A 57,237-nucleotide genomic window follows, 5' to 3' on the forward strand; every position below is an offset into this window, starting at 1 on the left:
GGGCGAGGTCAAGGGCCGGGTGTGCGTGCTGGTCGACGACATGATCGACACGGGTGGCACGATCTGTGCGGCGGCGGACGCGCTGTTCGCGCACGGTGCGGAGGACGTCATCGTGACGGCGACGCACGGTGTGCTGTCGGGTCCGGCGGCGGACCGGCTGAAGAACTCGCGGGTGAGCGAGTTCGTGCTGACGAACACGCTGCCGACGCCGGGTGAGCTGAGCCGGGACCTGGACAAGATCACGGTGCTGTCGATCGCGCCGACGATCGCGAGTGCGGTGCGTGAGGTGTTCGAGGACGGTTCGGTGACGAGCCTCTTCGACGAGCAGTGAGCTGTAAAAACGGTTCTGCATGATCGATTTTTCTGTGGCCTCTCACGCCGAGTAGACTTCTCCAGTTGCTCGGCGAGGGAGGCCACGCCTCCGTTATCGACGCGCTCTTCGTAGCAGGCCGTTCGTGGCCGGGTGACCACGTCCGTTTCTACCTCTACGAGGAGTGATCACCATGTCCGAGGTGAAGATCGCCGCCGAGACGCGCAGCGAGTTCGGCAAGGGTGCCGCGCGCCGTATCCGTCGTGACAGCAAGGTTCCCGGTGTCCTGTACGGCCACGGTTCGGACCCGATCCACCTGACCCTGCCGGGCCACGAGCTGCTGCTCGCGCTGCGTACGCCGAACGTCCTGATCTCCCTCGACATCGACGGCAAGTCGAACGAGCTGGCGATCCCGAAGTCCGTCGTGCGTGACCCGATCAAGGGCTTCCTGGAGCACGTCGACCTGCTGCTGGTCAAGCGTGGCGAGAAGGTCACGGTCGAGATCCCGGTGCACACCGAGGGCGAGCTGGCCGCGGGCGGCAACCTGCTGGAGCACGTCCTGAACGCGCTGCCGGTCGAGGCCGAGGCCACCCACATCCCCGAGGCCGTCACGGTCTCCGTCGAGGGCCTGGAGGCCGGCGCTTCCGTCCTCGCCAAGGACATCACCCTGCCGTCCGGCGTGACCCTGGCCGTCGAGGAGGACGCGGTCGTCCTCCAGGTCCTGGCCGCGCAGGCGGAGGAGACGGCCGAGGGCGAGGCCGGCGAGGAAGCGGCCGAGGCCTGAGCCGTCGGTTCAGGTGCCGTCTGCTGAACAGGCGCCGGTCGCCGTAAGCGGTCCGCGGAAGCGGCAAGCGGCAAGCAGTCGAACAACGGTCAGCCGCCGTTCCCCCGGGAGCGGCGGCTGGCGCGTATCAAGGAGACATGAACGTGACGACCCCCGCGGGCGCCCCCGCCAACGCCCCCTGGCTGATCGTCGGGCTCGGTAATCCCGGGCCCGAGTACGCGATGAACCGGCACAACGTCGGGTTCATGGTCGTGGACCTGCTCGCCGACCGGATCGGCGGGAAGTTCAAGCGGGCCGGGAAGGCCCAGGCGCAGGTCGTGGAGGGGCGGCTCGGGGCGCCGGGGCCGGGCAGCCGGCGGGTGATCCTGGCGAAGCCGATGTCGTTCATGAACCTCTCCGGCGGCCCGGTGAACGCGCTGCGCGACTTCTACAAGGTGCCGGTCGCGGGCATCGTCGCCATCCACGACGAGCTGGACATCGACTACGGCGTGCTCCGCCTCAAGCTGGGCGGTGGCGACAACGGGCACAACGGGCTGAAGTCGATGACGAAGGCGATGGGGCCGGACTATCACCGGGTGCGGTTCGGGATCGGGCGGCCTCCGGGCCGTATGCAGGTCGCGGACTTCGTGCTGAAGGACTTCGCCTCGGCCGAGCGCAAGGAGCTGGACTACTTCGTGGACCGGGCCGCGGACGCGGTGGAGGCGCTGGTCACCGAGGGGCTGGAGCGGGCGCAAAGCTCGTACAACTCCTGACTTGTCCCCCGCTTGTCGCCTGCTTGTCCCCTGCTTGTCCCTTACGGAAGTTGACCAGCCGTAGGGATATGGCCAATGATCCCGGCCATGCCTGCTGCCTCCGCCGCCTCCTCCCGCGCGGCCTCGGTCAACGCGTTGCGTGTCCTGTCGATGGGCGCGGTCGCCGTGCTGATCCTGGTGGCCGGGGTGTGGGGGTCGTGGGGCACCGCGCAGGACGTGATGCTGACGAAGGGCAAGGAGCGCGGCACGGTGACGGTGACGGCGTGCGGTGCCGACACCTGCACGGGGCCGTTCGCGCCTGTCTCGGCCGGTGCGGCGAAGCGCGCGAGTGTCGTCCTCGGCAAGTCGGTCGGGGTGCGCAAGGGGCAGACGTACGACGTGATCGTGAAGCCCGGTACCGGGGATGTGGTCCGGTCGGGGCCGGCGGGGGTGCTGTACGCGTGGGTGCCGCTGGGAGGTGCGTTGCTGCTGGCGTCGGTGGTGGTGGCCGGGGGGCTGCGGCTGCGGCGGGTGGCGTGGGTGCTGGGGGGGGCGGGGATCGCGCTGCTCACGGCGGCGTTCGCCGCGCTGCAGTGAGCTGTGCCAAGGACGACGGGTGCCCCCGGGGTGTACGACCCCGGGGGCACCGTCCTGTCCGGCCGACCGCTGTCAGCCGGTGTTGCGCAGGCCCGCTGCCACGCCGTTGACGGTGAGGAGCAGGGCGCGGGCGAGGAGCGGGTCGGCGGGCTCGCCGGCCGCCGCCGCGTCGCGCTGGCGCTTGAGGAGGGTGACCTGGAGGTAGGAGATCGGGTCCAGGTAGGCGTCGCGGATGGTGAAGGTCTGCTTGAGGACCGGGGTGGCGTCGAGGAGTTCGGCCTCACCGGTGATCTTCAGGACCTCGGCGACGGTCAGTGCGTGCTCTTCGCGGATGGTGTCGAAGACGTGCTTGAGCTCGTCGGGGACGAGGGTGTCGACGTAGTGCTGGGCGATCCGCAGGTCGGTCTTGGCGAGGGTCATCTCGACGTTGGAGATGAAGTTGCGGAAGAAGTGCCACTGCTCGTGCATCTCGTCGAGGACGCCCTCACCTCCCAATGTTGCGGTCAGGCCGGCCTCGCGCAGTGCCTTGAGGCCGGAGCCGACGCCGAACCAGCCGGGGACGATCTGCCGGGACTGGGTCCAGCCGAACACCCAGGGGATGGCGCGCAGGCCGTCGAGCGAGACGCCGGAGCCGGGGCGGCGGGAGGGCCGGGAGCCCAGGTGCAGGTCGGCGAGCTGGTCCACCGGTGTCGACGCGAGGAAGTACGTCGGCAGGTCGGGGTCCTCGACCAGGCGGCGGTAGGCCGAGTGGGCGGCGTCGGAGACGACGTCCATGGCGGCGTCCCAGCGGGCGAGGGCCTCCACGGACTGGCGGGGGGCGGTGTGCAGGGCGGAGGCCTGGAGGGTGGCGGCGACCGTGAGTTCCAGGTTCTCCCTGGCGAGGGAGGGGATGAGGTACTTGTCGGAGATGACCTCGCCCTGTTCGGTGACCTTGATCTCGCCCTCCAGGGTGCCCCAGGGCTGGGCGAGGATGGCGTCGTGGGAGGGGCCGCCGCCGCGGCCGACGGTGCCGCCGCGGCCGTGGAAGAGGCGCAGCCGGACGCCGTAGCGGTGGGCGACGTCGCGCAGTCGGCGCTGGGCGCGGTGGATCTCCCACTGGCTGGTGGTGATGCCGCCGAACTTGGAGGAGTCGGAGTAGCCGAGCATGACCTCCTGGACGTCTCCGCGCAGCGCGACCAGGCGCCGGTAGGAGGGGTCGGAGAGCATGTCCTCCAGGATGGTGTCGGCGGCCTTGAGCTCGTCGGTGGTCTCCAGGAGGGGCACGATGCCGACCTTGGCCCAGCCGGCGTGCAGGTCGACCAGTCCGGCCTCGCGGGCGAGGACGGCGGCGGCGAAGACGTCGTCGGCGCCCTGGCACATGGAGATGATGTAGGACTCGACGACCTCGGGGCCGAAGATCTCCAGGGCCTTCTTCACGGTCTCGAAGACGCCGAGGGTCTTGGCGCCGGCCGCGTCGACGGGTGCCGGGGTCGGGGCCAGCGGCCTGCGTGACCTCAGCTCCTTGGCGAGGAGCTTGGCGCGGTACTCGCGGGGCATGTCGGTGTAGCGCCAGGACTCCTCGCCGAGGCGGTCGAAGAGCTGGCCGAGGGCGTGGTGGTGGGCGTCGGCGTGTTCGCGGACGTCCATGGTGGCGAGCTGGAGGCCGAAGGCGGCGAGGGTGCGGATCGTCCGGGCCAGGCGGCCGTCGGCGAAGAGGCCGCCGCGGTGTTCGCGCAGAGAGGTCTGGATCAGGCGCAGGTCGCCGAGGAGTTCGGCGGTGCCGAGGTAGTCGCGGCCGGGTTCGTGCGGGGTGCCGGTGGCCAGGCGCTGCTTGGTGTTGCTGAGCTTCTGCCGGATGCAGGTGGCCTTGAGGCGGTAGGGCTCCTCGGCGTTCAGGCGCTTGTAGCGGGGGCTGATCTCGGGGAGGAGTTCCAGGTCGGTCCGGAGGGACTCCAGGAGTTCCTCGGTGGCACCGGTGTAGCGGATCGAGTTGGAGAGGAAGCCGCGGAGTTCGTCGATCATCTCCAGGGCGTCGTTGATGCCGTGCTCGTGCTGGAGGATCAGGACGTCCCAGGTGACCTGGGGGGTGACGTTGGGGTTGCCGTCGCGGTCGCCGCCGATCCAGGTGCCGAAGGTGAGGGGGCGGGTGTCGTCGGGGAGCTTGACGCCGACCCGTTCCAGTTCCGCCGTCAGGTCCTCCAGGACGTCGCCCACGGCGTCGGCGTGCAGTTCGTCCAGGTAGTAGATGGCGTTGCGGGCCTCGTCGGCGGGCTCCGGGCGGACCACGCGCAGCTCGTCGGTCTGCCACACCAGGTCGATGTTCTCGGCGAGGCGGATGTCGGTGCGGCGGCGGTCGGACTCGATGACCGGGGTGTCCAGGAGCGCGGCGATGCGCCGGAGCTTGTTGAGGACCGAACGGCGGGCGGCCTCGGTGGGGTGGGCCGTGAACACCGGGCGGACGTTGAGGTTCTGGACGGTCTGGCGCAGGTGGTCGGGGTCGGCGTCCTTGAGCCGGTCGGCGGTGCGGGCGAGGAGGCCGCCCTCGGCGGCGCGGCGGGCGCGCAGCTCGCGGCCGCGGTGCACCTGCTCGGTGACGTTGGCGAGGTGGAAGTAGGTGGAGAAGGCGCGGACGAGCTTGGCGGCGGTCTCCAGTTCGGTGCCGCGCAGCAGTTCGGCGGCGGCCTCGCCGTCCTCGCGGGTGAGGCGGCGGACCTTCTCGACGAGCTCCAGCAGCTCGGGGCCCTCCTGGCGGACGAGGGTCTCGCCGAGGAGGTCGCCCAGTCGGCGGATGTCGGCGCGCAGCTCACTGCCGGTCGTGGTGGTCTGGTCGTCGGCACTGCTCACAGGTGCGGCTCCTTGCAGTGTTGAAGCTCGTCTGGAGGGAACCCGTCGGTCGGCCGGGCGGCAGGCGGCGCCTGTCCGCATAGCGGCCGGACATCAGGGAAGGAAACAGAGCGGACCGCGCTGTCCGACCGACTCCAAGGATAGGTGTCCATGAGGACGCGCAGGTGCTGGGGCTCTTGCCGTGAGACGCCCCGCTGCCATACTTACGTCGCCGTAGGTTACGGAACCGTAGGGAAGCTCCTTTGTCGTCCCGTTCGGTCGCCGCGGATCGGCGCCTCTCTCAACCCTCGACCCCACAGGGGACGCGCATGACCTCGTCAAGTTCCGATGTGATCGAAGACCCCCGGAAGGCGGCAGGCAGCGCGCCCCCGTCCGCCACCCTGGGGGGTGAGCGGAAGGGTTCGCTGGAGCAGATCACCCTGCTGCTGTTCATCGTCGTGCCGTTCCTCGCGCTGCTGGCGGCGGTGCCGCTGGCGTGGGGGTGGGGCGTGAGCTGGCTCGACCTGGGCCTGATGGTGTTCTTCTACTACCTGGGCTGTCACGGTGTGACGATCGGCTACCACCGTTACTTCACCCACGGTTCCTTCAAGGCGAAGCAGCCGCTCAGGATCGCGCTGGCGATCGCCGGGTCGATGGCGGTGGAGGGGCCGCTGGTGCGCTGGGTGGCCGACCACCGCAAGCACCACAAGTTCTCCGACGCGGAGGGCGACCCGCATTCGCCGTGGCGGTACGGCGAGACCGTGCCGGCGCTGATGAAGGGCCTGTGGTGGGCGCATATCGCCTGGATGTTCGACGAGGAGCGGACCCCGCAGGACAAGTACGCGCCTGATCTGGTCAAGGACCCGGCGATCCGGACGATCTCCCGGCAGTTCATCTACTGGACCGCGCTCTCCCTGGCGCTGCCGCCGCTGATCGGCGGGCTGGTGACGATGTCCTGGTGGGGTGCGTTCACCGCCTTCTTCTGGGGTTCACTCGTCCGGGTGGCGCTGCTGCACCACGTGACGTGGTCGATCAACTCGATCTGTCACGCGGTGGGCAAGCGGCCGTTCAAGTCGCGGGACCGGTCGGGCAACGTGTGGTGGCTGGCGGTCCTGTCCTGCGGCGAGTCCTGGCACAACCTGCACCACGCCGACCCGACCTCCGCGCGGCACGGGGTGGAGCGCGGCCAGATCGACTCGTCGGCGCGGATCATCCGCTGGTGCGAGCAGCTGGGCTGGGCGTACGACGTGCGCTGGCCGTCACGCTCACGTATCGATTCGCGCCGTAACACCGGGGAAGGCGGCTCCCCGCAGGGGGCGGAGGCCGCGAAGGCGGCATGATTGACGGCGTGGCGACCGACTCCAGCACCCCCAGTACCGACAAGCAGCGGCGGGCGCGTCGTACCCGTATGACCGGTGCGGAGCGCCGCCAGCAGCTGTTGGAGATCGGTCGCACCCTCTTCGCGGCGAAGGGTTTCGAGGGCACGTCGGTGGAGGAGATCGCGGCGAAGGCCGGGGTCTCCAAGCCGGTGGTGTACGAGCACTTCGGCGGCAAGGAGGGGCTGTACGCGGTGGTGGTCGACCGGGAGATGCGGCGCCTGCTGGACATGGTGACCAGCTCCCTCACCGCCGGTCATCCGCGGGAGCTGCTGGAGCAGGCCGCGTTCGCCCTCCTCGACTACATCGAGGAGTACACGGACGGCTTCCGGATCCTGGTCCGGGACTCCCCCATCCCGCAGTCGACGGGTTCCTTCGCGTCCCTCATCTCGGACATCGCCACCCAGGTGGAGGACATCCTGGGGCGCGAGTTCAAGAGCCGCGGCTTCGACCCCAAGCTGGCCCCGCTGTACGCGCAGGCGCTGGTGGGCATGGTCGCGCTGACCGGCCAGTGGTGGCTGGACGTGCGCCGCCCGAAGAAGGCGGAGGTCGCCGCCCACCTGGTGAACCTGTCCTGGCACGGCCTGGACGGCCTGGAGCAGAAGCCGCGGCTGATAGGGCACCGCAAGGCCTAGGGCCGGCTCACGGCGCGCAGGGCTCCAGGAACTCCAGGCGGTTGCCGACGGGGTCCTGGGAGTAGAAGCGGCGGTGGCCGGGGAGGTCGTCGTCCCAGGTGACGGGTGCGCCGCCGGCTTCGAGCCGGTCGGCCCAGGCGTCGATGCCGGTGACCCGCAGTCCCGGGTGGGCCTGCAGGGCGGGGCGGAAGGCCGCCTCGACCCCGAGGTGCAGGTGCACGGTCCCGGCCCGGAACCAGCAGCCGCCGCGGGCCGCGAGCACGGGCGGCTTGGGGATCTCGGTCATGCCGAGGAGGTCCACGTAGTAGGCACGCAGCAGGTCCTCCGAGCCGGGCGGTACGGCGAGCTGGACGTGGTCGAGGGCGGTGAGCATCAGGCGTCCTCCCTGCGCGCCACGGCGAACAGGCGGCGGAAGGGCAGGACGGTGCCGTAGGGGGCGCTCGGGTAGGCCTCCCGCAGCAGGTCGCGGTACTCGGCGACGAAGGCGTCCCGGGCCTCGGGGTCGTCGCCGAGGGCGGTGAGGGCGGGGCGCAGCCCGGTGCCCTTGACCCAGTCCAGGACGGGGTCCTCGCCGGTCAGGACGTGCAGGTAGGTGGTCTCCCAGACGTCGGTGGCGCAGCCGAGGCGGGCGAGCCGGTCCAGGTAGGCGGCGGGCGGGTGGACGGAGTCCTCGTGGCGCAGCACGTCGGCGAGCCGGGCCTTCCAGCGGGGCGTGGCGGCGAGTTCGCGCATCAGGGCGTGCAGGGGTGCGTCGATGTTGTTCGGAACCTGGAAGGCGAAGGTGCCGCCGGGAGCGAGCGCGTCGAGCCAGCCGGCGAAGCGGTCGAGGTGGCCGGGGACCCACTGGAGCGCCGCGTTGGACACGATCAGGTCGTACGGCCGTTCGGGTACCCAGGTGCGCAGGTCGGCGTGGGCGAAGTCGAGGCGGCCGCCGCCGGGGGTGGGTCCCGCGTGGTCGGCATCGGCCTTGTCGAGCATCGCGGCGGAGTTGTCGTAGCCGGTGATGTGCGCGGCGGGCCAGCGGTCGGCGAGGACGGCGGTGACGTTGCCGGGGCCGCAGCCGAGGTCGGCGACGGCCGGGGGGTCGCCGGGGAGGGCGGGCACGTGGGCGAGGAGGTCGGTGAAGGCGCGGGCGCGGTGGCCGGAGTGACGGAGGTACTGGGCGGGGTCCCAGGCAGGAGTGGTCATGTCCTCCACCTTCCCCGCCGAGATATCTTGATGTCAAGAGACTCGACATCAAGAGACTTCATGTCGACACAACCACTACACTGATCGCCATGGAGGACGAGGTCGATCGGCTGGTCGCTGCGTGGCGCCGGGAGCGCCCGGACCTCGACGTGGAACCGCTTGAGGTACTCAGCCGGGTGAGCCGCCTGGCACGGCACCTGGACCGGGCACGTCGGCTGGCCTTCGCCGAGCACAGCCTGGAACCCTGGGAGTTCGACGTGCTGACCGCGCTCAGGCGCGCCGGCACGCCCTACCAGCTCTCTCCCGGGCAGCTGCTGACCCAGACCCTGGTCACCTCGGGGACGATGACCAACCGCATCGACCGGCTGGCCAAGAAGGGCCTGGTGGAGCGGCTGCCGGACCCGAGCGACCGGCGGGGCGTGCTGGTCCGGCTGACCACCGAGGGCCAGGACCGCGCGGACCAGGCCCTGGCGGGCCTCCTCGACCAGGAGCGCGCCATTCTCGGCGAGCTCTCCCACGCCCAGCGAACCGAACTCGCGGGGCTGCTACGGCAGTTGACGGCGCCGTTCGACAACATCCCCGGCTAGGCGCTCCGCTGGAAGAGCCGCGCTTCGTTGTCTGTCGGGTGCGGCGCCGTTGTGGCTGGTCGCGCAGTTCCCCGCGCCCCTTACGGGGCGCTCCTCGACAGGCACTTGTCAGGCGCTGCTGCTTTCCTCCGGCATGATCCGCCCGCTGGGCCCCAGGTCCACCGGCCCCACCCCGGCCCGGCGCGCGAGCGCGACCGCGGCGAGGGTGGAGTGGACGCCCAGTTTGCCGAGGACGTTCTGCATGTGGGTGCGGACGGTGTGCGGGGACAGGAAGAGGCGCTCGGCGACCGCCTTGCGCCCCAGGCCCGCCACCATGCACCGGAGCACTTCCCGCTCCCTCGGCGTGAGGGACTCCACGAGCCGTTCGCTCTCGGTGCGGTGCTTGCGGGCCGCGGTCAGCTCCCGCAGCACGCCCGTGAGCAGGGCGGGCGGCAGATGCGTCTCGTCGCGCAGCACGCCCCGGATGACGTTGAGCAGCCGGGAGAGCGAGCAGTCCTTGGCGACCCAGCCGCAGGCGCCGGCCTGCAGGGCGAGGGCAGCGCGCCGCGGGTCGTCCTTCTCGGCGAGGACGACGACCCGGACGGCCGGATGGGCCGAGCGGACGCCGGCGACCAGCGATATGCCGTCGACCAGCCCCTCCGCGTTGGCCTCCTGCACCGGCACGGCCGCCCGGCCGCCCGGCAGTTGACCGCCCAGGTCGGCGTCGACGAGCAGCACGTCGTAGCGGCGGCCCTCGGCGACCGCGCGCTCCAGGCAGCGCAGTGCGGCCGGACCGCTGCCGGCCGCGGACACGTCGACGTCGGGCTCGGCGGCCAGTGCGGCGGCCAGCGACTCGGCGAAGATGCGGTGGTCGTCGACGACCAGAACTCGGATGCGAACCACGAAACCCCCTTCCCCAGTAGCTCTTCACGAGCCGGGGATACCCCAAGGTCCGGAGAACGACGACCCATGCGGACACGACACCCGCGGGAGGACGGAACCGCACGGCCGCCGCCGTGCCTGAACTGCTACCCCCACCACGGGCGTCGTATCCGGCTTGTCTCGCCCCCTGATCAGTACCGGCCCCCACCGGCACTGCTCATCAGAGTACGACCGGTCGCCGTGAGCGGAAGGCAATTTGCAGAACTGCCCGGCCGACGCGTTTATGGTGTGCCGCATGTTTCGTATCGAGGCGGAAGTCGACAAGGAACGACGCGATCTGCTCCGCGCCCGGCTGCTGGCCACCAACACGGCGGCCTCCCCCGTCCTGGCGGCCCTGCGCGGCACCCCGGCCGAACGCGAAGTGCCGCTGCACCTCTGGGCGATGGACGAGCGTTCGGGCGACCTGGCCGGCGGTCTGGTCGGGCACAGCTGGGCGTCCTGGCTGCACGTCACCTACCTCTGGGTGGACGCCCGCCACCGCGGCACCGGCCTCGGCGGCAGCCTGCTCGCGGAGGCCGAGCGCATCGCCCGCACCGACCGCGGCTGCACCGCCGCCCGACTGGAGACCTGGGACTTCCAGGCCCCGGAGTTCTACAGGAAGCAGGGGTACGACGTGGTGTGCGTGATCCCCGACTACCCGCCGGGGATCACGGAGTACACGCTGACGAAGCGGCTGGGCTGAGCCTCAGCTCTCCCGGCGGGCACCCGCCGACGGAACCGCCTCGAACACCCGCGGGGCCGTGAAACCGGCCGCCGCGAAGGCCTCCTCGACCGCCTTGGCGATCGTGTCCACGTCGGCCGCCTCCGCGAGGACGATCGCCGAGCCGCCGAAGCCGCCGCCGGTCATCCGGGCGCCCAGGGCGCCGGCCGAGTTCGCCGCCTCCACGACCAGGTCCAGCTCGGGGCAGGAGACCTGGAAGTCGTCACGGAGGGAGGCATGCCCCTCGGTGAGGACCGGGCCGATGGCGCGGGTGTCGCCCGCCTCCAGGAGGGCCACGACGCGCTCGACGCGGTGGTCCTCGGTGACGACGTGCCGGACCAGGCGCCGTACCTCCTCCTCGTCGCCGAGTCGTTCGAGCGACGCGTCGAGGTCGGCGTAGGGGATGTCCCGCAGCGCGTCCACGCCCAGCAGGGCCGCGCCCTTCTCGCAGCCCGCGCGGCGCTTGCCGTACTCGCCGCCGCTGTGGGCGTGCTTGACCTGGGTGTCGACGACCAGCAGCCGCATGCCCTCGGCCGCGAGGTCGAAGGGGATCTGCTTCTGCGAGAGGTCGCGGGTGTCCAGGAACAGGGCGTGGCCGGCCTCGCAGCAGGCGGACGCCGTCTGGTCCATGATGCCGGTCGGCGCCCCGACGTAGACGTTCTCCGCGCGCTGGCACAGGCGGGCCAGCTGCCAGCGCTGCAGGCCCAGTTCGTAGAGGTCGTTGAGCGCGAGGGCGATCACCACCTCCAGGGCCGCGGAGGAGGACAGGCCGGCGCCGGTCGGCACGGTCGAGGCGAGGTGGACGTCGGCGCCGGTGACCGGGTGACCGGCCTCGCGCAGCGCCCAGACCACGCCCGCCGGGTACGCCGTCCACTCCCGGTCGGTGCCGGGCTCCAGGGCGTCCAGGGAGAGCTCGACGACCCCGCCCTCGACGTCCGAGGAGTGCAGCCGCAGCACGCCGTCGGTACGGCGGGCGACGGCGGCCGTCGCCACGTGCGGGAGCGCGAACGGCATCACGAAGCCGTCGTTGTAGTCGGTGTGCTCACCGATCAGGTTGACCCGGCCCGGCGCCGCCCAGACGCCGTCGGGAGCCGTCCCGTACAGCTCCTCGAAGGCGCCTCTCACCTGTGCTGCTGCCCCCACTACTGCTCCCTCGAGATGTGCTGGGCGAACTCCCAGGCGTCCGCGACGATCCCCGCGAGGTCCGCGCGGGTCGGGTTCCAGCCCAGCTTCTCGCGGGCGGTGGCCGCCGAGGCGACCAGGACCGCCGGGTCGCCGCCCCGGCGGGGGGCCACGACCTCGGGGATCGGGTGGCCGGTGACCTGCCGGACCGTCTCGATGACCTCGCGGACCGAGAAGCCCTCGCCGTTGCCGAGGTTGCAGATCAGGTGCTCGCCGGGCTGGGCGGCCGTGAGGGCCAGCAGGTGGGCGTCGGCGAGGTCGGCGACGTGGATGTAGTCGCGGATGCAGGTGCCGTCCGGCGTCGGGTAGTCGTCGCCGAAGACGGAGATCGCGTCCCGCCTGCCCTGGGCGACCTGGAGGACCAGGGGGATCAGGTGCGACTCGGGGTCGTGGCGCTCGCCCTGCGCGCCGTACGCGCCCGCCACGTTGAAGTAGCGCAGGGAGACCGCGCCCAGGCCGTGCGCGGCGGCCTCGCCGGTGATCATGTGGTCGACGGCGAGCTTGGTGGCGCCGTACGGGTTGGTCGGCTGCGTCGGGGCGGTCTCGACGATCGGGACCTGCTCCGGCTCGCCGTAGGTGGCCGCCGTGGAGGAGAAGACCAGCTTGCGGACGCCGGCCTCGCGCATCGCGGCGAGCAGCGCCATGGTGCCGCCGACGTTGTTGTCCCAGTACTTCTCGGGCTTCACGACCGACTCGCCGACCTGGGAGAACGCGGCGAAGTGCAGCACCGCCTCGTAGGAGGAGTCCAGCCACTTGGCGGCGTCGCGGATGTCGCCCTCGACGAAGGCGGCGCCCGCGGGGACGCCCTCGCGGAAGCCCGTGGAGAGGTTGTCGAGGACGGTGACCTCGTGGCCCGCCTCCAGCAGGTGCTGGGCGACCACGCTGCCGACGTAACCCGCCCCGCCCGTCACCAGGTACTTCATCAACTCGCTACCTCTCGCAGTCGCTCGGCCGCGCGCTCCGGCGGCACGTCGTTGATGAACACGCTCATGCCTGACTCGGAACCCGCGAGAAACTTCAGCTTGCCGGACGTTCGGCGGATGGTGAAAAGCTCCAGGTGCAGCGCGAAGTCGTCGCGCGTGACACCGTCGAACTCCTCCAGCGTCCCGAACGGCGCCTGATGCCAGGCGGCGATGTAGGGCGTGGGAGGCTCACCCTCACCGAAGATACGGTCGAAGCGCCTCAAGAGTTCCAGATAAACCTGGGGGAACTCTGAGCGTGCCGCCTCGTCGAGCCCGAGCAGGTCGGGGACGCGGTGCTTCGGGTACAGGTGGACCTCGTAGGGCCAGTGTGCCGCGTACGGCACGAAGGCGACCCAGTGTTCACTCTCAAGGACGACCCGCTCGTCGGCGAGTTCACGGGCCAGCACGGCGTCGAAGAGGTTCTCTCCGCCGGTGGCCTCCTTGTGGGCGGCGAGGGAGCGCAGCATCAGGGCGGTGCGCGGGGTGGTGAAGGGGTAGGCGTAGATCTGGCCGTGCGGGTGACCGAGCGTCACGCCGATCTCCTCGCCGCGGTTCTCGAAGCAGAACACCTGCTCGACGGCGGGGAGATGGGACAGCTCCGAGGTCCGGTCGGTCCACGCGTCCAGCACCAGGCCCGCCTGCTCCTCGGTGAGGCTCGCGAAGGACGCGTCGTGGTCCGAGGTGAAGCAGACCACCTCGCAGCGCCCGGAGTCGCCGGCCAGCGAGGGGAAGCGGTTCTCGAAGACCACGACGTCGTACGAGGAGTCCGGGATCTCGCTCAGCCGGTCGCCCTTGGTCGGGCACAGCGGGCACTGGTCGGCCGGCGGGTGGTAGGTGCGGCCCTGCCGGTGCGAGGCGATCGCGACCTGGTCGCCGAGGAGCGGATCCCGCCGGATCTCGGAGGTGGTGTGCGTCCGCTCCAGCGGGCGGCGGTCCACCGCGTCCCGCACGGTGTCGTCGCGCAGGTCGTAGTAGATGAGTTCGCGACCGTCGGCCAGCCGGGTCGAGGTCTTCTTCACTGCGGACTCCCATTGATCGAGCCAGCCAACCATCAAACAGAACCGAACACACCAAAACACAACTCACCACCCCAGTCAACATCGCAATCAATCAAGGTGAGACAACGAAAGTGTTGAATTACCGGGTGCAGAACCCCACAGATGCGCCCGTATCCCCCACATCGGCAGTGCGGCTGGCGGCCGGGCTGCGGTTGCCGACCAACGGCCTCGACTACACGATCCTGGCGATCTACTTCGTCGTCGTCCTGGGCATCGGCTTCGCGGCCCGCCGCTCGGTGAGGACCAGCCTCGACTTCTTCCTCTCCGGGCGGTCACTGCCCGCCTGGATCACCGGTCTCGCGTTCATCTCGGCGAACCTGGCCGCCACCGAGATCCTCGGCATGGCCGCCAACAGCGCGCAGTACGGCGCGTACACCGTGCACTGGTACTGGATCGGCGCCATTCCGGCCATGGTCTTCCTGGGCCTGGTGATGATGCCCTTCTACTACGGCAGCAAGGTCCGCTCGGTCCCCGAGATGCTGCTGCTCCGCTTCGACAGAGCCGCACACCTGCTCAGTTCGATCCTGTTCGCCTTCGCGGCCATCCTGATCGCCGGTGTGAACCTGTACGCCCTGGCGATCGTCGTGGAGGCGCTGCTCGGCTGGCCGCAGTGGGTGGCGATCGTGGTCGCCGGCGCGTTCGTGCTGGCGTACATCACCCTCGGCGGTCTCTCCTCGGCCATCTACAACGAGGTGCTGCAGTTCTTCGTGATCCTGGCCGCCCTCATCCCGCTGTCCGTGCTCGGCCTGAAGAAGGCGGGCGGCTGGGGCGGCCTGGTCGACAAGCTCACCGCCACCCACGGCCACAACTTCACGACGGCCTGGGGCGGCACCGGCATCGGCTCCGTCAACCCGCTCGGCGCGAACTGGCTGACCATCGTCGTCGGCCTCGGCTTCGTGCTCTCCTTCGGCTACTGGACGACGAACTTCGCCGAGGTGCAGCGCGCCCTGTCGGCGAAGAACCTCTCCGCCGCCCAGCGCACCCCGCTGATCGCCGCCTACCCGAAGATCTTCATCGTCTTCCTGGTGATGATCCCGGGCCTGGTCGCCGCCGCGCTGGTGCCGGACATCGGGACCGCCAAATCCGGCCTGCAGTACAACGACGCGATCCCCTACCTGATGTCGCAGCTGCTGCCCAACGGCGTGCTCGGCATCGCGGTCACCGGTCTGCTGGCCGCCTTCATGGCCGGCATGGCGGCCAACGTGTCCTCCTTCAACACCGTGTTCACGACGGACATCTGGGCGAAGTACGTGGTGCGAGGCCGGGAGGACGGCTACTACGTGCGCTTCGGACGGCTCATCACGGCGATCGGCGTGTGCGCGTCGATCGGTACGGCGTTCCTGGCGTCGTCGTTCTCGAACATCATGAGCTACCTCCAGACGCTGTTCTCCTTCTTCAACGTGCCGATGTTCGTCGTCTTCGTCGTCGGCATGTTCTGGAAGCGGGCCTCGGCGAAGTCCGGCTTCTGGGGGCTGCTCGCGGGCACCGTGACCGCGATGGTCAACTACTTCGTCCTCTACAAGAGGGGGATCATCGGCATCCCCTCCGACCAGGGCGCCAACTTCGTCTCCGCGATCGCCGGGTTCGTCGCCGGCGCGGTCGTGATGGTGATCGTGTCCCTGTTCACCGCGCCGAAGCCGGAGGCGGAGCTCGCGGGCCTCGTCTACGGCACCCGCTCCCCCGGCATGGCGGAGGCGCCCGCACCCGGCGACGAGGCCTGGTACCGGCGGCCGGCGCTGCTGGGCTGGGGCGCGGTGATCCTGGCCGCCGCCTGCTACATCCCGTTCTCGTTCTAGTCCCGGTCGCGGGAGGATGGAGAGACCATGTCCGACGACTCCGGGCAGTCCGGATTCCACTACTCCGAGCAGGACGTCCAGCGGGAGGTCACCGAGCTGGAGGGCCGGTCCGCGACCGCCGCGCGGATCTTCGATCTGCGGCGGATCATCGGGGGGCTGTTCGTGCTGTACGGGATCATCGTCACGATCACCGGGATCACGGACTCGCAGGCCGAGATCGACAAGGCGCAGGGGATCAACATCAACCTGTGGACCGGGATCGGGATGCTGTTGCTGGGGGTGTTCTTTCTGGTGTGGCTGTGGCTGCGGCCGGTGCCTCCGGCGGAAGAGGCCGACGACTGATTCGGTTGTGTTCTGGCCGCGGGTGCGTGGGGGCTGGTCGCGCAGTTCCTCCCACCCCTAAAGGGGCGCTTCCGTGCCGCCGTTGAGTGGGCCCGCCCTGTCCAGGAGCCCTGTCCGGGCCGCCAGCGCCGCCGCCTCCAGGCGCGACCCCACGCCCAGCTTCATCAGCACCCTCTGCACATGGGTGCGGGCCGTGCTCGGGGCGATGCCCATGCCGGCGGCGATGAGGCGGGTGTCCTCGCCGTCGGCGACGCGGACCAGGACCTCCACCTCCCTCGGGGTGAGCATCTGGAGGAGGCGCTGGCCCTCGTCGTCGGGCTGGGCGGCCGGGTTGAGGAGTTCACCGAAGGCGCCCTGGAGCAGAGCGGGTGCCACGGCGGCCTCCCCGGCCCGCGCCTTCATGATCGCCCGCTCGACGCCCTCTATCCGCTCGTCGTGCCGTACGTACCCGGAGGCGCCCGCCGCGAAGGCCGCCGCGATGCCCCGCGGGGAGGGCACCGGGCCCAGGACCAGGACGGCGACCTGCGGACGCTCCCGCTTGATCTTCACCACCGGGTCGAAGATCCCCGGCTCGGCCGGTGTCGCCGTACCGAGCAGGCACACCTCGGGTGCCCGTGTGATCACCAGCTCGGCCGCGCCCGCCGCCGGTGCCGCCGCGGCGAGCACCCGGTGGCCGCGCAGTTTCAGCGCCGAGGCCAGCGCCTCCGCGAGCAACCGGTGGTCGTCGACCACCATGAGCCGCACTCCCATAGAGCAACCCCCCAGTCCCCCCAATGGATGCCCCACTATGGATGCCCACTGGTCCGCATGGACAGAGGGCCCCCCGGCACCTCGTCCTTCATGCCCCCGGAAGCTACACGCTTGTTCGACGTTGCGCTGCCCCTACTGATGAGAAGTGCCCCGGATCGGAGGAATCTCTGGGTTTTCTCGTATTCGAGGGTGAAGAGCGCGTATCAGCCACCCGTACCGAAGGCGGTGACCAGGTACTCCTTGGCCGACGACGAGGACGTGCGGGCGTGGGCGTAGGCGGCGGACAGGTAGAGGTGCCCCTGGGAGTAGCGGACCTCGGCGTAGTCGGGCGACATGGCGGTCTCCACGGCCTTGACCGCCGTGGTCGCCGGGTTCTCCAGCAGCTTGGTCTCCTTGAACGAACCGCCGTCGATGCTGACGACCTGGGCACCCTTGTCGTACGGCGCGTTCTTGTACGCGATCACGTCGGGGCCGTCCATGCGCAGCGGCGTGATCGTGTAGCCGTCCCCGGCGTCGGCGCGCTGTCCGGTCTGCTTGCCGGTGCCCAGGTCGAAGGCGACGATCTCGTTGGTCTTCGTGTACTCCGCGTCGCCGTCGTGCTGTTCGGTCGCCAGGTACAGCCTGTCGTTGCCGACCAGCACGCCCGTGCACTTCTCCAGCTCGTAGATGCCGTCGCAGCGGGCCGCGTAGGAGCTGCCCGGCGTGGAGATACGGGTGCGCAGGGCGCCGGTCCTGTTGTCGATGGAGAAGACGTCCGAGAAGCCGCTGCCGTCGCCCGCGCTGTCGTTGACGTCGGCGGCGACCACCAGCGGGTCGGTCGACACGACGCTCGCGTAGTCGATGCCGGAGGTCATCCTGTACTCCGAGAGCACCTTGCCGGTGACCGGGTCGAGGGTCTGGATGTGCAGCTGGCCGGCGTCGCCGCTGCCGCACCTGCGGACCGCGACCAGCTTGGCGCCGCCGCCGTAGCCGGCGTCGTAGCAGCTGTCGCCCGCCTTCGGCTGCCAGCGGACCTTGCCGGAGGCGAGGTCGAAGGCGGCGCCGCCGCTGGAGCCGCCGACCGCGACCGTCTGCTGAGCGACCGTCACGTTGTCGAAGTTGACCGGGACGTCACCGGACTTGACCGTCTTGGTCCACAGCTTTCTGCCGGCGTTCAGGTCGATCGCGGCGACCTGGGTGCAGCCGGCCGTGGAGCCCTTCGCGGGCATCTTCGGCTGGAAGACGACCGCGGTCCGGCCGTCGGCGCTGACGTGCCCGGTGGCGCGGCAGACTGGGCCGGACAGCGGCACCGTCCACAGCTTGGCGCCCGAGTCGGGGTCGTAGCCGGTGATCCCGGCGATGCCGCTCTTCGCGTACACCTTGTCGGTGAGCCAGGAACCGGCGGTGACGGTGGTGTCCTTCGCCGTGGGCAGCGGGACCTGGAAGAGGACCTTGGAGGTGGTGTCCGCGGGCACCTTCTCGGTCCCCTTGCCTTCCTTGCCGCCGTTCGCGTCCTGGCCGCCGGTGCCGCCGCCGCTGGAGTTCGCGGTGTCGTCCTTCTTGCCGTCGCCGCCGGAGGACTTGGCGTACCAGATGCCGCCGCCGACGATCAGCGCGATGGCGACGACCGCGGCGACGACGATGAGCAGGGCGGCGTTGTTGCGGCCGGGACCGGGAGCGGGGCCGCCCGGCCGGCCGCCGGGGTGGCCGTGGCCGGGCTGGGGCGGCTGGTTCGGGTAGCCGTAGCCGTAACCGGGCTGCTGGGCATACGGGTTCGGGGCCGCGGGCTGCTGCGGGTAGCCGTAGCCGGGCTGTGGAGGCTGGGGCTGCTGGGGGTAGCCGTAACCGGGTTGCGGGGGCTGGGGCTGCTGCGGGTAGCCGTGGCCGGGCTGCTGGGTGTACGGGTTCGGAGGCTGGTTGGGTGGCGGCGGGGGCGGCTGGGTCATGGCGGAGATACCTCGGGGGACGGCGGGTGCGACGGCTGGGGACGGCGTTGGCTGCGGGACGGCTCGGGGCGGGCTCCGCTCAGTTGCCGAAGGCCATAATCAGCTTCTCCTTCGCGTCGTCGCTGCCGGTCAGCCGCGTGGAGGAGAGGTAGAAGCGCCCGTCGGCCCAGTCGACCGCACCGTCGTAGAAGCCGCCCTCGATGTCGGCGGTGTGCTGCGGGTTCTGCAGCAGCCTGGTGGTGCGGTGGGCGGAGCCGGTGGTCGGGATCGAGACGACCTGGCCGCCCGCGTCGTACGACGGCCGTACGTAGGCGACGAGTCTGCCGCCCTCGACCTCGACCGGGTACATGGACTCGTCCGTCGGGGACTTCGTGCGCCACTTCGCCGTGCCGTCGGTGAGGCTGATCGCGACGATCTCGTTGCCCCCGCCGCTCACGTCCGTCGGCAGGTAGAGGGTGTCGGCGTCGACGGCCACGCCCTGGCAGCCCTGCAGGTCACGGGCGAGGAGCGCCCAGCCGCACTGGGGCGCGAACTTCTCGTCCACCTTCACCTCGGAACGGAACGCGCCCTTGTCGTCCAGGACCGAGATGTTCCAGGCCTTCTTCTCCTCGTTGGTCATGTAGACCACGAGCGGGTCGACGGAGTAGGTCCGCTCGACCGACCAGCCCTTCTTCACCGGCTGCGTCCACCGGACCCTGCCGGTGGCCGGGTCGAGCCGCGAGATCTCGTCGTGCTCGGCGCTGCCGCCGGCGCCGCAGGACGCCACCTCGACCAGCCGGTCCGTGCCGCCCGCGAACGCCGTCGGGAAGCAGGACGCGCCGTACTCCTTCTTGTCGTACAACTTGGCGCCGCTGCCGAGGTCGTAGGCCGTGCCGGACTGGGAACGGCCCACCATCAGCGTCTTTCCGCTGATGGTCAGCTCGATGCTGAGCGCGCTGTCGAACAGCCCGCCGTCGGCGACGGTCGCGGTCCAGCCCTTCCGGCCCGTGTCGAGGTCGATCTCCTGCAGCTGGTTGCACTTGGCGCGGTCGCTGGTGCCGTTCATGTAGGCCACGACGACCTTGTCGTCCGCCGACTTCCGCGAGGTGACCGCGCAGATCTTCTGCGGGAACGTGATCGGGGCCCACGCCGGGTCGCCGTTGCCCACCTTGTAGGCGAAGACCTGCTTGTACGCCGCCTTCACCGCCGTCTTCCCGGTGATCCACATGCCGGGCGCGTCGGCACCGGATGCGGGCGCGTCGGGCGCGGACTTGTACCAGAGCACCTTGGCCTCGCCGGACCTGCGGCCCGCGTTGAGGTTCTCCGGGTCCGCGCCGCCGTCGCCGCTGCCGTCACCGGGGTCGACCGGGGTATCGGAGGCCTTGGGGTCGTCGGACTGCTGGGCGACCGGCTTCCTGCCGTCCCCGCTGCCGGTCAGGGCGTACACCGTGCCGCCCACGACCAGCAGCGCCGCCACCGCGGCCGCGACGACCAGCGCGGGCCTGCCCCTGAACGGGCCGCCGCCCGAGCCGCCGGGAGGCGGGGGCAGCCCCGGCCCGCCGGGGTACTGCGGCTGCTGCTGGGGGTAGCCGTACCCGGGCTGCGGCCCGTACGGACCCGGCACCTGCCCCGGTACGCCGTAGGGGCCGGCCGGCTGGGCGTAGGGGCCGGGGGCGGCCGCCGGCGGCTGCGGGTAGCCGTAGCCCGGCTGTGGCGGAGGTGCGCCGAAGCCGCCCTGTGCGGGCGGCTGTTGCGGGGCGCCGAATCCGCCGCCCGGCGGCTGGTCCTGCGGCGCTCCGAAAGCGCCCTGCGGCGGCTGGCCGGGCGGCTGTGTCATCAGCGTTCTTCCCCCTCGTTCACTGATTCCGAGCCACTGCCCGAGGCCGGTGACAGGCCCTCTCGCGCACTCAGGCAGTTCTCAGACTGACCTTTCTACCACCCGGCACCGACAGCCCACGGGCACCCATCTGCCGCTGTTCCCAAGGGAGAACCGCCCCGTGATGCCACCGTTACGCGCCTTCACGCCCCCTTCACCGGGCCCGCGCAAGGGGGTTGCGCGCGGGCCCGCAGCGGGCTGATTCACGCCGGTCGGTGCGCCGCCCGTCACGCGTCCTCGGCCAACTCCAGCCAGCGCATCTCCAGTTCCTCGCGCTCCGTGGCCAGGTCGCGCAACTGGGCGTCGAGTTCGGCGACCTTCGCGAAGTCCGTGGCGTTGGCGGCGATCTGGTCGTGCAGCTTGGCCTCCTTCTCGGAGACGCGGTCCAACTGGCGCTCGATCCGCTGGAGTTCCTTCTTGGCGGCACGCTGGTCGGCGGCGCTGCGCTCGGCCGTGGCCGCCTTCGGGGCCGCGGCCGCCGCGGTGGCGGCGACCGTCTCCTCCATGCGCTGCCTGCGCTCCAGGTACTCGTCGATACCGCGCGGCAGCATCCGCAGCGTGGCGTCGCCGAGGAGGGCGAAGACCCGGTCGGTGGTGCGCTCGACGAAGAACCGGTCGTGGGAGATCACGATCATCGAGCCGGGCCAGCCGTCGAGGACGTCCTCCAGCTGGGTGAGGGTCTCGATGTCGAGGTCGTTGGTGGGCTCGTCGAGGAAGAGGACGTTCGGCTCGTCCATGAGCAGGCGCAGCAGCTGCAGGCGGCGGCGCTCACCACCGGACAGGTCGCCGACCGGCGTCCACTGCTTCTCCTTGCTGAAGCCGAACGTCTCGCACAGCTGCCCGGCGGTCATCTCGCGCCCCTTGCCCAGGTCGACGCGCTCGCGCACCTGCTGGACCGCCTCCAGGACCCGCGTGTTCGGGTTCAGCTCGGCGACCTCCTGGGAGAGGTAGGCGAGCTTCACAGTCTTGCCGACGACGACCCGCCCGGCCGCCGGCTGCGCCTCGCCCTCGGTCCGGGCGGCCTCGGCCATGGCGCGCAGCAGCGAGGTCTTGCCGGCGCCGTTGACGCCGACCAGGCCGATGCGGTCGCCGGGACCGAGCTGCCAGGTGACGTGCTTGAGCAGCACCTTCGGCCCGGCCTGGACGGTCACGTCCTCCAGGTCGAACACGGTCCTGCCGAGCCGGGTGGAGGCGAACTTCATCAGCTCGGAGCTGTCCCGCGGCGGCGGCACGTCGGCGATCAGCTCGTTCGCCGCCTCGACCCGGAAGCGCGGCTTGGAGGTACGGGCGGGAGCGCCGCGGCGCAGCCAGGCCAGCTCCTTGCGGACCAGGTTCTGCCGCTTGGTCTCCTCGGTGGCCGCGATCCGCTCGCGCTCCGCGCGGGCGAAGACGTAGTCGGAGTAGCCGCCCTCGTACTCGTAGACGGCGCCGCGCTGCACGTCCCACATGCGGGTGCAGACCTGGTCGAGGAACCACCGGTCGTGGGTGACGCAGACCAGCGCCGAGCGACGCTCGCTCAGGTGCCGGGCGAGCCAGGAGATGCCCTCGACGTCGAGGTGGTTGGTGGGCTCGTCGAGGACGAGCAGGTCCTGCTCCTCGATGAGCAGCTTGGCGAGCGCGATACGGCGCCGCTCGCCACCCGACAGCGGCCCGATGACGGTGTCGAGCCCCTTGGGGAAGCCCGGCAGGTCAAGTCCGCCGAAGAGGCCGGTGAGGACGTCCCGGACCTTGGCGTTGCCGGCCCACTCGTGGTCGGCCATGTCGCCGATGACCTCGTGCCGGACGGTGGCGGCCGGGTCGAGGGAGTCGTGCTGGGTGAGGACGCCGGCGCGCAGTCCGCCGGAGTGGGTGACCCGGCCGGTGTCGGCCTCCTCCAGCTTGGCGAGCATCCGGATGAGAGTGGTCTTGCCGTCGCCGTTGCGGCCCACCACGCCGATGCGGTCGCCCTCCGACACGCCGAGCGAGACGCCGTCCAGCAGGGCACGGGTGCCGTAGACCTTGCTGACGTTCTCGACATTGACCAGGTTGACGGCCATTTCACTCCTGCGCACGGGGACGGTCAGCCTCCCAGCGTAATGCGCCCCGGGAGGCCGTCCGGCCGGGAGCCGCTTTCCGCCCGCCCGCCCGCGTACCTCGCCGAGGAGGTTCTCCCGGGAGGCGGGCACGGCGGCGGTCCGGCGTCCAGCTCACGGCGGCCGGTTCCGCGTCACCCGGAACCGGCCGCCCGCCGCGCCACGCGCTCCTGGTACCGCCCCACCGCGCGGAGCATCCAGGTGTCCGGCCACTGCTCCCGGTCCACCGGACCGATGTGCCCTTCGGCCTCCACGCAGCGCGGGTCGTCCTGGTGGGCGAGTCCGTACACGGCATGGATCCGGGTCAGCTGGTCCTCCTCGTCCACCAGCCCGGCCAGCGCGTCCGCGATGCCGGGGTCGTGTCCCGGATACTCCGCCAGCCAGATGCACGCCGCCGACCGCACGCGGGGCTCAGGATCCCGCGCCAGCGCGAACACCGTCCTCAGGCTCTCGGGCCGCACCACCAGCCGGTTCTCCCCCCGCTCCAGCGTGTGCGGCAGCATGCAACGCACCCCGCCATCGGGATGCGTCAGATACGACCGCCCCAGCTCCTCGATCTCCGGGCTCCAGTCCTCGGTCAGCGCGTTGAGGACGGCGCGCAGCACCTCCGGGTCCCGCTCCTGGCGCGCCCAGGGCAGCAGGACCTCCGTGCCGCGCCCCTCGAAAGGCTCGGAGCCCGGCGGCCAGGCGGGGCCCAGCCCGAGGAACAACAGCAGCTCCGCCGCGAACAGCCGCCGGAGCCGGTCCGTACTGCGGCTGAGTGCCACGGCGGCGGCCCAGGTGTCCTCGTCCATGCGTCGGCTGAGGATGTTGGCCGCCTGGAACCACACGGCATGGTCCGGGTTCCGGCGCACCAGCGCCCGCGCGAGCACCTCCTCGAACGGCGCACGCACCCCGAAACGCGCCTCCAGCTCCGTGAGGATTCCGTCATGCCCGTCCCGCGCGGTCAGTCCACCCACGCTGAACTGCTCGTACACCTCGTCCCCCGAGCGGTCCCGGACCGGTTCCCGGGTCGCCGGCCCGGAGGCACCGCTCCGGCGCCGGAGCTCCGCCTCCACGCCCGCGTCGGCCCACCGCCCAGCCCGGACCAGCAGTTCGCGCCGCGTGTCCTGCGGGAACCGCACCGGGTCCCGCAGGAGCGCCGACACCATCTCGATCGACCCGCCGTCCACCGCGCGCCGTACCGGCGTGCTCCCGTCGGACAGCACCGCCAGCGAGTCGGCCCCCGCGTCGATCAGCGCGTCGACGACATCCTCGTCGTACGCCGCCACGGCAACGCAGAGCAGCGGCACCCCGGCGTCCGGGTCGAGCATGTCCGCGTCGACGTCGTCGTCCAGCAATCGCCGGACACCGTCCGCGTCCCCGTTCCGTACGGCGGTGACGAGCTCGTGGATGGTCATGCGTGGGCGCCCCCCGTTTCCGCGCCGCCAGCCCTGGTCCGGGGGCGACCGGGGGAGCCTAGTGGGGGTGAGGGGCGCGAGGCAGCTGATTTGCGCGGGGCGTGCGGCCGGTCGCGCACGCCGGGGCGTGGGTGATGGTCCCGCCCGCCGGCACCGGCGCCGGTCTCACTCGCCGGCTCGGGCGCCGGTGCCGGATGCCTGGTCGAGGACCCGGGCGCCCGGCGCGGGTGACGTCGCCGTGCGCACCGTACGGCAGGTGCCGGAGGAGCGCAGGGCGTCGGCGATCTTCGTGGCCGCCTCCGGATCGCGCGCGAGGAAGGCCGTCGTGGGCCCCGAGCCGGAGACGAGCGCGGCGAGCGCTCCGGCCCCGCGGCCCGCGTCCAGGGTGTCGGCGAGCTCCGGGAAGAGGGACAGGGCCGCGGGCTGGAGGTCGTTGGAGACGGCGGCGGCCAGCGCGTCCGGGTCCCCCTTCGCCAGCGCCTGGAGCAGCTCCGCCGAAGCCACCGGCTCCGGGATGTCCCGCCCCTGCGCGAGCCGGTCGAACTCGCGGAAGACCGCCGGCGTCGACAGCCCCCGCCCGGCCATCGCGAACACCCAGTGGAAGGTGCCGCCGGTCTCCAGCACGGTCAGCTGCTCGCCCCGCCCGATGCCGAGAGCCGCCCCGCCGACCAGGCTGAAGGGCACGTCACTGCCCAGGTCGGCGCAGATGGCGAGGAGTTCGGCGCGGGAGGCGCCCGCGCGCCACAGCTCGTTGCAGGCGAGCAGCGCGCCCGCCCCGTCCGCGCTCCCCCCGGCCATGCCGCCGGCGACCGGGATGTCCTTGGCGATGTGGATGTGCACGGCGGGTTCGATGCCCCGGCGCTCGGCGAGCGCGACTGCGGCGCGCGCCGCGAGGTTCGTGCGGTCCAGGGGGACCTCGGCGGCGTCCGGGCCCTCGCAGGTGACCGTCAGCTCGTCGGCGGGCGTGACCGTGACCTCGTCGTAGAGGCCGACGGCGAGGAAGACGTTGGCCAGGCCGTGGAAGCCGTCGGGGCGCGCCGCGCCCACCGCGAGCTGGACGTTGACCTTGGCGGGGACGCGTACCGTGACGCTCACTTACCGGACTCCTCGTGCTCGGCGTGCTCGGCGTGCTCGGCGTGCTCGGCGATCCTCGCGAACTCCTCGACGGTCAGCGCCTCGCCGCGGGCCTGCGGCGAGACCCCGGCCGCGACCAGCGCCGCCTCGGCGGCCGCCGCGGACCCGGCCCAGCCGGCGAGCGCCGCCCGGAGGGTCTTGCGGCGCTGCGCGAACGCCGCGTCGACGACCGCGAAGACCTCGCGCCTGGAGGCCGTCGTCTTCAGCGGCTCCGCGCGCCTGACCAGGGAGACCAGCCCGCTGTCGACGTTCGGGGCGGGCCAGAAGACGTTGCGCCCGATGGCACCGGCGCGCTTGACCTCGGCGTACCAGTTGGCCTTGACGGACGGCACGCCGTACACCTTGTTGCCGGGTCCGGCGGCGAGCCGGTCGGCGACCTCGGACTGCACCATCACCAGCGTCCGCTCGATGCTCGGGAAGGTTTCGAGCATGTGGAGGAGGACGGGCACGGCGACGTTGTAGGGGAGGTTCGCGACGAGCGCGGTCGGCGGCGGTCCCGGCAGCTCGGTGACGTGCATGGCGTCGGAGTGGACCAGCGCGAACCGGTCCGCGCGCGCCGGCATGCGCGCCGCGATCGTCGCGGGCAGTGCGCCGGCCAGGACGTCGTCGATCTCGACCGCGGTGACCCGGTCGGCGGCCTCCAGGAGCGCGAGCGTGAGGGACCCGAGCCCCGGGCCGACCTCCACGACGACGTCGTCCGGGCGGACCTCGGCGGTGCGGACGATACGGCGGACCGTGTTGGCGTCGATCACGAAGTTCTGGCCGCGCTGCTTGGTGGGGCGTACACCGAGCGCTGCCGCCAGCTCACGGATGTCGGCGGGGCCGAGGAGGGCGTCGGGGGTGGGGCTGCTCACGGGACAAGGGTACGGGCCGCCGGGAACGCCTCCGGCCGGTCACCCGTACGGCCGCTCCCCCGGGTCACTTGTGCAGCCGCGCCCCGCAGTGCGGCCAGGGCGTGGAACCGCGGCTCACGTAGAGCTTCTTCGCGCGGAACGTCTGTTCCTCGGACGAGGCGTCCTGCGGGCGCCCGCTGCCGCCGAGGCTGTGCCAGGTGTGGGTGTCGAACTGGTACAGCCCGCCGTACGTCCCGGAGGCGTCCACCGCGTGCGGGCGGCCGCCGGACTCGCAGGCGGCGAGACCGTGCCAGTTCAGGCCGTCGGCGCCGGTCACGGAGTCGGGGTGCGGCTTGGTCCCCACCTTGACCAGCTGGGTGCGCGCCTCCCGGACCACCTCGGCCGTCTCGCGGTGCGGCTTCTGCCGGACTCCGTTGACGGAGCGCAAGTAATATGTCACACGGCGCAGCCCCGGCCGCCCGGCCCGCTCCACCACCTCGGTGCCCTTGAACAGCGTCGGGTCCGCCGTCCGCCGCACCTGGAACGGGATGGCCTCCTCGCGGATCTCCTTGCTGCCCGTGACGCGCAGCACGGTCACCGTCTGCCCGTCGCGCGGGAAGCCGGCCTGGGACACCGAGGTGGTGTCCTGGCCGTGCAGGGTGATCCCGGCCTCCTCGACGGCCTCGCCGACGGTCGCGGCGTTGGTGCGGATGGTCCGGGTCCGGCCGTCCGCCAGGATCGTGACCGTGCGCTCGGTGCGTACGTCGAGCGCGAGCCCGGCGCGTCCGATGTTCTGGGAGCGCGAGGCCGAAAGGTACGCGCCCTCGGCACGCACCCCGAGCTGTCTGAGCGCTCCGTCCACCGTGCGCGCCGTCGTCCACACCTCGCGCGGCTCGCCGTCCAGCGTGAGCCGTACCGGGCGGCCGTAGCGCACCGCGACCTCGTCGCCGCTGGCCAGGGCCGTACCGGGGGCGGGCGCGACCACGTCGTGCGCCCCGACCGGCACGCCCTCCTCGGCCAGCAGGCCGGTCACGTCGTCCGCGAACGTGTGCAGGGTGCGCGGCCTGCCGTCCACGGTCAGCTCGATCGCCTTGTCCTTGGCGAGGAACGCGGTGGTGCCGCCCGCGAGGAACGCGACGACGAGCGCCTGCGGCAGCAGACGGCGCACGGCGGACTCGGGGCGCCGGGTGTACCGAGCCTTGCGCCGGCGCGCGGCACGCCGTCCCGCGACGGCGCGCACACCCTCCTCACGCACCTCCTCGCGCGCCTCCTCCCACGCCTCCTCCGCCCCGGCCTCGCCCTGCCGCGGCAACTCCGGCTCCGGCTCCGCGACATGCGACTGCGCGGCCTGGGCAGGCTGGACGGCCTGGGCAGCCTGGGCGGCCTGCGCCGAGATCTCGTACGCCGGCTGGTACGTGTCACCCCCGTACGCCGTGCCGTATCCCAGCGTCTCGGCGTCGTGCGCGCCGTACATCTCCTGCGCGCCGTGCACTCCGGGCGCGCCGTAGGGGTCGTACGCCCCAGACGTCTCGTACTGCGATGTGCTCACGCCGACACGCTCCAGAGGGCCAGAGGGGTCCGGATCGGGCCCCCAGAACCTAGCGGAGCGGTCGTCACTCTCCAAAGCGGCACGACTACGCACGGTCGCGAGCAGACCAAAGGCGCAGGCTCGCGAACGTTATGCGTCAGTTATGATCGCTACACCCTCAGTAGTCGAAGGCACGGGCCGTGTTCGCGCCCAGCGCCGTCGCCAGCGCGTCCTCGTCGATGCCGCGCACGGCGGCCAGCGCGCGCACCGTGACCGGAATGAGATACGGGGCGTTGGGCCGTCCGCGGTACGGCGCCGGGGTCAGGAAGGGCGCGTCGGTCTCCACGAGGAGCAGTTCCAGGGGCGCCACCGCCACCGCGTCCCTCAGGTTCTGGGCGTTCTTGAAGGTGACGTTGCCGGCGAAGGACATGAAGTAGCCCTCGCGGGCGCACTCCTCGGCCATCGCGGCGTCCCCGGAGTAGCAGTGGAACACGGTCCGCTCGGGGGCGCCCTCCTCCTTGAGGACGCGCAGGACGTCGGCGTGGGCGTCGCGGTCGTGGATGACAAGGGCCTTGCCGTGCCGCTTGGCGATCTCGATGTGGGCGCGGAAGGAGCGCTCCTGGGCGGCCTTGCCCTCGGGTCCGGTCCGGAAGTAGTCGAGGCCGGTCTCGCCGACGCCCTTCACCTGGGGCAGCCCGGCCAGCCGGTCGATCTCCGCAAGCGCCTCGTCGAGCGCGGCGTCCCCGCCCCCGGCCCGGGTCCCCTGCCGGGACCAGCCGTCGGGGTCGCCGTGCACGATGCGCGGCGCCTCGTTGGGGTGCAGGGCGACGGTCGCGTGGACGTTCGCGTGCGCGGCGGCGGTGTCGGCCGCCCACCGCGAGCCCTTGAGGTCGCAGCCGACCTGGACGACGGTCGTCACGCCCACCGACGCGGCCTTCGCGAGGCCCTCCTCGACCGTGCCGGACTGCATGTCGAGATGGGTGTGGGAGTCGGCGACGGGCACCCGGAGGGGTTCCGGGAGCGGCGGCGCCGCGTTCTTGTCGGCCGTGCGGGAGGCCGTACCGGGGGCGTTCGAAGGCATGCCCCGATCCTACGAAAGGGGCATGCCCGCCGGGCCCACGCCCAGGGCCCGTATCAGCTCGCCCTGCGCTGGAAGGGGTGCAGGAGGTCCGACAGGTGCCAGTGGTGCACCGCCTTGACCTCCGCGGAGGCCTCCGTCGCCACCGCGGCCGGCCCGGTCTCCGTACCGTCCTGACCGGCGGAGCGGTTCTGTGCCGACGGCTGATGCGATCGCTGCGCGGCGTCGCGCACCGACGAGACCTGCCCCGCGCGCATGATCCGCAGCACCTGTCCGTCGCAGTTCTGGCACGCGGGCCGGCTCAGCGGTGACGGGACGACCCGGCCGTTCGCGACGTACTTGACGAACTCGTGGTTGTCGGCGTCGGTGTGGTGCTCTATCTCGTACGACTGCTCCCAGCCGTGCCCGCATCGCATGCAGGCGAAGGAATACGACTCGTGGACGACGGCTGTGGCCGCACCGCGGAGGCCGGTCTGCCCTGCGATCTCACTCATGCCAGCTCCTCTTGTCCGCTTGGACAAGCACGCACCCCCGGCGCGGGGATTCCCCCCGGAATCCCATGGGGGTGAGGGACGGGTGCGTCCCTGCTGACCAGTGGACGCCTTCACCGACGCGAATGCGACAGGCCTGCCGAGTGTTGGAGGCGATTTGGATTCGGCTTGCCAAATCGGCCTCGCCGCATAGGGCTGAGCTTTGCGTTTCCCGCCCCTGCTTTACCGTCCCGTGGGGCGCGCGCTCAGAGGAGAGGCGCCCCGCTCAGAGGACACATCACCGCAGGTCAGGGGCGCACGCTCAAGGGAGAAGCGGCTCGCTCAGAGATCAAGGAGCGCCCCCTTGCAGACGCCGTGCACGAGGGTGCCCCGGAAGGGGTGCGGGGAACTGCGCGACCAGCCCCCGCCACCCCGCACACGACTACACAGGAGCAACCACCACGGCGCTCCGAAAACCGACCTCACCCATCAACACGCTTCGCGGCGACCACGGCGTCGAACACCACCCGCTTCGGAATCCCCGCCGCCACCGCCACCGCCGCGATCGCCTCCTTGCGGCGCTCGCCGGCCTCCTCCCGCACCCGCACCCGCCGCACCAGCTCCTCCGCGTCGAGCTCCTCCGGCCCGCGCTCCGGCGCGCCCTCGACGACGACGGTGATCTCGCCGCGCACCCCGTCGGCGGCCCACACCGCCAGCTCGGCGAGCGGACCGCGCCGCACCTCCTCGTACGTCTTGGTCAGCTCGCGGCAGACGGCGGCCCGCCGCTCGGCGCCGAAGACCTCGGCCATGGCGGCGAGGGTGTCGTCGAGGCGGTGCGGGGCCTCGAAGTAGACGAGGGTGCGGCGCTCCTCGGCGACCTCCTGGAGGCGGGAGCGGCGCTCGCCCGCCTTGCGCGGCAGGAACCCCTCGAAGCAGAACCGGTCGACGGGCAGCCCGGACAGTGCGAGCGCGGTGAGCACGGCGGACGGTCCCGGTACGGCCGTGACCCGGATGTCCTTCTCCACGGCGGCCGCGACCAGCCGGTAGCCGGGGTCGGAGACGGACGGCATCCCGGCGTCGGTCACGAGCAGCACGCGCGCGCCGCCGACGAGTTCCTCGACCAGCTCCGGTGTGCGGGCGGCCTCGTTGCCCTCGAAGTACGACACGACGCGTCCCTTGGGCGTCACCCCCAGCGCCTGGGTGAGCCAGCGCAGCCGCCGCGTGTCCTCGGCCGCGATCACGTCGGCGCCGGTCAGCTCCGCGGCGAGCCGGGGCGGCGCGTCCGCGACGTCGCCGATGGGGGTGCCTGCGAGGACAAGGGTTCCAGTCACTCCTCCATCCTCGCAGCCGCCACCGACAGCGCCGTCCCCGGCGGACCTCCGGGGCGGTGAACGCAAAGGAACCCACCGCGAAGCCCCATTGCACGGGACTCACACAGAACGGTTCCCTACGATGGCGCGGTGACCAGTACCGCGTCCTCCACGGACACCCGGCAGGGCCAGGCAGCGCTCGACGAGCGGCCGACGTGGCAGCAGCGGCTGCGCCGGTTCGGCTACACGGCGAGCCCGGCACACACGGCGCACGCCCCCGGTGACCGGGGCGCCGCCGGCTCCGGCGCGCACGCCGACGTCGTCGAACGCCTGGTGCCGCCGTACGTGGAGCCCAGCCCCCGGCTGTGGTTCGCCCTGGGGGTGCCCCCGGTGCTCGCGGAGCGGATCACGCGCTGGTCGGGCTGGGTCGGTCCGCTGCTGGTGACGCTGATGGCGGGCCTGCTCCGGTTCTGGAACCTGGGCAGCCCCAAGGCGGTGATATTCGACGAGACGTACTACGCGAAGGACGCGTGGGCGCTCGTCCACCGCGGTTTCGAGGTCAACTGGGACAAGAACGCCAACGACCTGATCCTGCAGAAGGCCGGCCATGTCGGCATCCCGGTGGACGCGGCGTACGTCGTGCACCCGCCGGTCGGCAAGTACGTCATCGGGCTCGGGGAGCTGGTCTTCGGCTTCAACCCGTTCGGCTGGCGGTTCATGACGGCGCTGCTCGGCACGCTGAGCGTGCTGCTGCTGTGCCGGATCGGGCGCCGGATGTTCCGGTCCACCTTCCTGGGCTGCCTGGCGGGCGCGCTGATGGCGGTGGACGGCCTGCACTTCGTGATGAGCCGCACCTCGCTGCTCGACGGGGTGCTGATGTTCTTCGTGCTGGCGGCGTTCGGCTGCCTGGTCATCGACCGGGACAGGTCGCGGGCGAAGCTGGCGGCCGCGCTGCCGCCGGACGCTGACGGCCGGGTCCGCCCGGACGCGCGCGTGGCCGACGGCTTCCGCTTCGGGTGGCGCCCCTGGCGCTGGGCGGCGGGCCTCATGCTGGGCCTCGCGCTCGGCACCAAGTGGAACGCCCTCTACATCCTGGCCGCGTTCTGCGTGATGGCGGTCCTGTGGGACGTGGGTGCCCGCAAGGTGGCCGGCGCCCGGCACCCGTACAAGGCGGCCCTGGCGCACGACACGGGGATCACCTTCCTGGCGACGGTCCCGGTGGCGATCGCCGTCTACCTGACGTCCTGGATCGGCTGGATCCTGTCCCCCACCGACGGCACTGGCGGCTACTTCCGCAACTGGGCGGCCACCGACGGCAAGGGCGGCAGCTGGACGTTCCTTCCCGACTGGCTGCGCAGCCTGTGGCACTACGAGCACGAGGTGTACCTGTTCCACGTCGGCCTGTCGTCGCCGCACACGTACATGTCGAACCCGTGGTCCTGGCTGGTGCTGGGCCGCCCGGTGTCGTACTACTACGAGTCGCCGTCGCCGGGTGTGGACGGCTGCCCGTCGGACGCCGGCGAGAAGTGCGCCCGCGAGGTGCTCGCGATCGGCACCCCGCTGCTGTGGTGGGCGGCCTGCTTCGCGATCGCCTACGTCCTGTGGCGGTGGGCGTTCCGCCGCGACTGGCGGGCCGGGGCCGTCGCCTGCGGCATCGCGGCCGGTTACCTGCCCTGGTTCATGTACCAGGAGCGCACGATCTTCCTCTTCTACGCCGTCGTCTTCGTGCCGTTCCTCTGTCTCGCGGTGGCGATGATGATCGGCGCGATCATCGGCCCGCCGGGCTCCAGCGACACCCGCCGGCTGGTCGGCGCGTCCAGTGCGGGCGTCCTGGTGCTGCTGATCGTCTGGAACTTCATCTACTTCTGGCCGCTGTACACGGGCACGGCGATTCCCCTCGACTCCTGGCGTTCACGGATGTGGCTCGATACGTGGGTTTAGCGGCATCTCGGCGAACCCGCTGTCGATCGCTTCGAGTCCGTACCGCGCGAGAAGGGTGCCCATGTCCTGCGCACTCGGCCTGACGTTCTCCCCTCCTTCCGAAGAGGAGACGGTCACCGCGATGCTCGGATACTGGAGCACCCACCACGTGGTGAGGTGTTTCTGCCTTCTTGTCGCCGCGGTCAGATAACTCCCCTCGCGCAGCGGGAAGGTCCACTTCAGGAAATCGACGCTACGCGGTACGCCACCCCTCACCCATTCAGGAGCATCACTGATGTGCTTGAATGATGATTCATCCCAGGACTTCTGCACGTCGGGCGTGTCGAGAGAGACTCGATCCTTTCGGACCAGAATGGCTTCGGAATACGCGATGAGGGTCTGGTATTTGATGTCCTTCGGCAGCTGGATGACGCGATCCACTGTCCGGGTTTCTCCGGGGTCCAACCATGGGTCCGTGCCGGGATAGAGGATCATGCCGTTCTCGATCACGGTCGATTCCTTGATCCGGAAGTCCTCCCGGAGGACACCGTTCGATGCGCCGTACAGCCAGCTCTCACGGGATTTCGCCGCCTGACTCGTGTCCTCGTACTGCCCCTGGACCACGTAGATACTCTGGGGAATGTACGCGGAGACCTTCCCGCCGTTCTTCAACGTCAGACGCAGCGGCACAGTGGTGCCACCGGTGGCATGGTTCGCCACGGGCTTTTCAAAATCCACGGTGACCGAGACGAGCATGGGCATGGAATAGGGCAGGTAGATCTGCGAGTACGCAAAGTTGCCGAACGCCAGAAACGTCGTCGCCAGGGCCCCGACCGCGAACGCGCGGGGCGCCGGAATGTCTTTCCAGACCTTTTCGCGCCGCAGGAGCTTCCACAGTGCCCAGCCCGACCAGACGATAAGAGCAACCCACGCGATCAGCCAGTTCGTGAGTTCGCGCCCCTCTATTTGCATCGCCAGGAGTCCGGCGTTGACGATCAGAACAAGCAGGACGGCAGCCAGGACAAAAATTCCTGACGCCCTGAAACTCCGCTTGCCGAAGTAGTCACAAGCGGCGGCCACGGCAACGAACATCACCAGTGCGGCGACCGACGCGGAGAATCCGGTTATCCGTCCCGCAAACGACAGTGCTTCGCCGACGTCATTCACCCCGAACCAGGCGAGTATGCCGCCGGCGGCCACCAGACCCGCAGCCATCAGGATCGCTGCGTAAAGGTCTCGGAGCCTTCCGCTTCTGTCTTCGCGCGGCCGAACAACATTCGGTTCGTCCATAAATCCAGCATGAGCGCAACCGCTGGGCGGAGCCCGCCGCATTACGCCATCCGTGACTCGGCCCATCACGGAACGTCACCCCAGGATGTGGTGCCTGTTCGTGTTGGGAATGCCGGCTCCCCCGCGCGCGCCCGGGCTGTCCGTCGTAGTCGTAGTCGTAGTCGGCGTCGGCGTCCTGGGCGCGTTGGGAATGTGCCCGCCGCCGCTCCCCGCACTCGGCGCAATGGGCGCATGAGGCGTACTGGACGGTCGCGGCTGGACGGTCGAAGACACCACTGCGCCGTTCCGGGCTGCGGTCACAGCCGCTGCGCCGACCGAACCGGTCGTTGCGGCGAGCAGCGCGGCAGCGCAGAAAACCCCTGCCATGTGCGCGATTCCATTTCGAGAGACAAACACGAGAGCCTCGCTCTCTGCCGTATCGCATCGCTCAGGTTGTCGGCTTTTGCCACAGATGGCATAATTCGGCTCCTATAGACTCCTATAGGCTCGCCTCCTGGCGTAAAATCGGCGTTCCGCGGTTTCTTCCAGCTTATTCCCAAGCAATCAGGGTTCAAGTTTTGCGGCAGCCGCACACGGACACGGCGGCCGCCCTCGACTCCTGGCGTTCACGCATGCGGTCCGGCACCCGGCCCGAGCCACATCCCTGACCTCCGTTCGGCCAACAGTTCGGCCAACAATCGGTCAACGCCTGTCACAGGAGCCCCACAACGACCTACAGTGCGACCCACAACCAGCTTTTGAACGCGTTCACAAAATGCGGCAAAAGCTCACGGGAGGGATTTTCGCACCATGCGCAAGGGGGTCAAGGGCGCCCTGATCGGCAGCGTCTGCGCGGCCGTGCTGGGCGGGGGCGGGTACGGCGCCTACAACGTTCTGTCGACGCTCCACGGCGACAGCACACCGGCGGTGCGGACCGGGCCGCCGACAAAGGACGAGATCAGGGACACCACGCAGAAGTTCTTCGCTGCCTGGGAGAAGGGCCAGTCGGCGACCGCGGCGTCGTACACGAACGACTCCGCGGACGCCGAACCCGTGCTCACGTCCTTCAGCGACGTGGCGCACATCAAGGACGTGCACATCACGCCCGGCAAGGTGACCGGCGCCACCGTGCCGTACAGCGTGAAGGCGACCGTGTCCTACGGCGGGAAGTCGAAACCGCTCGCCTACAGGAGCCGCCTGACCGTCGTGCGCGGCGAGACCACGCACCGCGCGCTCGTCGACTGGGACCCGACCGTCGTCCACCCGCAGCTCCGGCGCGGCGACACCCTGTCCACCGGCGAGGCCGCGAGCCCGCCGATCGAGGCCGTGGACCGCAACGGCAAGGTCCTCACCAAGGACAAGTACCCGTCCCTGGGCCCGATCCTGGACGAACTGCGCAGCCGCTACGGCGACAAGGCCGGCGGCACCCCCGGCGTGGAGCTGGTCATCCAGCACGCGTCCGCGGAGTCCGCCGACACCACGCTGCTGACCCTCGCGGAGGGGAAGGCGGGCAAGCTGCAGACGACGCTCGACGCGCGCGTGCAGGCCGCCGCCGAGACCGCGGTCACGAAGTACGCCGAGTCCTCGGTGGTCGCCGTCAAGCCCAGCACCGGCGAGGTGCTGGCGGTCGCCAACCACCGCGAGGACGGCTTCAACGCGGCCTTCCTCGGCGAGCTGGCGCCCGGCTCCACCATGAAGATCATCAGCGCGGCCACCCTCATCGACACCGGGCTGACGACGGCGAACGGCCCGGCGCCCTGCCCGCCGACCGCGACCTGGCAGAGCCAGACCTTCAGCAACCTCAAGGGACTCCAGCCGGACGAGCAGGCCACCCTCTCGGACAGCTTCGCGCGCTCCTGCAACACGGCGTTCGTGAAGTACGCGGACTCGGTCCAGGTCGACTCGCTCACCAAGGAGGCCGAGGACCGGTTCGGGCTCGGCAACAACAACTGGAAGGTGGGCATCCCGAGCTTCGACGGCCGGGTCCCCGCCTCCGGCGGCCCGGACACCGCGGCCAACCTGATCGGCCAGGGCCAGGTGCAGATGTCCCCGCTGAACATGGCGTCGGTCGCGGCGACCGCGGCGACGGGGGCCTTCCACCAGCCGGTACTCGTCCCGCAGAAGCTGGACGGCCGTGAACTGGCCACCGCGAAGGGCCTGTCGCCCGGCACGAGCGGCCAGCTGCGCGCCATGATGAACCGCACCGCGACCAGCGGCACCGCGGCCGGGGTCATGCGCGGGCTGAGCGGCAGCATCGGCGCCAAGACGGGGTCGGCGGAGGTCGACGGGCAGTCCAAGTCGAACAGCTGGTTCGCCGGCTACCGCAACGACGTCGCGGCCGCGGCGATGACCCAGGACGGCGGCCACGGCATCGACGCGGCCGGTCCGATTGTCGCGAGTGTGCTACGGATCGGTGGCTGACGTCACTCCCACAGGCCGGGACTCTAGGCTTGGTGTCGTCGTTGGGGAGCGTGAGGGCTACGGGGCGACGGGGACCCCGGGGGAAGTGCGCGGAGGAACTGAGCTGTGGGCAAGAGAAGGCGCGTCGTCGAACGACGGAAGCACAGACCCGCCGTCATCGGCGGAGTGATCGCCGCTGTCGGCGTCGGCGCGGGCCTCGGCCTCTACGCGCTGTACGGCGGCGGGGCCGCCGACGCGGCGTCGTCCGCGAAGACGGCCGACCACAAGCCCGTCAAGACCGGCCCGCTGTCCGCCACCGAGGTGCAGACGACGGCGCGCACCTTCCTCTCGTCCTGGCAGCAGGGCAAGGTCACCCAGGCCGCCGCCGTCACCGACGACAGCAAGGCCTGCATCAAGCTCCTCACCGGCTACAGCAAGGACGCCCACGTCACGGGTGTCACCCTCACCGAGGGCACCCGCACCGGCGGCAAGGTCCCGTTCTCGGTGAAGGCGACGGTGTCGTACAAGGGCGTCAGCAAGCCGCTGTCGTACAGCTCCGCGTTCACCGTGATCCGCCGGACCAGCGACGGCAAGCCGGTGGTGAACTGGCACGCCGCGGTCGTTCACCCGGACCTCGCGGACGGCGACACCCTGGTCACCGGCGAGTCCGGCACCCCGCCGATCAAGGCCCTGGACCGGGACGGCGGGGAGATCACCACCGCCAAGTACCCGTCGCTGGGCTCGGTCCTCGACGGGCTGCGGGAGAAGTTCGGCAAGAAGGCCGGCGGCAAGGCGGGCGTCGAGCTGCGCGTGGTGCGCGGCACGGCGTCCGAGAAGGCGAAGCTCTCCGACAAGACGCTGCTCGAACTCAGCAAGGGCACGCCGGGCACCGTGAAGACGACGCTCAGCCCGACCCTCCAGGCGGCCGCCGAGAAGCAGGTCACCACGCAGAAGAACGCCTCGGTCGTGATGATGCGCCCGTCGACCGGCGAGGTTCTCGCCGTCGCCAACTCCAGCCACGGCTTCAACGTGGCCTTCCAGGGCTCCCTGGCGCCCGGCTCCACGATGAAGATCGTCACGTCGACGATGCTGTTCGAGAAGGGGCTGATCACCCCGGACGCGTCGCACCCCTGCCCGAAGACGTACAAGCTCGCCGGGTGGACGTTCCACAACGACGACGACTCGGAGATCAAGCAGGGCACGTTCAAGCTGAGCTTCGGCGCCTCCTGCAACAACGCCTTCATCGACTTCGCGCCCAAGCTGTCCAACAGCGACCTGACGACGGAGGCCCAGCAGGTCTACGGCCTCGGGATGAACAACTGGGCCATCGGCGTCCCGACCTTCGACGGCTCCGTCCCGGTGCAGAGCGGCGCGCAGATGGGCGCCTCGCTGATCGGGCAGGGCGGGGTGCGCATGAACCCGCTGAACATGGCGTCGGTGTCGGCCACGGTGGACACCGGCTCCTTCCACCAGCCGTACCTGGTCGCCCCGAGCGTCGACAACCGGACGATCGCGAAGGCCTCGCGCACGATGTCGTCGAAGACGCAGTCGGAGCTGAAGGAGGTCATGCAGTACACGGCGGCGTACGGCACGGCGGCCAAGGCGATGTCGGGTCTGAGCTCCAGCTGCGGCGCCAAGACGGGCTCCGCCGAGGTCGACGGCCAGAAGAAGCCGAACGGCTGGTTCACCGCGTACTGCGGGGACTTCGCCGCGGCGGGCGTGGTCCAGGCGGGCGGCCACGGCGGCGACACCGCCGGACCGATCGTGGCGGCGCTGCTGAAGCTGGGCTCCTCGCTGTAGCGGAGGGCGTCAGCCGGCCACGGGGGTGGCCATGTAGGTGCGCCTGAGGAAGCGCAGCAGCGCCTTCGACTCGAACTGCACCACCGACGTGCCGTGGTCGGAGTGGAACTCCACCACGGCCTGGACCCGGCCCAGCGGCCAGACCCGTACGTCACCGCTCTCCGCGGGCGACCGGAGACCCTGTTCCAGCAGCGAGCGCGAGAACGTCCACTCGTCCGTGCCGGGCAGGCCGACGTGTACCGTCCTCGGATCGGCGTCGGGGTCGTAGCGCAGGACGACGGGGACCGCGCCCGGATCGTCTCGCGCGTCCTCGTCCGTGACGATGTGGGCTCGCGCATACTGCTCGACTACAGACATCGGACTGCCCTTTACGCTCCGTGATCTGTGTGAAAGCTGTTGCATCCGCTTTCTTATCCAATGTCGCACATTTTCCCTGAAGTGCTTGCGGAGACCGCCCTGCCGCCACCGGCGGATCCCGATATGACGAGCTTCTCTCTCTTGCAAAAGCTTTGCAATAGAACCCTAAAATCGAACCGTGCATGTACCTGACGGATTCATCGACGCCCCCACCTCCGCGGTCACCGCCGTGGCGGCGGCCGGCGCCCTCGCGATCAGCCTGCGCGGCGCCCGCCGTGAACTCGACGACCGCACCGCGCCGCTGGCCGGCCTGGTGGCGGCGTTCATCTTCGCCGTACAGATGCTCAACTTCCCCGTCGCGGCCGGAACAAGCGGCCATCTGCTGGGAGGGGCGCTCGCCGCGATACTCGTCGGCCCCTACACGGGCGTCCTGTGCGTGTCCGTGGTCCTCCTCATGCAGGGCATCCTGTTCGCGGACGGCGGGCTGACCGCGCTCGGCGTCAACATCACCGACATGGCGATCGTGACCACCGTGGTGGCGTACGCCGTCTTCCGCGGCCTGCTGAAGGTCCTGCCCGGCGGCCGGCGGTCGGTGACCGGCGCCGCCTTCGTCGCCGCCCTGCTCTCCGTGCCCGCCGCCGCCGTCGCCTTCACCCTGCTCTACGCGGTCGGCGGCACCACCGACGTCGCCATCGGCAAGGTGGCCGGCGCGATGGTCGGCGTGCACGTCCTCATCGGCGTCGGCGAGGCCGCGATCACCGCGCTCACGGTCGGCGCGGTCGTCGCCGTACGCCCCGACCTGGTGTACGGGGCGCGCGGCGGGCGGCAGGGACTGAAGCTGCGCGTGAACGGCGTCCTGGTGGACGCGCCGGAGCCGACCGCGCCCGTGGCCGCGCGCACCTCCCGCCGCGCGCTGTGGATCAGCGGCCTGGCGGCCTCTCTGCTGCTCGCCGGATTCGTCAGCTACTACGCCTCCGCCAGCCCCGACGGCCTGGAGAAGGTCGCCCACGACCACGGCATCGACACCAGGACGAAGGAGCATGCCGCGGCCGGCTCCCCGCTCGCCGACTACGGCGTCGAGGACGTCTCCGACGCCCGGCTCTCCGGGGGCCTCGCGGGCGTCATCGGGGTCGGCACCACCGTGGTCGCGGGCAGCGCGGTGTTCTGGGCGGTGCGCAGGCGCCGCGCCGACGCCCTTTCCGAGGTGCGCTGACGTGGGTGCCGGGCACGCGCACCGGCTCTACCGGGACGCGCACTCGCGCGTGCACGCCCTCCCGCCGCACACCAAGCTCGCCGCCGCCTTCGCCTTCGTGCTCGTCGTGGTCTCGACCCCGCGCACGGCGATGTGGGCGTTCGCGCTGTACGCCGTGCTGCTCGCGGTCGTCGCGCACCACGCGCGCGTGCCCGCCGGCTTCCTCCTGAAGCGGCTCCTGATCGAGGTGCCGTTCGTCGCCTTCGCGCTACTGATGCCGTTCGTCGCGGAGGGCGAGCGGACCGAGGTGCTGGGCCTCTCGCTCAGCGTGAACGGCCTCTGGGGCGCCTGGAACGTTCTGGCCAAGGGCACCCTTGGCGTCGCCGCCTCCGTCCTCCTGGCGGCCACCACGGAGCTGCGCGAGCTGCTCCTCGGCCTGGAGCGGCTGAAGCTGCCGCCGCTGCTCGTCCAGATCGCCTCCTTCATGATCCGCTACGGCGACGTCGTCACCGACGAGATGCGCCGGATGCGGATCGCCCGCCTGTCGCGCGGCTTCGAGGCGCGGGGCGTGCGCCACTGGGGTGTGCTCGCCAAGTCCGCGGGCGCCCTGTTCATCCGCTCCTACGAACGCGGCGAGCGCGTCCACCTGGCCATGGTGAGCCGCGGCTACTCCGGTTCGATGCCGGTCATCGACGAGGTGACCGCGTCCCGGGCCGAGTGGTCGTACGCCCTCGCGCTGCCGCTGTCCGCCTCTGTCGTCTGCCTGTTGGGATGGGCCCTGTGACCACTGCTCCCGCCTCGCTGGAGGTCTCCGGCCTCGCGTTCGCCTATCCCGACGGGCACCAGGCCCTGTTCGGCGTGGACTTCCGCGTCGCGCGCGGCGAACGGGTCGCGCTGCTCGGGCCGAACGGCGCCGGGAAGACCACCCTCGTGCTGCACCTCAACGGCATCCTGGGCGGCGGCACGGGCACGGTGACGGTGGCCGGACTGCCCGTCGGCGAGCGGCACATGGCCGAGATCAGGCGCCGGGTCGGCATCGTCTTCCAGGACCCGGACGACCAGTTGTTCATGCCGACGGTCCGCGAGGACGTGGCGTTCGGACCGGCGGCGGCCGGCCTGAGGGGAGCGGAGCTGGAGGCACGCGTGCGTGCCGCCCTCGACCGGGTCGGCATGGGCGACTTCGCCGGGCGCCCGCCGCACCACCTGTCCTTCGGACAGCGCCGCCGGGTGGCGGTGGCGACCGTCCTCGCCATGGAGCCGGAGATCCTCGTCCTGGACGAACCCTCCTCCAACCTGGACCCGGCCTCCCGGCGCGAACTCGCCGACATCCTGCGCTCCCTGGACGTGACGGTCCTGATGGTCACCCACGACCTGCCGTACGCCCTGGAGCTGTGCCCGCGCTCCCTGGTGCTCAGCGACGGCACGATCGCCGCCGACGGGCCCACCGTCGAACTCCTCTGCGACGACGCCCTGATGCGGGCCCACCGGCTGGAACTGCCCTTCGGATTCGACCCGCGTCCGTGAGAATGGGCGCGTGACGCATCAAGAGGACGCCTGCCCGGTCGCAGGGCCGGTCGCCGGGCCGGTCGCCGGGCCGGTCGCAGGGCCGCCGCGGCTGGACGACCAGCTGTGCTTCGCGCTGTACGCGGCGCAGCGCGCCGTGACCGCCGCCTACCGCCCGCTCCTCGACGAACTCGGGCTCACCTACCCGCAGTACCTCGTGCTGCTCGTCCTGTGGGAGCGGGGCGAGACCACGGTGAAGGAACTGGCGGAGGCGCTCCGGCTCGACTACGGCACGGTGTCGCCGCTGCTGAAGCGGCTGGAGGGGGCGGGGCTGGTGCGCAGGGAGCGCTCGGAGCGCGACGAGCGCTCGGTGCTCGTCGCGTGCACCGGGCGGGCGGAGGAACTGCGGGAGCGCGCGGCGCGCGTCCCCGGCGCCCTGCTCACGACGACGGGGCTCGACGGGGCCGACGTGGCACGGCTGCGCGAGGAGTTGCGGGAGCTCGCGGAGCGGGCGGGCAGGGCGGCTTCCCGGCCGGCGTAACCGGCCGCTGTTACCCGCGGTTTCCACCCCCCTCCCCCTCCCAGGGCTTCCTACCGGTCGGTACCTTGTGCACGATGTGCTTGCACACTTCTGTGTTGCCCACCACTGTTTCCGCCCTGGGGGAGGTCCCGCCGTGATCGAAGGCGCCACCGTCGACTCTCGTCCGACGAAGATCATGTACGTCGCCGAGGCGACCGCGCACGGCGGCCGGACCGGATATGTCAGCAGCCAGGACGGCCAGATCGAACTCAAGGTCGCGATGCCCCCGGCGCTGGGCGGCGACGGCAACGGCACCAACCCGGAGCAGCTGTTCGCGGCGGGCTACAGCGCCTGCTTCCACAACGCGCTGATCCTCGTCGGCAACCGCGCCGGGTACGACCTGACCGGCTCCACGGTCGCCGCGAAGGTCGGCATCGGCCCCAACAAGCAGCGCGGCTACGGCCTCGCGGTCGCCCTCAGCGTCTCGCTGCCGGTCCTGGACGGGGACATCGCGGCCAAGCTGGTGGACGCCGCCCACGAGGTGTGCCCGTACTCGAACGCCACGCGCGGGAACATCGAGGTGACCATCGTGCTCGGCTGACCCCGGGCACGTGCCGCAGACCACGTCGTACCGAGGAATCCGGGGCCCGGCGGCCATGTTCCACTCATTGTCACCAGCGAGTGGGTGGAGGGATCCGGGCGTGGACGTGCACGGCACTGTGGCGGCGGGCTTCGAGCCGGTCAGGGACGCGTTCGCGAGCAACTTCGAGCTGCTCGGGGACCGGGGCGCGGCGGTGGCCGTGTACCGGGACGGGCACCGGGTCGTCGACCTGTGGGGCGGCGCCCGGGACTTCGACGGGGACGCCGGCGGCACACCGTGGGAGCACGGCACCGCCCAGATCGTGCGCTCGGCGACCAAGGGCGTCGCCGCGGCCGCCCTGCTGCTCCTGCACCAGCGCGGCGAGCTGGACCTGGACGCGCCGGTGGGCGACCTGTGGCCGGAGTACAAGGCGGCCGGCAAGGAGCGGACGCTGGTACGGCAGCTGCTCGCGCACCGCGCGGGCGTGCCGGTGCTGGACCGGCCGCTCACGCCCGCGGAGGCGGCCGACCCCGGACTCGGCGCGGCCGCCGTGGCGGCGCAGGCGCCGGTGTGGGAGCCGGGCACCGACCACGGCTACCACGCGCAGACCTACAGCTGGCTGACCGGTGAGCTGGTGGGGCGGGTGACCGGGCGGAGCATCGGCGAGTGGATCGCGGACGAGATCGCCGGGCCGGCCGGGGCCGAGCTGTGGCTCGGGCTGCCGGAGGCGGAGCAGGCGCGCGTGGGGCGCGTCGGGCCCGTGACGGCACCGGAGAGCGCGGGCGCGCTGCGGACCCGGCCCAAGCGGGCCGTCTCCGAGGCGTACGCCGACCCGGGCTCGCTGACCCGCCGGGCGTTCGGCGCGATCAGCCCGCTCCCGGACGAGAACGACCCCGCGTACCGCGCGGCCGCCCTCCCCGCCTCCAACGGCATCGCCACCGCCGACGGCCTGGCCCGCTTCTACGCCGCCCTGATCGGCGGGGTCGACGGCGGACGGCGGCTGTTCACGCCGGAGAGCGTCGAGCTGGCCCGCGGCGAGCAGTCGGCCGGTCCTGACCGGGTGCTGGTCGTCTCCACCCGCTTCGGGCTCGGCTACATGCTGCACGGCAGCGCCTCCCCGCTGCTCTCCCCCGCCTCCTTCGGCCACCCGGGCCGCGGCGGCTCGCTCGCCTTCGCGGACCCCGGGTCCGGCATCGCCTTCGGCTATGTCACCAACGGCTTCCGCAAGAGCGTGACGGCGGACCCGCGGGCGCAGGCGCTGGTGCGCGCGGTGCGCACGGCGCTGTCGTAACCACCGCGCGCGCCTGCGCCCGCACCCCCGTACCCCTCAGGCGTTGCCTCTCAGGCGTTGCCTCCCGCCCGTAGCCCCTCACACGTTGATCGGGTGCGAGTGCCGTCCCGACAGCGCGTCGATCTCGCCGTGCGCCTTGGACAGCAGTTGCATGGCCAGTTCGTTCAGGGCGCGGGCGCCGGCGATCTCCTCGCCGACTCTCGGCTGGTTGCTGTCGGACTCGTGCCGGCTCGCGTGGCCGTGCGCCCGTACCTCGGTGCCGTCGGGCAGGCGTACCAGGGCCACCGCGCGCGTGTGCGTGTCGTCCTCCAGGAACTCCATCTCGACATGCCATCCCACAGCGGTTCTCATCATGTCCATCATGGGGTCCACCTCCGGAATCACTGCTTCCAGGGTGCTCCTCGGGGCCCCCGCCGTCACGTCGGCAAGAGCCCCCGGCCCGCTGCCGCCGCCCCGCTACTTGTCCTCGAAGCTGGCGAAGTACGCGGCGGCCATGTCCTCGTCGGCGTGCCCCTGCGCGGCGGCGCGGGCGAAGCGTTCGGCGGCCGCCTGGGCGACGTCCAGGCGCACGCCGTTGCTCGCGCCGGCCGCGACGATCAGCCGGGCGTCCTTCCCCGCGGTGTCCACCGCGAACGACGGCGGGGTCAGCACGCCGCCGAGGATCAGCCCGGCCTTGGCCCGCAGGTAGCCCATGTCGAGGGGGCCGCCCTCGATCAGGTCGAAGAAGCGCTGCGGGTCCACGCCGAGGCCCTGCGCCAGCGCGACCACCTCGCCGGTCGCCGCGGTGGCCGCGAGGACCCAGCTGTTGGCCACCAGCTTGAGCCGGGTCGCGGTGGCCGTGGACCCGTCGTCGCCGGTCCACACCGTACGGGCGCCGATCGCCTCGAAGACGGGCGTGACCGTCTCCCGGCCCTGCTCGGGCCCCGCGGCCAGCACGGTGAGCTGTCCGGCCTCGGCGGGCTGGCGGGTGCCGAGGACCGGGGCGTCGTAGAAGACCAGGCCGTGCTCGTCGGCGAACGCGGCCAGTGCGGGGATCTGGTCGAGGCCCGCCGTGGTCGACTGGACCCAGACGGCCCCGGGGCGCAGCGATCCGGCCGCCTCGCGCAGGGCCTCCAGGGCGGTGGCACCGTCGTACAGCATGGTCAGGACGACGTCGGCGCCCGCCACGGCCTCGGCCGGGGTGTCGGTGACCTGGGCGCCGTCGGCCGCGAGGGGCTCGGCCTTGGCGCGGGTGCGGTTCCACGCGCGGACCGTGTGCCCGGCCTTCAGGAGGTTGCGGGCCATCGCGGCGCCCATGATGCCGGTGCCCAGCATGCCCACGGTCGGCTTGTCGGTCATGACGTCTCCCTGTCCTCGTACGTTCCGCAGCCAGCTTGACGCACCGCGGACCGCAGGGGACCCCGGCCGCGCGGGCCGGGGTCCCCTGACGTGAACGGGCCGGCTCAGCCGTCGTTCTCCGCGGACGGGAGGTAGGCGCCCGGTACGTCGTTCGGCGAGTAGATCTTCTTGTCGCCGGGGTAGGGCTTGGTCCAGTTGTGGGTCTGGTACCAGGTGTAACGGTTCATCTGGGTGGGGTTGGCGTAGTCCGGCACGGCGTTCTTGCCGGTCAGCCGCTGGTGCTTGGCCCACGTCTGCCACTGCGCCGCGACCGTCTTCTCGGCCGCCGGGACGGAGACCGACGTCGGCGCGGCCGCCGCCTGGGCGTCCTGGGCCGCCGGGGTGTCCGAGCCGCAGGACGGCTGCGGGTTCACGCCGAGGGTCAGCGAGGTCCGGTTCGGGACCGCCGTGAACGGGGTGTCGTCCGCCTTGCCCGTGAACGCCCCGTACATCGGGGTGGCCGCGCTGTCGAGCTGGTTCATCGGGTGCACCCCGAGGATCTGCTCGATGGTGCGGACCATGGTGATCTGCGAGTAGTAGTGGTCGTCGACCTTGCCGTGCTGGGCGTACGGGCTGATGACCTGGACCGGGGCCCGGTGTCCGTCGACGTGGTCGAGACCGGCCTGGGAGTCGTCCTCGACGACGAAGATCGCCGAGTCCTTCCAGTACTTGCTGTGCGTGATCTCGTCGACCATGCGGCCGACCGCCAGGTCGTTGTCGGCGACCTCGGCGGCCGCGTTCGCGGGGCCGCCGGTGTGGTCGTTGGAGAACCAGAACATGTTCAGGTTCGCCGGGCCGTTCTTCTCGAAGTCCTGCTTCCAGATCTGCTCTTTGTAGATGTCCGGAACGTCGAGGTCGAACAGCGGGAAGCCCTGCACCGACACGTCGTTGAGCGAGGGGATCGCCGAGCCCGTCTTGATCGGGTAGGCGGTCTGCGCCCCGGTGGCGGCCATGTTCTTGCTGTCGCAGTACAGGTTCTGCCAGGTCGCGCCGGCCGGCTTGCTCTCGTACGACTGGAACTCGCCGAAGTCCTTGACGGTCTGGCCGGCCGCCTGCGCGCCGGTCCACAGGAAACCGGTCTTCTGGTGGCCGAGGACGTCGTTCTCGGTGTCGTAGCTGCGCGTGTACTCGCCGGCCGACGACTCGGTGTACTCCGGGTTGTCGGACTGCATCAGCCAGTTGTGGCCCTCGGCGGAGTTGGTGCCGATGTCGTAGAAGTTGTCGTACAGGCCGAACTGCTGGGCCAGCGCGTGCTGGTTCGGCGTGACGTTCGCGCCGAACTGGGTGAGCGCGGAGTTCCCGTTGCCCTGCGGCAGGTCGCCGAAGACCTGGTCGTAGGTGCGGTTCTCCTTGACGAGCAGGAAGACGTGCTTGATCGTCGACGGGTCGCCGATCCGCTTCGGGACCGGGACGGCCTTCTTGTGGCTGTTGTTCTTGGCCGTCCTGACCGAGTTGGACGTCCAGCCGTTCTGCTTGAACACCTTGTTCGTCTCGGACCTGACGACCTGGTCGCTCGGCATCGTGAACTGGGTGATGCTCGACGTGGTGTCGTGCGTGTTGTGGCCGGCGGCGTCGGGGCGCAGCGCGTCGACGCCACGGGTGTTGGCGACGACGATCTTCCTGCCGAGGGCGGTGATCCCCGACGGGAAGTAGTCGGTGGGGACCAGGCCGACGTAGCGGGCCGGCTGCTGCGCGGAGGTGTAGCGGTAGACGGCGACGGCGTTGGCGCGGCCGAGGGTCACCAGGAGGCGGCCGTCGTCGGTGAGGGTGACCGCGTTCGGCTCGTAGCCGACGGACGCCTCGGGCCACGGCTGGGTGGCGATGGTCTGGACGACCTTGTCCTTGCGGCTGTCGATGACCGAGACGCTGTTGTCGGCGGTGTTGGTGACGAACACCGCGCCCTTGCTCGCGTAGACGGCGGTCGGGTGCAGGCCGACGTCGACGGTGCCGACGGCGGCGGACGGGTCCGTGGTGTCGATGACGCTGACCGTGCCGGTGGTGCTGGCGCCGGTCTTCGGGTTCGCGACCACGTCGGTGCCGTAGGAGTTGATGGTGGTGTCGCCGGCCTTGGCCGGGCGCCCGCCCTCGTTGCTGACGTAGAGCTTGCCGCCCACCAGGGCGAGGCCGCGCGGGGCGTTGCCGACCGCCCAGGTCTGCTTGATCGTTCCAGTCGCCGCGTCGATGGCGACGACCTTGTTCTCGCCGTTGACCGCGGAGTACACGGTGGCACCGTCGGCCGCGAACACGGCCGCGCCCACCAGCGCCTGCTTGGAGCCGTCGGCCGCGATCGGTACGGCCGTGGGGCTCGCGAGGGTGCCGTCCGCGTTGACGGTGAACTTCGTGTAGCCGTTCGCCTGACCGAGCCACAGCTGCTTGCCGTCGGGCGAGTAGGTGGGGCCTTCCTGGCCGACCGCGCCGCTGCTGATGCGCAGGTTGTCGGCCGCGTTGGTGCCGATCTTCTGCGTGACCTGACCGGTCGCCAGGTCCACGATGACGAGCGACGCGTCGCCGTCGGCGATCGAGGCGGCGAGGTGGGTGCCGTCCGGGCTGACCACCGACGACATGATCTTGCCGTCGTTGATGACGCTGCGGGTGCCGTACGGGTTGATGTACTGGTCGGCGGAGACCACCTGGCCGTTGGCGGTGGTCTGGCCGACCTGCTGGGTGCCGAACTGGTACGTCGAGGCGACCGCGGTGCCGGTGATGCCGAGAGCGACCGCGATACCCGTCGTCACCAGGAGGGCCCGGCGGCCGACGTGTCTGCCGAAGACGTTGAACTGCTTCTTCTCGCTGATCCGACGCTGGCGGGTTACCTGCACGGAACTGTTCCCTTCACTGGGTGTCGAGCAGATCGACGTTGCCGTCGAACTGCCACAGCGGATTCGGGGCGTCGCCGGTCGGGGTCCGCACCAGGAAGTAGCCGTTGACTTCCTTGGGACCGTCGCCGTCGGCCACGAACCGCCCGTCCGAGGTGATGTCGAGCTGGTAGATCGCCGTCCCCGTGACCGCCGTCACGCCGGGGAGGTGCCAGCTCACGACGCAACGCCAGTCGTTGCCCGCGCCCTCCTGCGCGGCCTGGCCGTCGCTCTTGGTGCATGCCGCCGTGGCCTTCAGCTGCGCCTCGGTGACGGCAGGCCGGTGCAGTTGCCCGGTCTGCAGCCGGTAGAGGTGGCCGAAGACCGTGGCGAGGGACTTCTGCACCTTGTCCTGCTCGATCCCGGAGCCCGTCGACGGGGTGGCCACGGTGACCGCGCCGACGGTGACGGCGGTCAGCGCGGCCAGCGGCAGCACGCCGAGGGTGAGCGCGCGGCGCCCGGAGCCGTCGTAGGCCGGGTTGGTGAAGTCCCGTCGTACGAACAGCAGATAGGCCAGTGCGGTGGCGAGGACCGCCCACGCGAGGCTCACCGCGACGGCGACGAGGAGCGGGGCGAGCTGGGCGGGGCTGGTGAACAGGCCGTTCCAGGAGACGAAGGCGTAGCCGGGCAGGGCGAGGCGGACGGCGACGGGCAGCGGCAGCATCTGGGCGACCGACATCGCGAGCGCGACGATCGGGGGCAGCAGCAGGCCCATCGGGGAGCGGCCGAGGGCGACCGAGCCGAGCAGTCCGATCGCGGCCAGGGAGAGGGTCGGGGCGAGGGCCGCGAGCCAGGCGAGCAGGACGCGTCCTGCCGCGTCCCCGGGGGACAGCAGATGCCCGTCCAGGCCGACCAGCGGCTGGTTGCCGACCGACGCCAGCCCGCCGAGCGTGCTGGAGGCGGCCAGTCCGGCCACCAGCAGCAGGATCACGGTGAGGCTGGCCAGCGACTTCGCCACGAAGATGCGCGCGGGCGAGCGGACCGCCACCAGCAGGTGGCGCCAGGTGCCGAGCCGGTCCTCGGCGGCGAACACGTCACCGGCGACCACCGAGGTCAGCAGCGGCAGCGCCCAGGTGCCCGCGAAACCCAGCATCACCAGCGGCCCGGCCCAGCCGGTCGCGTGCATCCAGCGCCCGAAGAGCGTGTCGGCGGGCAGCGTGCTCTGCTGGCTGACCCCGGCGACGAACAGGCCCGGCGCGATCCAACAGGCGAGCACCAGCAGCCGGATCCGCCACTGCGAGACCAGCTTCACCAGCTCGAAGCGGTAGCCGCGCGAGACCGGGACGCGGCGGGCGGCGGCGGGTGCGGTGGCGGCGGCGGTGGTCGCGGTCATCGTCCGGCCTCCTGGTGCTCGGTGAGGGCGAGGAACGCGGCTTCGAGGGGGGAGACGACGGGGGCGAGTTCGCGCACCGCGACGCCCGACCGCACCACCTCCGCGACGAGTTCGTCGAGGGCGGGCACCAGACCGCGTACGACGAGCACGTCGGGGTCCTTCCGCAGGCCGAGGCCGGTGTCGTCGACGATCCGGATGCCGGCCGCGGCGGCGCCGAGCCGGCGCGCGGTCTCGGGGTCGGAGGTGCGCAGCCGGTAGTCGAGTTCGCGGTTCTCGGCGGCCAGCTTGGTCAGCGGGCCGGAGAAGACGACGCGTCCGGTGGCGAGGATGGTGACCTCGGAGCAGAGCGCCTCCAGGTCGTCCATCCGGTGGCTGGAGAGCACCACGGCGGTGCCGTCGGCGGCGAGCCGGGTGAGGACGCCGTGCACATGTCTCTTGCCGGCCGGGTCGAGGCCGTTGGAGGGCTCGTCGAGGACGAGCAGCCGGGGCCGGGTGAGCAGGGCGGCGGCGAGCCCGAGGCGCTGGCGCATGCCGAGGGAGAAGCCGCGGGTCCTGTCGTCGGCGACGTCGGTGAGCCCGACCTCGGCGAGTACGTCGTCGACGCCTGCGCTCGCCGCGGTCCCGGTGCCGAGACCGCGCAGTGTGGCCAGTGCGGCGAGGTTCTGCCGGGCGGTGAGCGAGGGGTAGAGGCCGGGCGCGTCCACGAAACCGGCCACGCCGTCGGGTGCGGCGAGCGCCCGCTCGACCGGGGTACCCAGGATCTCCATCCGGCCGCCGTCGGCGACGGCCAGCCCGAGCAGCAGGCCGAGCAGCGTCGTCTTGCCGGCTCCGTTCGGCCCGACCAGTCCGTGGATCTGACCTTGCGTCACGTCCAGGTCCACCGCGTCCAGCGCCACGACGTCACCGAAGCACTTGGTGATCCCACGGGCCCGGACCGCGTGAGGTGTGTCCATGAGTCCCCTGCGTCCCTTCTTCCGCAATCCGCAGGGACTTTATGGAGAACACACAACCCGGGCACAGGTGGTCGGCTGAACGTTCGAGGAACGGTTCGTCAAGGCAACGGCAAGTCCGGTGCGCCGAGGGCCTATCCGGCGTGCAGCATCAGCCCGATCCCGACCACGAGCAGGCCGGCCGCCGCGATCCTGGGCGCTCCGAAGCGCTCCTTGAAGAAGACCGCTCCGATGGCCGCGCCGACGATGATCGACGACTCGCGCAGGGCGGCCACCGGCGCGAGTTCGGCGCGGGTCTGCGCCCACAGGACCAGTCCGTAGGCGAAGACGGACAGCAGGGCGCCGAAGAGCCCCAGGGCCGCGAACGGGCGGGCCGCGGTCAGCAGTTCGCCGCGTCTGCGGCACAGGGCGTACGCCGGGATGGCGAGCCCCTGCAGGGCCATCAGCCAGGCGATGTAGCCCACGGAGGATCCCGAGGCCCGTACCCCGAGGCCGTCCAGGACGGTGTACGCGGCGATCGTCAGGCCGGTGGCGAGGGCGGCCCCGATCGCCGTCCAGTCGGGGCGGCGGCCGCGCAGCCCCCACAGGGCGACCCCGGTGAGCCCGGCGCAGGACACGGCGATGCCCGCGGCCGCCGGGGCGTCCGGCACCTCGTGCGCGAACACGGCGGCGAACAGCGTGACGAGGAGCGGCGCGGTGCCGCGCGCGATCGGGTACGCCTGCCCGAAGTCGCCGAGCCGGAAGGAGAGCATCAGCAGCGCGAAGTAGGCGACATGGACGGCCGCGGACGCGATCAGGTACGGCCATGCGCCGGCCGCCGGTGCGGCGGAGAACGGCATCAGCAGCAGCCCGATCAGCACGCCTCCGCCGGCGATCAGCGAGGAGCCGACGAGTTTGTCGGTGATCCGGTGGGCGATCGCGTTCCAACTGGCGTGCGTGACCGCGGCGAACAGGACGGCCGCGGTGACCAGTGGGGTCACGCGGTGGGCTCGCGCACGTCCACGACGGTGGCGCCGGCGTGTTCGACCAGGGCGGCGGGCGCGATCGGGAAGACGGCGTGGGGGTCGCCGGCCGCGGCCCACACCACGTCGTGCCGCAGCAGCGCCCGGTCGGCCAGCACGCGCGTGCGTGTCCGGTGCCCGAAGGGCGGCACGCCGCCGATGGCGTACCCGGTCGTCTCGCGTACGACGTCCGCCTTGGCCCGGGTCACCTTCCCGGCGCCGAGTTCCCTGCGGACGAGTTCCACGTCGACCCGGGAGGCGCCGTCCATCAGCACCAGCACCGGCACCCCGTCGGCCGCGAAGACCAGCGACTTGCAGATCTCGCTGAGCCCGCACCCGACCGCGGCGGCGGCCTCGGCCGCGGTACGGGTCGCGTCCGGGAACCGGCGGACCCGCGAGGTCAGTTCCGCGAGGCCCAGCTCCTCCAGGGCGGCGGCGAAACGAGGATGGGCACCGGATTCCCCGGCGTCGGCGTCAGTGGCGGCTGTCGTCGTCATGGGGGCACGCTAGCCAAGCGGGGGAAGCGACGGCGACTGGTTAAGGGCGGTCGGGGCCCCGGGCACGAGGAAGCCGGTGAGGGCGCCCCGTCCCCACGGACCCTCACCGGCGGTCTGTCACGAGCCGTACGTCAGACGCGTACGAGCTCCCGGTCCTCGTCGTCCTTGCCGGACCCGGTGTCCGTGCCGGACAGGGCACGCAGGCCCTCGCCCTCGACGTCGACGTTGGGCAGTGCCCGGTCCAGCCACTTCGGCAGCCACCAGGCGCGCTTGCCGAGCAGCGCGAGCACCGCCGGGACGATCGCCATGCGGACGACGAACGCGTCGAAGAAGACAGCGATGGCGAGACCGAAGCCGATCATCTTGATCATCGACTCGCTGGACGTGATGAAGCCGCTGAAGACGGAGATCATGATGATCGCGGCGGCGGCCACGACCCGCGCGCTGTGCCGGAAGCCGGTCACCACGGCCTGGCCCGGCGTCTCGCCGTGGACGTACGCCTCCCGCATCCGGGTAACGAGGAACACCTCGTAGTCCATGGCGAGGCCGAAGACCACGCCCACCATGAAGATCGGCATCATCGACATGATCGGGCCGGTCTGCTCGACGCCGAGCAGGCCGCCGAGCCAGCCCCACTGGAAGACCGCGACGACGGCGCCGAGCGCGGCGAGCACGCTGAGCAGGAAGCCGAGGGCCGCCTTCAGCGGGACCAGGATCGAACGGAAGACCGCGATCAGGAGGAGGAAGGCGAGGCCGACCACCAGCGCCAGGTACGGGACCAGCGCGTCGTTGAGCTTCTGCGAGAAGTCGATGTTCATCGCGGTGGTGCCGGTGACCAGGACCCGCGCGCCGGTGTCGGCCTTGACGTCGGCACCCTGGTCGCGGATGGCGTGCACCAGGTCCTCGGTCTGCACCGAGGACGGCTTGGAGTCCGGGATCACCGTGATCGTCGCGGTGTCGCCGGCCTTGTTGAACGCCGCCGGGGTCACCGTCACGACGTCCTTGAGGCCCTTGATGTCGTCGGCCACCCTGGTGGCCGCGGCCTTGGGGGTGTCGCTGTCCTTGGCGTCGACCACGATCATCAGGGGCCCGTTGAAGCCGGGGCCGAAGCCCTCCGACAGCAGGTCGTACGCCCGGCGCTGGGTCGTGGACGTGGGCTGCGAGCCGTCGTCGGGCAGGCCCAGTTCGAGCTGGGTGGCCGGGAGGGCGATCGCGCCCAGTCCGACCACGCCGAGCAGCAGCACGACCGCCGGGCGGCGGACCACGAAGCTCGCCCAGCGGGCGCCCAGGCCGGGCTTCTCCTTCGGGGTGGCATGGGCGTGCGTCCGGCGCTTCTCGCCCGCGGCCCTGACCTTCCGGCCCGCGTAGCCGAGCATCGCCGGGATCATGGTCAGCGCGATGAGGACGGAGACCACGACCGTGCCCGCCGCCGCGAGGCCCATCTTCGTCAGCATCGGCACGCCGACGACCGAGAGACCCGCGAGCGCGATCACGACCGTGAGGCCCGCGAAGACCACCGCCGAGCCCGCCGTACCGGCCGCGCGGCCGACCGCCTCCTCGCGGTCGCGGCCCTCGGCCAGTTCGCTGCGGTAGCGGGAGACGATGAACAGCGCGTAGTCGATGCCGACCGCGAGACCGATCATCAGCGCCAGGGTGGACGTGGTGTCGCCGAGGTCGAGCGCCTTGGCGAGGGCGGTGATGGTGGAGACGCCGATGCCGACGCCGATGATCGCCGTGAGCAGCGGCAGTCCGGCCGCGACCAGTGAGCCGAGGGTGATGACGAGGACGACGGCGGCGATGGCGAGACCGATGACCTCGCCGGCGCCTCCCGCATCGGCCCCGGACTGGAGCGCGTCACCGCCGACCTCCACGGTCAGCCCGGCCTTCTGGGCGTCGTGCGCGGCCGTCTCCAGCGCGTCGCGGGAGGAGTCCTTGAGCTCCGTGCCGGAGACGTCGTAGCGCACCGAGGCGTAGGCGACCGTGCCGTCCTTGCTGACGGCGTGCTGCTTGTAGGGGTCGCTGACGGAGGTGACCTCGGAGCCGTCGGCCAGTTCCTTCACGGTCTTCTTGACGGTCGCCTTGTTGAGCTTGTCCGTCATCTTCTCGCCGGCCGGCGCCTTGAAGACCACACGCGCGGTGGCGCCGTCGGAGCTGGAGCCGGGGAAGCGCTGGTCCAGCAGGTCGAAGGCCTTCTGGGCCTCGGTTCCGGGGATGGAGAAGGAGGTGCTGCCGGCGGCGGGGGCGCTGGCCGCGCCGACACCCGCCAGCGTCAGCAGCGCCACCCATATGAGGGCGACGAAGTGCCGTCGCCGAAAGGCGAACCGGCCCAGCTTGTAGAGAAACGTGGCCACGGGGGCGTACTCCCGGTCAGGTCGTGGGGTTTTCAGGGCAGGGGTGATCAGCCCGGTGGGGGCAGGGATGATCGGCCCGACGACGTGAGCGGTGGCGTCAGATGGGCTGGCTGTGGGGAGTCGTCAGCAGGTGACGGGTGCGCCGAGGGCGGGGAGCACCACGGCGTCGATGTACGACAGCAGGAAGGTCTGGGTGGGCGGCTGCTCGTCGATCAGCGAGCGGGCGGCGAATCCACCGATCATCATGTGCATCACGAAGTTGATCGCCGGGTTGTCGGCACGGACCTCGCCCCGGTCGATCGCGCGCTGCAGCACCTCGCGGAACTGGGCCATCTCGGGTTCGATGAGATGTTCCTTGAACGCCTGCAGGAGGTCCGGGTTGCCGTGGATCGCCATGGCGAGCCCCCGCATCAACGCCGAGTTCTGCTCCATCTCGCAGTCGTCCGACCGCAGCGTGAGGGCGTGCAGGTCGCCGCGGAGCGACCCGGTGTCGATCTCGCTGAGTGCGCCGCCCGGCTTCTGGTACCGCACCGCTCTGGCCACCAGCTCGGCCTTGCCGCCCCACTGGCGGTAGAGGGTCGCCTTGCTGGACTTGGTGCGGGCGGCGACGGCGTCCATGGTGAGGGCGTCGTAGCCGACCTCGCGGAGCAGGTCGAGCACGGCCTCGTACAACTCGGCCTCACGCTCGGGCGTGATGCGACTGCGACGCGCCGTTGCGACCTCAGTCATGCCACTCACCCTTCACCGCTCCATCGGTACCTTCGTGTGTACGTCTCGAAGATACCCCGGGATCTACAGAAACGAAACCGTTTCGTACGTGTGCTGTCTCACGTGCGTGAGAAATCCGTGAGTTCCCACGAGTTGCTGGCCCTCCGCCCCCGGAAAAGCATGGGGAGGTGAGCTATCTGCGCCTGCCGCATCTCAGCGGCGACCTGTTGTGCTTCGTGGCCGAGGACGACCTCTGGCTGACCTCGCTCGACGCCCCGGGCCGCGCCTGGCGGCTCACCGTCGACCGCACCAAGATCGGCCACCCGCGGTTCTCCCCCGACGGCCGCCGCATCGCGTACACGAGCTGGCGGAGCCTGGTACCCGAGATCCACCTGGTCGACGTCGACGGCGGCCCCGGCCGGCAGCTGACGTACTGGGGCAGCGCCGACACCCAGGTGTGCGGCTGGACGCCCCCCGACCGGGAGGGCGCGGCGGACATCCTGGCGGTGGCCTCGCACGGCCAGCCCTTCTCCTACTTCACCTGGGCCTACAAGGTCTCCCCCGACGGCGACCCGGGCCGCAAGCTGCCCTGGGGGCCGGTCGCCGACATCCAGGTCGCCGACATCGCCGACGAACGCAGGACCCTCCTGCTCACCGGCACCCCGCCGCACGAACCGGCCGGCTGGAAGCGGTACCGGGGCGGCGCCATGGGCCGGCTGTGGCTGCACGGGCAGCGGCTGCTGGCCGGCATCGGCGGCCATCTGGACTCCCCGATGTTCGTCGGCGGCCGGATCGCCTTCCTCTCCGACCACGAGGGCGTCGGCAACCTCTACTCCTGCGCCCACGACGGCTCCGACCTGCGCCGGCACACCGACCACGACGCCTTCTACGCCCGGCACGCCGCCAGCGACGGAACCCGGATCGTGTACCAGTGCGCGGGCGACCTCTGGCTCGTCGACGACCTGAGCCCGGACGCGGCACCGCGCCGGCTCGACGTGCGCCTCTCCGGGCCCCGCGCGGGGCGCCGCCCGTACCAGGTACCGGCCGCCCAGCACGTCGACGGCGTCTCGGTCGACGAGACGGGACGGGCCAGCGCGATCGTCGTACGCGGCAGCCTGTACTGGCTCACCCACCGCGACGGACCGGCCCGCACCATCGCCGACACCCCGGGGGTACGGGTACGGCTCCCGGAGATGCTCGGCTCGACCGGGCAGATCGCCTACGTCACGGACGCCGGCGGCGAGGACGCCGTCGAGATCGCCCACCTGCCCCGGGCGACCGGCGCCCGCCCACCGCGCCGACTGGCCTGCGGGAAGCTGGGCCGGGTGCTCGAACTGGTCTCGGACCCGCTCGGCGAACGGCTGGCGGTGGCGGCACACGACGGCCGGCTGCTGCTGATCGACGTGGCCGAGGAGGTCGAGGTCGTGGAGGCCGTCGACGTCGTCGAGAGCTCTGTTGATTCTGTTGATTCTGTTGATCCTGTTGACAGCATTGACCAAGTTGATGCCGCCGAGCCTGCCGGCATTGACTCCGTTGACGGTGCGGACTCCGGCGACGTGGTCACCGAACTGATCCAGTCGGTCAATGGACCGGTCCGTGATCTGGCGTTCTCGCCGGACGGGTCATGGTTGACCTGGTCGCATCCGGGCATCGGCCGGTCGCTGCGGCAGATCAAGATGGCCCGCATCAGCGACCGGCTCGTCATCGACGTCACCAACGGCCGCTTCGAGGACGAGAACCCGGTCTTCACCCGCGACGGCCGCTACCTCGCCTTCCTCTCCTGGCGCGGCTTCGACCCGGTGTACGACGTCCACACCGGCGACCTGTCGTTCCCGCTCGGCTGCCGTCCCTACCTGGTCCCGCTCTCCTCGGCGACCCCCTCGCCGTTCGCCCTCAACCCGGACGGGCGCCCGGCCGCGGGAGGCCTGGACCCCGTCGAGGACGAGGAGGAGCCCGGCGACGGCAGCGCGGTGACGGTCGAGGTGGAGGGCCTGGAGAGCCGGGTGACCCCGTTCCCGGTCACCGCCTCCAAGTACTCGGCGCTGTACCCGGTCGCGGGCGGGGGCCTGGTCTGGCTGCGCTGGCCGATCTCGGGCGCGCTGGGCGAGACCTTCGTCAACCCGGCCGACACCAGCGGCCGGCCGACCCTTGAGTACTTCAACATCAGCAAGGCGAAAAAGTCCGAACTCGTGGACCATCTCGACTGGTTCACGGTCAGCGGCGACGGCAGCCGGCTGGTCGTGGTCGACGAGGGCGAGCTGCGGGCCGTTCCGTCGACCGAGTCCGGCGACGGCGACAGCACCGTCTGGATCGACCTGCGCCGCATCCTGCACGAGGTCGACCCGCCCGCCGAGTGGCGGCAGTCGTACGCCGAGGCCGGCCGCCTCATCCGGGACTACTTCTGGGACCCCGGGATGTGCGGCATCGACTGGGACGGGGTGCTCGACCAGTACCGCCCGCTGGTCGAACGGGTCGCCTCCCCCGACGACTTCGCCGACCTCCTCCGCGAGGTCCTCGGCGAACTCGGCACCTCGCACGCCTACGTCACCCCGGCCCGCCGCAACGAGGGCCCGCCGCACTACCAGCGCCTCCAGGGTCTGCTCGGCGCCAACTTCGTGCACCGGGACGGCGGCTGGACGGTCAAGCGGATCCTGCCCGGCGACTCCTCCGACTCCAAGGCGCGTTCGCCGCTCGCCGGCACCGGCATCCGGGAGGGCGCGGTCCTCACCCACGTCGACGGCAGACCGGTGGACCCGGTGACCGGGCCGTTCCCGCTGCTCGCGGGGGCGGGGGCGACGACGGTGGAGCTGACGTTCACCCCGGGCGAGGGCGAGTCGGGGCCGCCGCGCCGGGTCGCCGTCCTCCCGCTGATCGACGAACGGCCGCTGCGCTACCAGGACTGGGTGGCCAAACGCCGTGAGGTGGTACGGGAGATGAGCGGCGGCAAGTGCGGCTACCTGCACATCCCGGACATGGGCGGCTCGGGCTGGGCCCAGTTCAACCGGGA

At 71.3% G+C, this 57,237-nt stretch carries 49 protein-coding genes (2 of these 49 running past the window's edge); 20 read left to right on the forward strand and 29 right to left on the reverse strand.

Annotated elements, in window-relative coordinates; all coding sequences use genetic code 11:
* The 4 genes from ACFZB3_RS17140 to ACFZB3_RS17155 form a co-directional block, all read left to right on the forward strand.
* Positions 1-331, forward strand: the 3' portion of a protein-coding gene (locus tag ACFZB3_RS17140) for a ribose-phosphate diphosphokinase (protein ID WP_391376167.1). 650 nt of this gene lie to the left of the window's left edge; only the last 331 of its 981 coding nucleotides appear in the window; its start codon lies beyond the left edge, outside the window; the stop codon is at positions 329-331.
* A 172-nt stretch (positions 332-503) separates the two neighbouring features.
* Entirely contained in the window at positions 504-1,094 is a 591-nt protein-coding gene (locus ACFZB3_RS17145) for a 50S ribosomal protein L25/general stress protein Ctc (protein WP_391376172.1), read from the forward strand.
* A gap of 137 nt (positions 1,095-1,231) precedes the next feature.
* Positions 1,232-1,846 (forward strand): aminoacyl-tRNA hydrolase, encoded by a 615-nt coding sequence (gene pth, locus ACFZB3_RS17150; RefSeq protein WP_391376175.1) that lies wholly within the window; start codon positions 1,232-1,234, stop codon positions 1,844-1,846.
* Between the two features lie 87 nt (positions 1,847-1,933).
* Complete coding sequence (locus ACFZB3_RS17155) at positions 1,934-2,422, forward strand: hypothetical protein (RefSeq protein WP_391376178.1); 489 nt, start codon at positions 1,934-1,936, stop codon at positions 2,420-2,422.
* Positions 2,423-2,494: 72 nt separating this feature from the next.
* On the opposite strand, the gene ppc is transcribed toward ACFZB3_RS17155, so the two are convergent.
* Positions 2,495-5,245 (reverse strand): phosphoenolpyruvate carboxylase, encoded by a 2,751-nt coding sequence (ppc, locus tag ACFZB3_RS17160; RefSeq protein WP_391376181.1) that lies wholly within the window; start codon positions 5,243-5,245, stop codon positions 2,495-2,497.
* Positions 5,246-5,553: 308 nt separating this feature from the next.
* Between ppc and ACFZB3_RS17165 the strand changes: the two genes are divergently transcribed.
* Entirely contained in the window at positions 5,554-6,564 is a 1,011-nt protein-coding gene (locus ACFZB3_RS17165; RefSeq protein WP_391376183.1) for a fatty acid desaturase, read from the forward strand.
* Positions 6,561-7,235, forward strand: a complete 675-nt coding sequence (locus ACFZB3_RS17170) for a TetR family transcriptional regulator (protein WP_391376186.1) — start codon at positions 6,561-6,563, stop codon at positions 7,233-7,235. Before ACFZB3_RS17165 ends, ACFZB3_RS17170 begins: the two co-directional genes overlap by 4 nt.
* A gap of 7 nt (positions 7,236-7,242) precedes the next feature.
* Here the strand turns inward: ACFZB3_RS17170 and ACFZB3_RS17175 are convergent, their stop codons facing one another.
* Both ACFZB3_RS17175 and ACFZB3_RS17180 read right to left on the reverse strand, forming a co-directional pair.
* A complete protein-coding gene (locus tag ACFZB3_RS17175; protein ID WP_391376189.1) occupies positions 7,243-7,608 on the reverse strand; it encodes a glyoxalase in 366 nt (121 codons plus the stop codon).
* Positions 7,608-8,423, reverse strand: coding sequence for a trans-aconitate 2-methyltransferase (locus ACFZB3_RS17180; RefSeq protein ID WP_391376192.1), 816 nt, complete (start codon positions 8,421-8,423; stop codon positions 7,608-7,610). The genes ACFZB3_RS17175 and ACFZB3_RS17180 overlap by 1 nt, the downstream gene beginning before the upstream one ends.
* Positions 8,424-8,512: 89 nt before the next feature.
* On the opposite strand from ACFZB3_RS17180, the gene tamR reads away from it, so the two are divergent.
* Complete coding sequence (tamR, locus tag ACFZB3_RS17185) at positions 8,513-9,010, forward strand: MarR family transcriptional regulator TamR (protein ID WP_391376194.1); 498 nt, start codon at positions 8,513-8,515, stop codon at positions 9,008-9,010.
* A gap of 108 nt (positions 9,011-9,118) precedes the next feature.
* Here tamR and ACFZB3_RS17190 read toward each other — a convergent pair whose 3' ends face one another.
* Positions 9,119-9,892: a LuxR C-terminal-related transcriptional regulator gene (locus tag ACFZB3_RS17190; RefSeq protein ID WP_391376197.1), complete on the reverse strand. Its 774-nt coding sequence runs from the start codon at positions 9,890-9,892 to the stop codon at positions 9,119-9,121.
* 262 nt (positions 9,893-10,154) lie between these two features.
* Between ACFZB3_RS17190 and ACFZB3_RS17195 the strand changes: the two genes are divergently transcribed.
* Positions 10,155-10,613 carry a GNAT family N-acetyltransferase gene (locus ACFZB3_RS17195; protein WP_391376199.1) on the forward strand — a complete coding sequence of 153 codons (459 nt, stop codon included), beginning with the start codon at positions 10,155-10,157 and terminating at the stop codon, positions 10,611-10,613.
* 3 nt (positions 10,614-10,616) lie between these two features.
* On the opposite strand, the gene galK is transcribed toward ACFZB3_RS17195, so the two are convergent.
* From galK to galT, 3 genes are read right to left on the reverse strand one after another with little or no spacing between them, the layout of a single operon-like run.
* Positions 10,617-11,774 (reverse strand): galactokinase, encoded by a 1,158-nt coding sequence (gene galK / locus ACFZB3_RS17200; RefSeq protein ID WP_391376202.1) that lies wholly within the window; start codon positions 11,772-11,774, stop codon positions 10,617-10,619.
* The gene (gene galE, locus ACFZB3_RS17205) at positions 11,774-12,736 is read right to left on the reverse strand and encodes a UDP-glucose 4-epimerase GalE (protein ID WP_391376205.1); all 963 of its coding nucleotides are present in this window, start codon (positions 12,734-12,736) and stop codon (positions 11,774-11,776) included. The genes galK and galE overlap by 1 nt, the downstream gene beginning before the upstream one ends.
* Entirely contained in the window at positions 12,736-13,794 is a 1,059-nt protein-coding gene (gene galT / locus ACFZB3_RS17210; protein ID WP_391376207.1) for a galactose-1-phosphate uridylyltransferase, read from the reverse strand. The genes galE and galT overlap by 1 nt, the downstream gene beginning before the upstream one ends.
* A 125-nt stretch (positions 13,795-13,919) precedes the next feature.
* Here galT and ACFZB3_RS17215 point away from each other — a divergent pair, with 125 nt between their 5' ends.
* On the forward strand, positions 13,920-15,629 hold the full coding sequence (locus tag ACFZB3_RS17215; protein WP_391376209.1) for a sodium/solute symporter: 1,710 nt from the start codon (positions 13,920-13,922) through the stop codon (positions 15,627-15,629).
* Positions 15,630-15,656: 27 nt separating this feature from the next.
* Positions 15,657-15,971 (forward strand): hypothetical protein, encoded by a 315-nt coding sequence (locus tag ACFZB3_RS17220; protein WP_391376211.1) that lies wholly within the window; start codon positions 15,657-15,659, stop codon positions 15,969-15,971.
* 57 nt (positions 15,972-16,028) lie between these two features.
* Here ACFZB3_RS17220 and ACFZB3_RS17225 read toward each other — a convergent pair whose 3' ends face one another.
* The 11 genes from ACFZB3_RS17225 to rsmI all read right to left on the reverse strand — a co-directional run bounded on the left by ACFZB3_RS17225 (position 16,029) and on the right by rsmI (position 30,347).
* Entirely contained in the window at positions 16,029-16,721 is a 693-nt protein-coding gene (locus tag ACFZB3_RS17225) for a response regulator transcription factor (RefSeq protein ID WP_351488141.1), read from the reverse strand.
* 203 nt (positions 16,722-16,924) lie between these two features.
* A complete protein-coding gene (locus ACFZB3_RS17230; RefSeq protein WP_391376214.1) occupies positions 16,925-18,646 on the reverse strand; it encodes a PQQ-binding-like beta-propeller repeat protein in 1,722 nt (573 codons plus the stop codon).
* 79 nt (positions 18,647-18,725) lie between these two features.
* A complete protein-coding gene (locus tag ACFZB3_RS17235) occupies positions 18,726-20,462 on the reverse strand; it encodes a PQQ-binding-like beta-propeller repeat protein (RefSeq protein ID WP_391376216.1) in 1,737 nt (578 codons plus the stop codon).
* 266 nt (positions 20,463-20,728) lie between these two features.
* Positions 20,729-22,537, reverse strand: coding sequence for an ATP-binding cassette domain-containing protein (locus ACFZB3_RS17240; protein ID WP_391376219.1), 1,809 nt, complete (start codon positions 22,535-22,537; stop codon positions 20,729-20,731).
* Between the two features lie 170 nt (positions 22,538-22,707).
* Positions 22,708-23,973 (reverse strand): ankyrin repeat domain-containing protein, encoded by a 1,266-nt coding sequence (locus ACFZB3_RS17245; RefSeq protein ID WP_391376222.1) that lies wholly within the window; start codon positions 23,971-23,973, stop codon positions 22,708-22,710.
* A 165-nt stretch (positions 23,974-24,138) separates the two neighbouring features.
* A complete protein-coding gene (locus ACFZB3_RS17250; RefSeq protein WP_391376224.1) occupies positions 24,139-25,068 on the reverse strand; it encodes a 4-(cytidine 5'-diphospho)-2-C-methyl-D-erythritol kinase in 930 nt (309 codons plus the stop codon).
* Positions 25,065-25,961 (reverse strand): 16S rRNA (adenine(1518)-N(6)/adenine(1519)-N(6))-dimethyltransferase RsmA, encoded by an 897-nt coding sequence (gene rsmA / locus ACFZB3_RS17255; protein ID WP_391376226.1) that lies wholly within the window; start codon positions 25,959-25,961, stop codon positions 25,065-25,067. Before rsmA ends, ACFZB3_RS17250 begins: the two co-directional genes overlap by 4 nt.
* 64 nt (positions 25,962-26,025) lie before the next feature.
* Positions 26,026-27,489 carry a ubiquitin-like domain-containing protein gene (locus tag ACFZB3_RS17260; protein WP_391376229.1) on the reverse strand — a complete coding sequence of 488 codons (1,464 nt, stop codon included), beginning with the start codon at positions 27,487-27,489 and terminating at the stop codon, positions 26,026-26,028.
* Between the two features lie 157 nt (positions 27,490-27,646).
* Entirely contained in the window at positions 27,647-28,549 is a 903-nt protein-coding gene (locus ACFZB3_RS17265) for a TatD family hydrolase (protein WP_391376232.1), read from the reverse strand.
* A gap of 53 nt (positions 28,550-28,602) precedes the next feature.
* A complete protein-coding gene (locus tag ACFZB3_RS17270; RefSeq protein ID WP_391376236.1) occupies positions 28,603-29,040 on the reverse strand; it encodes a hypothetical protein in 438 nt (145 codons plus the stop codon).
* 458 nt (positions 29,041-29,498) lie between these two features.
* The gene (gene rsmI / locus ACFZB3_RS17275) at positions 29,499-30,347 is read right to left on the reverse strand and encodes a 16S rRNA (cytidine(1402)-2'-O)-methyltransferase (protein WP_391376239.1); all 849 of its coding nucleotides are present in this window, start codon (positions 30,345-30,347) and stop codon (positions 29,499-29,501) included.
* A 129-nt stretch (positions 30,348-30,476) separates the two neighbouring features.
* Between rsmI and ACFZB3_RS17280 the strand changes: the two genes are divergently transcribed.
* The gene (locus ACFZB3_RS17280) at positions 30,477-32,267 is read left to right on the forward strand and encodes a phospholipid carrier-dependent glycosyltransferase (protein WP_391376242.1); all 1,791 of its coding nucleotides are present in this window, start codon (positions 30,477-30,479) and stop codon (positions 32,265-32,267) included.
* On the opposite strand, the gene ACFZB3_RS17285 is transcribed toward ACFZB3_RS17280, so the two are convergent.
* Positions 32,238-33,536 carry a hypothetical protein gene (locus ACFZB3_RS17285; protein WP_391376245.1) on the reverse strand — a complete coding sequence of 433 codons (1,299 nt, stop codon included), beginning with the start codon at positions 33,534-33,536 and terminating at the stop codon, positions 32,238-32,240. The two genes, ACFZB3_RS17280 and ACFZB3_RS17285, sit on opposite strands and share 30 nt — an antisense overlap.
* 789 nt (positions 33,537-34,325) lie before the next feature.
* Here ACFZB3_RS17285 and ACFZB3_RS17290 point away from each other — a divergent pair.
* The gene (locus tag ACFZB3_RS17290) at positions 34,326-35,936 is read left to right on the forward strand and encodes a penicillin-binding transpeptidase domain-containing protein (protein WP_391376248.1); all 1,611 of its coding nucleotides are present in this window, start codon (positions 34,326-34,328) and stop codon (positions 35,934-35,936) included.
* A gap of 105 nt (positions 35,937-36,041) precedes the next feature.
* On the forward strand, positions 36,042-37,715 hold the full coding sequence (locus tag ACFZB3_RS17295) for a penicillin-binding transpeptidase domain-containing protein (protein WP_391376251.1): 1,674 nt from the start codon (positions 36,042-36,044) through the stop codon (positions 37,713-37,715).
* 9 nt (positions 37,716-37,724) lie between these two features.
* On the opposite strand, the gene ACFZB3_RS17300 is transcribed toward ACFZB3_RS17295, so the two are convergent.
* Complete coding sequence (locus ACFZB3_RS17300) at positions 37,725-38,072, reverse strand: SsgA family sporulation/cell division regulator (RefSeq protein WP_391376254.1); 348 nt, start codon at positions 38,070-38,072, stop codon at positions 37,725-37,727.
* 178 nt (positions 38,073-38,250) lie between these two features.
* Between ACFZB3_RS17300 and ACFZB3_RS17305 the strand changes: the two genes are divergently transcribed.
* From ACFZB3_RS17305 to ACFZB3_RS17330, 6 genes are all read left to right on the forward strand, one after another.
* On the forward strand, positions 38,251-39,285 hold the full coding sequence (locus ACFZB3_RS17305; RefSeq protein ID WP_391376257.1) for an energy-coupling factor ABC transporter permease: 1,035 nt from the start codon (positions 38,251-38,253) through the stop codon (positions 39,283-39,285).
* 1 nt (position 39,286) lies between these two features.
* On the forward strand, positions 39,287-40,048 hold the full coding sequence (gene cbiQ / locus ACFZB3_RS17310) for a cobalt ECF transporter T component CbiQ (RefSeq protein ID WP_391376260.1): 762 nt from the start codon (positions 39,287-39,289) through the stop codon (positions 40,046-40,048).
* Positions 40,036-40,788, forward strand: coding sequence for an ATP-binding cassette domain-containing protein (locus tag ACFZB3_RS17315; protein ID WP_391376263.1), 753 nt, complete (start codon positions 40,036-40,038; stop codon positions 40,786-40,788). Before cbiQ ends, ACFZB3_RS17315 begins: the two co-directional genes overlap by 13 nt.
* 91 nt (positions 40,789-40,879) lie before the next feature.
* Positions 40,880-41,308 (forward strand): MarR family transcriptional regulator, encoded by a 429-nt coding sequence (locus ACFZB3_RS17320; protein ID WP_391376933.1) that lies wholly within the window; start codon positions 40,880-40,882, stop codon positions 41,306-41,308.
* Between the two features lie 175 nt (positions 41,309-41,483).
* On the forward strand, positions 41,484-41,888 hold the full coding sequence (locus ACFZB3_RS17325; RefSeq protein ID WP_391376934.1) for an Ohr family peroxiredoxin: 405 nt from the start codon (positions 41,484-41,486) through the stop codon (positions 41,886-41,888).
* Between the two features lie 100 nt (positions 41,889-41,988).
* Positions 41,989-43,158, forward strand: coding sequence for a serine hydrolase (locus ACFZB3_RS17330; protein WP_391376266.1), 1,170 nt, complete (start codon positions 41,989-41,991; stop codon positions 43,156-43,158).
* A gap of 78 nt (positions 43,159-43,236) precedes the next feature.
* Here the strand turns inward: ACFZB3_RS17330 and ACFZB3_RS17335 are convergent, their stop codons facing one another.
* The 9 genes from ACFZB3_RS17335 to ACFZB3_RS17375 all read right to left on the reverse strand — a co-directional run bounded on the left by ACFZB3_RS17335 (position 43,237) and on the right by ACFZB3_RS17375 (position 54,251).
* Positions 43,237-43,512 (reverse strand): dsRBD fold-containing protein, encoded by a 276-nt coding sequence (locus ACFZB3_RS17335; RefSeq protein ID WP_391376935.1) that lies wholly within the window; start codon positions 43,510-43,512, stop codon positions 43,237-43,239.
* Positions 43,513-43,614: 102 nt separating this feature from the next.
* Positions 43,615-44,496, reverse strand: coding sequence for an NAD(P)-binding domain-containing protein (locus tag ACFZB3_RS17340; RefSeq protein WP_391376269.1), 882 nt, complete (start codon positions 44,494-44,496; stop codon positions 43,615-43,617).
* A gap of 104 nt (positions 44,497-44,600) precedes the next feature.
* Positions 44,601-47,354 carry an alkaline phosphatase family protein gene (locus tag ACFZB3_RS17345; RefSeq protein ID WP_391376272.1) on the reverse strand — a complete coding sequence of 918 codons (2,754 nt, stop codon included), beginning with the start codon at positions 47,352-47,354 and terminating at the stop codon, positions 44,601-44,603.
* Positions 47,355-47,367: 13 nt separating this feature from the next.
* Positions 47,368-48,723 carry an ABC transporter permease gene (locus ACFZB3_RS17350; protein ID WP_391376275.1) on the reverse strand — a complete coding sequence of 452 codons (1,356 nt, stop codon included), beginning with the start codon at positions 48,721-48,723 and terminating at the stop codon, positions 47,368-47,370.
* Positions 48,720-49,676, reverse strand: coding sequence for an ATP-binding cassette domain-containing protein (locus ACFZB3_RS17355; protein ID WP_391376278.1), 957 nt, complete (start codon positions 49,674-49,676; stop codon positions 48,720-48,722). Before ACFZB3_RS17355 ends, ACFZB3_RS17350 begins: the two co-directional genes overlap by 4 nt.
* Positions 49,677-49,807: 131 nt before the next feature.
* Entirely contained in the window at positions 49,808-50,653 is an 846-nt protein-coding gene (locus tag ACFZB3_RS17360; RefSeq protein WP_391376281.1) for an EamA family transporter, read from the reverse strand.
* Positions 50,650-51,171, reverse strand: a complete 522-nt coding sequence (locus ACFZB3_RS17365; RefSeq protein ID WP_391376284.1) for a YbaK/EbsC family protein — start codon at positions 51,169-51,171, stop codon at positions 50,650-50,652. The genes ACFZB3_RS17360 and ACFZB3_RS17365 overlap by 4 nt, the downstream gene beginning before the upstream one ends.
* Before the next feature lie 131 nt (positions 51,172-51,302).
* On the reverse strand, positions 51,303-53,522 hold the full coding sequence (locus ACFZB3_RS17370; RefSeq protein ID WP_391376287.1) for an MMPL family transporter: 2,220 nt from the start codon (positions 53,520-53,522) through the stop codon (positions 51,303-51,305).
* Between the two features lie 123 nt (positions 53,523-53,645).
* Positions 53,646-54,251 carry a TetR/AcrR family transcriptional regulator C-terminal ligand-binding domain-containing protein gene (locus tag ACFZB3_RS17375; RefSeq protein WP_391376290.1) on the reverse strand — a complete coding sequence of 202 codons (606 nt, stop codon included), beginning with the start codon at positions 54,249-54,251 and terminating at the stop codon, positions 53,646-53,648.
* Positions 54,252-54,418: 167 nt separating this feature from the next.
* Here ACFZB3_RS17375 and ACFZB3_RS17380 point away from each other — a divergent pair, with 167 nt between their 5' ends.
* Positions 54,419-57,237, forward strand: the 5' portion of a protein-coding gene (locus ACFZB3_RS17380) for a S41 family peptidase (RefSeq protein WP_391376293.1). 577 nt of this gene lie beyond the right edge of the window; 2,819 of the gene's 3,396 nt are visible here — the first part of the coding sequence; it begins with the start codon at positions 54,419-54,421; the stop codon falls past the right edge of the window.

The organism is Streptomyces sp. NPDC008092 (assembly GCF_042957285.1).
Classification (GTDB): domain Bacteria; phylum Actinomycetota; class Actinomycetes; order Streptomycetales; family Streptomycetaceae; genus Streptomyces.

What these genes read in the sequence shown, in the direction of transcription:
- galE (WP_391376205.1), bottom strand. Translation starts at nt 12,736, where the DNA reads ATGAAGTACCTGGTGACGGGCGGGGCGGGTTACGTCGGCAGCGTGGTC.
- ACFZB3_RS17270 (WP_391376236.1), bottom strand. Translation starts at nt 29,040, where the DNA reads ATGAGTGAGATCGCAGGGCAGACCGGCCTCCGCGGTGCGGCCACAGCC.
- pth (WP_391376175.1), top strand. Translation starts at nt 1,232, where the DNA reads ATGAACGTGACGACCCCCGCGGGCGCCCCCGCCAACGCCCCCTGGCTG.
- ACFZB3_RS17195 (WP_391376199.1), top strand. Translation starts at nt 10,155, where the DNA reads ATGGTGTGCCGCATGTTTCGTATCGAGGCGGAAGTCGACAAGGAACGA.
- ACFZB3_RS17220 (WP_391376211.1), top strand. Translation starts at nt 15,657, where the DNA reads ATGTCCGACGACTCCGGGCAGTCCGGATTCCACTACTCCGAGCAGGAC.
- ACFZB3_RS17165 (WP_391376183.1), top strand. Translation starts at nt 5,554, where the DNA reads ATGACCTCGTCAAGTTCCGATGTGATCGAAGACCCCCGGAAGGCGGCA.
- ACFZB3_RS17235 (WP_391376216.1), bottom strand. Translation starts at nt 20,462, where the DNA reads ATGACACAGCCGCCCGGCCAGCCGCCGCAGGGCGCTTTCGGAGCGCCG.
- ACFZB3_RS17315 (WP_391376263.1), top strand. Translation starts at nt 40,036, where the DNA reads ATGGGCCCTGTGACCACTGCTCCCGCCTCGCTGGAGGTCTCCGGCCTC.
- tamR (WP_391376194.1), top strand. Translation starts at nt 8,513, where the DNA reads ATGGAGGACGAGGTCGATCGGCTGGTCGCTGCGTGGCGCCGGGAGCGC.
- ACFZB3_RS17325 (WP_391376934.1), top strand. Translation starts at nt 41,484, where the DNA reads ATGTACGTCGCCGAGGCGACCGCGCACGGCGGCCGGACCGGATATGTC.
- ACFZB3_RS17240 (WP_391376219.1), bottom strand. Translation starts at nt 22,537, where the DNA reads ATGGCCGTCAACCTGGTCAATGTCGAGAACGTCAGCAAGGTCTACGGC.
- ACFZB3_RS17350 (WP_391376275.1), bottom strand. Translation starts at nt 48,723, where the DNA reads ATGACCGCGACCACCGCCGCCGCCACCGCACCCGCCGCCGCCCGCCGC.
- ACFZB3_RS17290 (WP_391376248.1), top strand. Translation starts at nt 34,326, where the DNA reads ATGCGCAAGGGGGTCAAGGGCGCCCTGATCGGCAGCGTCTGCGCGGCC.
- ACFZB3_RS17155 (WP_391376178.1), top strand. Translation starts at nt 1,934, where the DNA reads ATGCCTGCTGCCTCCGCCGCCTCCTCCCGCGCGGCCTCGGTCAACGCG.
- ACFZB3_RS17175 (WP_391376189.1), bottom strand. Translation starts at nt 7,608, where the DNA reads ATGCTCACCGCCCTCGACCACGTCCAGCTCGCCGTACCGCCCGGCTCG.
- ACFZB3_RS17375 (WP_391376290.1), bottom strand. Translation starts at nt 54,251, where the DNA reads ATGACTGAGGTCGCAACGGCGCGTCGCAGTCGCATCACGCCCGAGCGT.
- ACFZB3_RS17285 (WP_391376245.1), bottom strand. Translation starts at nt 33,536, where the DNA reads ATGGACGAACCGAATGTTGTTCGGCCGCGCGAAGACAGAAGCGGAAGG.
- ACFZB3_RS17340 (WP_391376269.1), bottom strand. Translation starts at nt 44,496, where the DNA reads ATGACCGACAAGCCGACCGTGGGCATGCTGGGCACCGGCATCATGGGC.
- ACFZB3_RS17355 (WP_391376278.1), bottom strand. Translation starts at nt 49,676, where the DNA reads ATGGACACACCTCACGCGGTCCGGGCCCGTGGGATCACCAAGTGCTTC.
- ACFZB3_RS17230 (WP_391376214.1), bottom strand. Translation starts at nt 18,646, where the DNA reads ATGACCCAGCCGCCCCCGCCGCCACCCAACCAGCCTCCGAACCCGTAC.
- ACFZB3_RS17300 (WP_391376254.1), bottom strand. Translation starts at nt 38,072, where the DNA reads ATGTCTGTAGTCGAGCAGTATGCGCGAGCCCACATCGTCACGGACGAG.
- ACFZB3_RS17170 (WP_391376186.1), top strand. Translation starts at nt 6,561, where the DNA reads ATGATTGACGGCGTGGCGACCGACTCCAGCACCCCCAGTACCGACAAG.
- ACFZB3_RS17265 (WP_391376232.1), bottom strand. Translation starts at nt 28,549, where the DNA reads ATGCCTTCGAACGCCCCCGGTACGGCCTCCCGCACGGCCGACAAGAAC.
- ACFZB3_RS17245 (WP_391376222.1), bottom strand. Translation starts at nt 23,973, where the DNA reads ATGACCATCCACGAGCTCGTCACCGCCGTACGGAACGGGGACGCGGAC.
- ACFZB3_RS17145 (WP_391376172.1), top strand. Translation starts at nt 504, where the DNA reads ATGTCCGAGGTGAAGATCGCCGCCGAGACGCGCAGCGAGTTCGGCAAG.
- ACFZB3_RS17225 (WP_351488141.1), bottom strand. Translation starts at nt 16,721, where the DNA reads ATGGGAGTGCGGCTCATGGTGGTCGACGACCACCGGTTGCTCGCGGAG.
- ACFZB3_RS17180 (WP_391376192.1), bottom strand. Translation starts at nt 8,423, where the DNA reads ATGACCACTCCTGCCTGGGACCCCGCCCAGTACCTCCGTCACTCCGGC.
- ACFZB3_RS17335 (WP_391376935.1), bottom strand. Translation starts at nt 43,512, where the DNA reads ATGATGAGAACCGCTGTGGGATGGCATGTCGAGATGGAGTTCCTGGAG.
- ACFZB3_RS17365 (WP_391376284.1), bottom strand. Translation starts at nt 51,171, where the DNA reads ATGACGACGACAGCCGCCACTGACGCCGACGCCGGGGAATCCGGTGCC.